At 62.1% G+C, this 54,794-nt stretch carries 59 protein-coding genes and 1 tRNA gene (2 of these 60 only partly in view); 29 read left to right on the top strand and 31 right to left on the bottom strand.

All coding sequences use genetic code 11. The annotated features are described in order from the left end of the window. On the bottom strand, window positions 1-936 hold the beginning of the coding sequence (locus NCT03_RS01475; protein ID WP_250462867.1) for a monovalent cation:proton antiporter family protein. Its footprint begins 1,059 nt before the window's first position; 936 of the gene's 1,995 nt are visible here — the first part of the coding sequence; it begins with the start codon at window positions 934-936; its stop codon lies beyond the left edge, outside the window. A gap of 161 nt (window positions 937-1,097) precedes the next feature. On the opposite strand from NCT03_RS01475, the gene kdsD reads away from it, so the two are divergent. The 12 genes from kdsD (at window position 1,098) to NCT03_RS01415 (ending at window position 10,671) form a co-directional block, all read left to right on the top strand. Continuing rightward, complete coding sequence (gene kdsD / locus NCT03_RS01470) at window positions 1,098-2,081, top strand: arabinose 5-phosphate isomerase KdsD (protein WP_244826927.1); 984 nt, start codon at window positions 1,098-1,100, stop codon at window positions 2,079-2,081. Further along, the gene (locus NCT03_RS01465) at window positions 2,081-2,647 is read left to right on the top strand and encodes a KdsC family phosphatase (protein ID WP_250491742.1); all 567 of its coding nucleotides are present in this window, start codon (window positions 2,081-2,083) and stop codon (window positions 2,645-2,647) included. Before kdsD ends, NCT03_RS01465 begins: the two co-directional genes overlap by 1 nt. Before the next feature lie 4 nt (window positions 2,648-2,651). After that, window positions 2,652-3,254 carry an LPS export ABC transporter periplasmic protein LptC gene (gene lptC / locus NCT03_RS01460; protein WP_250491741.1) on the top strand — a complete coding sequence of 201 codons (603 nt, stop codon included), beginning with the start codon at window positions 2,652-2,654 and terminating at the stop codon, window positions 3,252-3,254. Between the two features lie 40 nt (window positions 3,255-3,294). Further along, entirely contained in the window at window positions 3,295-3,996 is a 702-nt protein-coding gene (gene lptA, locus NCT03_RS01455) for a lipopolysaccharide transport periplasmic protein LptA (protein WP_244826924.1), read from the top strand. A gap of 11 nt (window positions 3,997-4,007) precedes the next feature. Then, window positions 4,008-4,775: an LPS export ABC transporter ATP-binding protein gene (lptB, locus tag NCT03_RS01450; protein WP_244826923.1), complete on the top strand. Its 768-nt coding sequence runs from the start codon at window positions 4,008-4,010 to the stop codon at window positions 4,773-4,775. A gap of 149 nt (window positions 4,776-4,924) precedes the next feature. Further along, window positions 4,925-6,442, top strand: a complete 1,518-nt coding sequence (locus NCT03_RS01445) for an RNA polymerase factor sigma-54 (RefSeq protein ID WP_244826922.1) — start codon at window positions 4,925-4,927, stop codon at window positions 6,440-6,442. Window positions 6,443-6,621: 179 nt separating this feature from the next. After that, window positions 6,622-6,981 (top strand): ribosome hibernation-promoting factor, HPF/YfiA family, encoded by a 360-nt coding sequence (hpf, locus tag NCT03_RS01440; RefSeq protein ID WP_244826921.1) that lies wholly within the window; start codon window positions 6,622-6,624, stop codon window positions 6,979-6,981. Window positions 6,982-7,064: 83 nt separating this feature from the next. Beyond that, window positions 7,065-7,346 carry a hypothetical protein gene (locus NCT03_RS01435; RefSeq protein WP_250491740.1) on the top strand — a complete coding sequence of 94 codons (282 nt, stop codon included), beginning with the start codon at window positions 7,065-7,067 and terminating at the stop codon, window positions 7,344-7,346. A gap of 32 nt (window positions 7,347-7,378) precedes the next feature. Beyond that, on the top strand, window positions 7,379-7,834 hold the full coding sequence (gene ptsN, locus NCT03_RS01430) for a PTS IIA-like nitrogen regulatory protein PtsN (RefSeq protein ID WP_244826919.1): 456 nt from the start codon (window positions 7,379-7,381) through the stop codon (window positions 7,832-7,834). Window positions 7,835-8,056: 222 nt separating this feature from the next. After that, window positions 8,057-9,025 carry an HPr(Ser) kinase/phosphatase gene (gene hprK / locus NCT03_RS01425; RefSeq protein ID WP_061172712.1) on the top strand — a complete coding sequence of 323 codons (969 nt, stop codon included), beginning with the start codon at window positions 8,057-8,059 and terminating at the stop codon, window positions 9,023-9,025. An 81-nt stretch (window positions 9,026-9,106) separates the two neighbouring features. Continuing rightward, on the top strand, window positions 9,107-10,003 hold the full coding sequence (gene rapZ / locus NCT03_RS01420; RefSeq protein ID WP_250462862.1) for an RNase adapter RapZ: 897 nt from the start codon (window positions 9,107-9,109) through the stop codon (window positions 10,001-10,003). A gap of 35 nt (window positions 10,004-10,038) precedes the next feature. Next, complete coding sequence (locus NCT03_RS01415; RefSeq protein ID WP_244826917.1) at window positions 10,039-10,671, top strand: LON peptidase substrate-binding domain-containing protein; 633 nt, start codon at window positions 10,039-10,041, stop codon at window positions 10,669-10,671. 4 nt (window positions 10,672-10,675) lie between these two features. Here the strand turns inward: NCT03_RS01415 and mutY are convergent, their stop codons facing one another. Together mutY and mutM are read right to left on the bottom strand one after the other, a co-directional pair. Next, the gene (mutY, locus tag NCT03_RS01410; RefSeq protein ID WP_244826916.1) at window positions 10,676-11,737 is read right to left on the bottom strand and encodes an A/G-specific adenine glycosylase; all 1,062 of its coding nucleotides are present in this window, start codon (window positions 11,735-11,737) and stop codon (window positions 10,676-10,678) included. Window positions 11,738-11,742: 5 nt separating this feature from the next. Next, complete coding sequence (mutM, locus tag NCT03_RS01405; protein WP_250491739.1) at window positions 11,743-12,573, bottom strand: bifunctional DNA-formamidopyrimidine glycosylase/DNA-(apurinic or apyrimidinic site) lyase; 831 nt, start codon at window positions 12,571-12,573, stop codon at window positions 11,743-11,745. Window positions 12,574-12,659: 86 nt separating this feature from the next. Between mutM and NCT03_RS01400 the strand changes: the two genes are divergently transcribed. From NCT03_RS01400 to hisC, 8 genes are all read left to right on the top strand, one after another. Further along, window positions 12,660-14,528, top strand: a complete 1,869-nt coding sequence (locus NCT03_RS01400; RefSeq protein WP_250491738.1) for a tetratricopeptide repeat protein — start codon at window positions 12,660-12,662, stop codon at window positions 14,526-14,528. Continuing rightward, complete coding sequence (lolB, locus tag NCT03_RS01395; protein WP_250462854.1) at window positions 14,528-15,163, top strand: lipoprotein insertase outer membrane protein LolB; 636 nt, start codon at window positions 14,528-14,530, stop codon at window positions 15,161-15,163. Before NCT03_RS01400 ends, lolB begins: the two co-directional genes overlap by 1 nt. A 16-nt stretch (window positions 15,164-15,179) precedes the next feature. Then, window positions 15,180-16,061, top strand: coding sequence for a 4-(cytidine 5'-diphospho)-2-C-methyl-D-erythritol kinase (ispE, locus tag NCT03_RS01390; protein ID WP_250491737.1), 882 nt, complete (start codon window positions 15,180-15,182; stop codon window positions 16,059-16,061). A gap of 53 nt (window positions 16,062-16,114) precedes the next feature. Further along, a tRNA-Gln gene (locus NCT03_RS01385) sits at window positions 16,115-16,191 on the top strand. A 50-nt stretch (window positions 16,192-16,241) separates the two neighbouring features. Continuing rightward, window positions 16,242-17,195 carry a ribose-phosphate pyrophosphokinase gene (locus NCT03_RS01380; protein ID WP_244826911.1) on the top strand — a complete coding sequence of 318 codons (954 nt, stop codon included), beginning with the start codon at window positions 16,242-16,244 and terminating at the stop codon, window positions 17,193-17,195. A gap of 152 nt (window positions 17,196-17,347) precedes the next feature. Further along, window positions 17,348-17,965: a 50S ribosomal protein L25/general stress protein Ctc gene (locus NCT03_RS01375; RefSeq protein WP_244826910.1), complete on the top strand. Its 618-nt coding sequence runs from the start codon at window positions 17,348-17,350 to the stop codon at window positions 17,963-17,965. Between the two features lie 148 nt (window positions 17,966-18,113). Continuing rightward, entirely contained in the window at window positions 18,114-18,716 is a 603-nt protein-coding gene (pth, locus tag NCT03_RS01370; protein ID WP_244826909.1) for an aminoacyl-tRNA hydrolase, read from the top strand. A gap of 18 nt (window positions 18,717-18,734) precedes the next feature. Beyond that, a complete protein-coding gene (gene hisC, locus NCT03_RS01365) occupies window positions 18,735-19,805 on the top strand; it encodes a histidinol-phosphate transaminase (RefSeq protein WP_250491736.1) in 1,071 nt (356 codons plus the stop codon). Window positions 19,806-19,822: 17 nt separating this feature from the next. Here the strand turns inward: hisC and NCT03_RS01360 are convergent, their stop codons facing one another. The 3 genes from NCT03_RS01360 to rsmD all read right to left on the bottom strand — a co-directional run bounded on the left by NCT03_RS01360 (window position 19,823) and on the right by rsmD (window position 21,418). Further along, window positions 19,823-20,080 (bottom strand): YfhL family 4Fe-4S dicluster ferredoxin, encoded by a 258-nt coding sequence (locus NCT03_RS01360; protein WP_244826907.1) that lies wholly within the window; start codon window positions 20,078-20,080, stop codon window positions 19,823-19,825. 80 nt (window positions 20,081-20,160) lie between these two features. Further along, window positions 20,161-20,667 (bottom strand): pantetheine-phosphate adenylyltransferase, encoded by a 507-nt coding sequence (coaD, locus tag NCT03_RS01355; RefSeq protein ID WP_244826906.1) that lies wholly within the window; start codon window positions 20,665-20,667, stop codon window positions 20,161-20,163. Between the two features lie 103 nt (window positions 20,668-20,770). Then, the gene (rsmD, locus tag NCT03_RS01350; RefSeq protein ID WP_244826905.1) at window positions 20,771-21,418 is read right to left on the bottom strand and encodes a 16S rRNA (guanine(966)-N(2))-methyltransferase RsmD; all 648 of its coding nucleotides are present in this window, start codon (window positions 21,416-21,418) and stop codon (window positions 20,771-20,773) included. 244 nt (window positions 21,419-21,662) lie between these two features. On the opposite strand from rsmD, the gene ftsY reads away from it, so the two are divergent. Continuing rightward, window positions 21,663-22,952 (top strand): signal recognition particle-docking protein FtsY, encoded by a 1,290-nt coding sequence (gene ftsY, locus NCT03_RS01345; protein WP_250491735.1) that lies wholly within the window; start codon window positions 21,663-21,665, stop codon window positions 22,950-22,952. A 101-nt stretch (window positions 22,953-23,053) separates the two neighbouring features. Here ftsY and NCT03_RS01340 read toward each other — a convergent pair whose 3' ends face one another. The 3 genes from NCT03_RS01340 to NCT03_RS01330 are packed head-to-tail and all read right to left on the bottom strand — an operon-like array spanning window position 23,054 to window position 25,035. Further along, window positions 23,054-23,686, bottom strand: coding sequence for a LysE/ArgO family amino acid transporter (locus NCT03_RS01340; RefSeq protein ID WP_250462836.1), 633 nt, complete (start codon window positions 23,684-23,686; stop codon window positions 23,054-23,056). After that, window positions 23,683-24,327 carry a maleylacetoacetate isomerase gene (gene maiA, locus NCT03_RS01335; RefSeq protein WP_250491734.1) on the bottom strand — a complete coding sequence of 215 codons (645 nt, stop codon included), beginning with the start codon at window positions 24,325-24,327 and terminating at the stop codon, window positions 23,683-23,685. Before maiA ends, NCT03_RS01340 begins: the two co-directional genes overlap by 4 nt. 9 nt (window positions 24,328-24,336) lie before the next feature. After that, the gene (locus tag NCT03_RS01330; RefSeq protein WP_250462832.1) at window positions 24,337-25,035 is read right to left on the bottom strand and encodes a fumarylacetoacetate hydrolase family protein; all 699 of its coding nucleotides are present in this window, start codon (window positions 25,033-25,035) and stop codon (window positions 24,337-24,339) included. 297 nt (window positions 25,036-25,332) lie between these two features. Between NCT03_RS01330 and ybiB the strand changes: the two genes are divergently transcribed. Beyond that, window positions 25,333-26,310: a DNA-binding protein YbiB gene (gene ybiB / locus NCT03_RS01325; RefSeq protein WP_244826899.1), complete on the top strand. Its 978-nt coding sequence runs from the start codon at window positions 25,333-25,335 to the stop codon at window positions 26,308-26,310. Between the two features lie 467 nt (window positions 26,311-26,777). Then, on the top strand, window positions 26,778-28,433 hold the full coding sequence (gene leuA / locus NCT03_RS01320; RefSeq protein ID WP_250491733.1) for a 2-isopropylmalate synthase: 1,656 nt from the start codon (window positions 26,778-26,780) through the stop codon (window positions 28,431-28,433). A 23-nt stretch (window positions 28,434-28,456) separates the two neighbouring features. Here the strand turns inward: leuA and NCT03_RS01315 are convergent, their stop codons facing one another. Next, on the bottom strand, window positions 28,457-28,840 hold the full coding sequence (locus NCT03_RS01315; RefSeq protein ID WP_250491732.1) for a nuclear transport factor 2 family protein: 384 nt from the start codon (window positions 28,838-28,840) through the stop codon (window positions 28,457-28,459). A gap of 45 nt (window positions 28,841-28,885) precedes the next feature. Beyond that, window positions 28,886-29,452, bottom strand: a complete 567-nt coding sequence (locus NCT03_RS01310; RefSeq protein WP_284502949.1) for an acyloxyacyl hydrolase — start codon at window positions 29,450-29,452, stop codon at window positions 28,886-28,888. Between the two features lie 353 nt (window positions 29,453-29,805). On the opposite strand from NCT03_RS01310, the gene rpoH reads away from it, so the two are divergent. Beyond that, a complete protein-coding gene (gene rpoH, locus NCT03_RS01305; RefSeq protein WP_244827955.1) occupies window positions 29,806-30,741 on the top strand; it encodes an RNA polymerase sigma factor RpoH in 936 nt (311 codons plus the stop codon). A 185-nt stretch (window positions 30,742-30,926) separates the two neighbouring features. Here rpoH and nagE read toward each other — a convergent pair whose 3' ends face one another. The 5 genes from nagE to NCT03_RS01280 form a co-directional block, all read right to left on the bottom strand. Then, window positions 30,927-32,711 (bottom strand): N-acetylglucosamine-specific PTS transporter subunit IIBC, encoded by a 1,785-nt coding sequence (gene nagE / locus NCT03_RS01300; RefSeq protein ID WP_250491731.1) that lies wholly within the window; start codon window positions 32,709-32,711, stop codon window positions 30,927-30,929. A 57-nt stretch (window positions 32,712-32,768) separates the two neighbouring features. Beyond that, window positions 32,769-35,357, bottom strand: coding sequence for a phosphoenolpyruvate--protein phosphotransferase (gene ptsP / locus NCT03_RS01295; RefSeq protein ID WP_250491730.1), 2,589 nt, complete (start codon window positions 35,355-35,357; stop codon window positions 32,769-32,771). Window positions 35,358-35,369: 12 nt separating this feature from the next. Next, window positions 35,370-36,377, bottom strand: a complete 1,008-nt coding sequence (locus NCT03_RS01290) for an SIS domain-containing protein (RefSeq protein WP_244827954.1) — start codon at window positions 36,375-36,377, stop codon at window positions 35,370-35,372. Then, window positions 36,370-37,473: an N-acetylglucosamine-6-phosphate deacetylase gene (nagA, locus tag NCT03_RS01285; protein ID WP_250491729.1), complete on the bottom strand. Its 1,104-nt coding sequence runs from the start codon at window positions 37,471-37,473 to the stop codon at window positions 36,370-36,372. The genes NCT03_RS01290 and nagA overlap by 8 nt, the downstream gene beginning before the upstream one ends. Before the next feature lie 157 nt (window positions 37,474-37,630). After that, window positions 37,631-38,365, bottom strand: coding sequence for a GntR family transcriptional regulator (locus NCT03_RS01280; RefSeq protein WP_250491728.1), 735 nt, complete (start codon window positions 38,363-38,365; stop codon window positions 37,631-37,633). A 330-nt stretch (window positions 38,366-38,695) separates the two neighbouring features. On the opposite strand from NCT03_RS01280, the gene NCT03_RS01275 reads away from it, so the two are divergent. Then, window positions 38,696-39,625 (top strand): bifunctional helix-turn-helix transcriptional regulator/GNAT family N-acetyltransferase, encoded by a 930-nt coding sequence (locus NCT03_RS01275; RefSeq protein ID WP_284502947.1) that lies wholly within the window; start codon window positions 38,696-38,698, stop codon window positions 39,623-39,625. Window positions 39,626-39,850: 225 nt separating this feature from the next. On the opposite strand, the gene NCT03_RS01270 is transcribed toward NCT03_RS01275, so the two are convergent. Beyond that, window positions 39,851-40,663: a MetQ/NlpA family ABC transporter substrate-binding protein gene (locus NCT03_RS01270; protein ID WP_250491727.1), complete on the bottom strand. Its 813-nt coding sequence runs from the start codon at window positions 40,661-40,663 to the stop codon at window positions 39,851-39,853. A 201-nt stretch (window positions 40,664-40,864) separates the two neighbouring features. Here NCT03_RS01270 and NCT03_RS01265 point away from each other — a divergent pair, with 201 nt between their 5' ends. After that, window positions 40,865-41,161 (top strand): YciI family protein, encoded by a 297-nt coding sequence (locus tag NCT03_RS01265; protein WP_250491726.1) that lies wholly within the window; start codon window positions 40,865-40,867, stop codon window positions 41,159-41,161. Window positions 41,162-41,209: 48 nt separating this feature from the next. Here NCT03_RS01265 and NCT03_RS01260 read toward each other — a convergent pair whose 3' ends face one another. Genes NCT03_RS01260 through NCT03_RS01240 form a run of 5 tightly spaced genes read right to left on the bottom strand, consistent with a single transcriptional unit; the run spans window position 41,210 to window position 45,309 of the window. Continuing rightward, window positions 41,210-41,812, bottom strand: coding sequence for an SCO family protein (locus NCT03_RS01260; protein WP_250491725.1), 603 nt, complete (start codon window positions 41,810-41,812; stop codon window positions 41,210-41,212). After that, complete coding sequence (gene cyoE, locus NCT03_RS01255; RefSeq protein WP_244826887.1) at window positions 41,809-42,714, bottom strand: heme o synthase; 906 nt, start codon at window positions 42,712-42,714, stop codon at window positions 41,809-41,811. Before cyoE ends, NCT03_RS01260 begins: the two co-directional genes overlap by 4 nt. Before the next feature lie 9 nt (window positions 42,715-42,723). Further along, window positions 42,724-43,833, bottom strand: coding sequence for a COX15/CtaA family protein (locus tag NCT03_RS01250; protein WP_250491724.1), 1,110 nt, complete (start codon window positions 43,831-43,833; stop codon window positions 42,724-42,726). A 37-nt stretch (window positions 43,834-43,870) separates the two neighbouring features. Then, complete coding sequence (locus NCT03_RS01245; protein ID WP_250491723.1) at window positions 43,871-44,503, bottom strand: SCO family protein; 633 nt, start codon at window positions 44,501-44,503, stop codon at window positions 43,871-43,873. Window positions 44,504-44,553: 50 nt separating this feature from the next. Next, complete coding sequence (locus NCT03_RS01240; protein WP_250491722.1) at window positions 44,554-45,309, bottom strand: SURF1 family protein; 756 nt, start codon at window positions 45,307-45,309, stop codon at window positions 44,554-44,556. A gap of 123 nt (window positions 45,310-45,432) precedes the next feature. On the opposite strand from NCT03_RS01240, the gene NCT03_RS01235 reads away from it, so the two are divergent. Continuing rightward, window positions 45,433-45,642 carry a twin transmembrane helix small protein gene (locus NCT03_RS01235; RefSeq protein ID WP_244826883.1) on the top strand — a complete coding sequence of 70 codons (210 nt, stop codon included), beginning with the start codon at window positions 45,433-45,435 and terminating at the stop codon, window positions 45,640-45,642. Between the two features lie 170 nt (window positions 45,643-45,812). On the opposite strand, the gene NCT03_RS01230 is transcribed toward NCT03_RS01235, so the two are convergent. The 8 genes from NCT03_RS01230 to NCT03_RS01195 form a co-directional block, all read right to left on the bottom strand. Then, complete coding sequence (locus tag NCT03_RS01230; RefSeq protein ID WP_244826882.1) at window positions 45,813-46,670, bottom strand: cytochrome c oxidase subunit 3; 858 nt, start codon at window positions 46,668-46,670, stop codon at window positions 45,813-45,815. A 76-nt stretch (window positions 46,671-46,746) separates the two neighbouring features. Next, window positions 46,747-46,977, bottom strand: a complete 231-nt coding sequence (locus NCT03_RS01225; protein ID WP_244826881.1) for a DUF2970 domain-containing protein — start codon at window positions 46,975-46,977, stop codon at window positions 46,747-46,749. A gap of 5 nt (window positions 46,978-46,982) precedes the next feature. After that, window positions 46,983-47,552: a cytochrome c oxidase assembly protein gene (locus NCT03_RS01220; RefSeq protein WP_244826880.1), complete on the bottom strand. Its 570-nt coding sequence runs from the start codon at window positions 47,550-47,552 to the stop codon at window positions 46,983-46,985. A gap of 9 nt (window positions 47,553-47,561) precedes the next feature. Further along, window positions 47,562-47,702, bottom strand: a complete 141-nt coding sequence (locus NCT03_RS01215) for a cytochrome oxidase small assembly protein (RefSeq protein ID WP_244826879.1) — start codon at window positions 47,700-47,702, stop codon at window positions 47,562-47,564. A gap of 66 nt (window positions 47,703-47,768) precedes the next feature. After that, a complete protein-coding gene (ctaD, locus tag NCT03_RS01210) occupies window positions 47,769-49,382 on the bottom strand; it encodes a cytochrome c oxidase subunit I (RefSeq protein ID WP_244826878.1) in 1,614 nt (537 codons plus the stop codon). A 100-nt stretch (window positions 49,383-49,482) separates the two neighbouring features. Continuing rightward, entirely contained in the window at window positions 49,483-51,081 is a 1,599-nt protein-coding gene (coxB, locus tag NCT03_RS01205; protein WP_250491721.1) for a cytochrome c oxidase subunit II, read from the bottom strand. A 56-nt stretch (window positions 51,082-51,137) separates the two neighbouring features. After that, a complete protein-coding gene (locus NCT03_RS01200; RefSeq protein WP_250491720.1) occupies window positions 51,138-51,614 on the bottom strand; it encodes a DUF2244 domain-containing protein in 477 nt (158 codons plus the stop codon). 233 nt (window positions 51,615-51,847) lie between these two features. Beyond that, window positions 51,848-52,831 carry a methyltransferase domain-containing protein gene (locus tag NCT03_RS01195; RefSeq protein WP_250491719.1) on the bottom strand — a complete coding sequence of 328 codons (984 nt, stop codon included), beginning with the start codon at window positions 52,829-52,831 and terminating at the stop codon, window positions 51,848-51,850. 158 nt (window positions 52,832-52,989) lie between these two features. Here NCT03_RS01195 and NCT03_RS01190 point away from each other — a divergent pair, with 158 nt between their 5' ends. Next, window positions 52,990-53,766, top strand: a complete 777-nt coding sequence (locus NCT03_RS01190) for a phosphoribosyltransferase family protein (RefSeq protein ID WP_502800334.1) — start codon at window positions 52,990-52,992, stop codon at window positions 53,764-53,766. A gap of 20 nt (window positions 53,767-53,786) precedes the next feature. Further along, window positions 53,787-54,257 carry a tRNA (uridine(34)/cytosine(34)/5-carboxymethylaminomethyluridine(34)-2'-O)-methyltransferase TrmL gene (gene trmL / locus NCT03_RS01185; RefSeq protein WP_244826875.1) on the top strand — a complete coding sequence of 157 codons (471 nt, stop codon included), beginning with the start codon at window positions 53,787-53,789 and terminating at the stop codon, window positions 54,255-54,257. 44 nt (window positions 54,258-54,301) lie between these two features. Here trmL and NCT03_RS01180 read toward each other — a convergent pair whose 3' ends face one another. Then, a protein-coding gene (locus tag NCT03_RS01180; protein WP_250491718.1) for an NAD(P)H-dependent glycerol-3-phosphate dehydrogenase crosses the window boundary here: on the bottom strand, window positions 54,302-54,794 show its 3' end. Its footprint extends 506 nt past the window's final position; only the last 493 of its 999 coding nucleotides appear in the window; the start codon falls outside the window, past its right edge; it ends in the stop codon at window positions 54,302-54,304.

Below are 54,794 nucleotides of genomic sequence, written 5' to 3'. Positions count from 1 at the left end.
CACGGCCTTGAGCAGAATCGGCAGGATCAGAAAGCCGAGCACGAGGAACGGATGCTCCCAGATCACGCGCGGGTTCAGGAGCATGCCGGTCGTCACGAAGAAAAGCCCGAGCAGCACGTCGCGAAACGGCTTGATGTCCTCTTCCACCTGATGCCGGTAAGGTGTCTCGGCGATCAACATGCCCGCGATGAATGCGCCGAGCGCAAGCGACAGCCCGAACTTGTCGGTGATGAACGCGGCGCCGAGCGTCACCAGCAAGAGGTTCAGCATGAAGAGCTCTTGCGAGCGCCGGCGCGCGACCAGATCGAACCAGCGCGTCATGAACTTCTGGCCGATGAACAGCAGCACTGTCAACGCGACCACGATCTTGATCGCCGCGATGCCGAGCCACATCGCGAGTTGCGACGAATTGCCGTTGCCGAACGCCGCGATGATGATGAGCAGCGGCACCACCGCCAGATCCTGAAACAGCAGCACACCGAAGATGTTGCGGCCGTGCTCCGATTCGAGTTCGAGCCGTTCCGCGAGCAGCTTGCTGACGATCGCGGTCGAGGACATCGACAACGCGCCGCCGAGCGCGAAGCTCGCCTGCCAGGACATCGGAATCCAAAAGTTGGCGATCCAGCCGAACAGCAGCGCAAGCACGATGGTCGCCCCGACCTGGCTCGCGCCGAGTCCGAACACGATGCGCCGCATCGAGCGCAGCTTCGACAGCGAGAATTCGAGTCCGATGGAAAACATCAGGAACACCACGCCGAATTCGGCGAGATGCTGGGCGCGGTCGCTATCCGGCGCGATGCCGGCCGCATGCGGACCCACGATAATGCCGACGGTCAGATAACCGAGCATCGGCGGCAAATTGAAAAAGCGAAATACGACGACGCCTGCCACTGAGCAGAGCAGCAACAACAGCGTCATTTCGAGCGGAGAAATCATCCGTCCAGCGTCCTCGTTCGTCGGCGTTCCGGCACGCGCGAAGGCCGCGCGACGGTGTCGTGGAAAGGCCCCTGACGCCGGGGCCTGCGGGGGCGGATAGGCGGCGGCGCGTCACGCCCTTGAGCGGCGCGGCGAAGAAACGCCTTTGCTATACTCCGCGCATGATAGCGAAAATCAATGGCGACCGGGCACTGGGACTCGCTCGCGACGTGATCCAGATCGAAGCCGACGCCGTTCGCGGGCTTTCAGAACTTCTCGACGAAAACTTCACGAACGCAGTCGAAACGCTGCTTGCCTGCCGCGGGCGCGTGGTCGTGTCCGGCATCGGCAAGTCGGGACACGTGGCGCGCAAGTTCGCCGCCACGCTCGCAAGCACGGGCACGCCGGCGTTCTTCGTGCATCCGGCTGAGGCGAGCCATGGCGACCTGGGCATGGTCACGGCCGACGACATTTTCATCGCGTTGTCCAACTCGGGCGAAACCGAGGAACTCGTCGCTATTTTGCCGCTCATCAAGCGTCTTGGCGCAAAACTCATCGCCATTACGGGACGGCCCGAATCCAGCCTCGCGCAACTTGCGGACATGCATCTGAACGTGCGCGTCGAAAAGGAAGCGTGTCCCATGAATCTCGCGCCCACGGCCAGCACCACGGCCGCGCTTGCCATGGGCGATGCCCTCGCCGTCGCCGTGCTCGATGCGCGCGGCTTCGGTCCCGAGGATTTCGCGCGTTCGCATCCGGGCGGCGCGCTCGGCCGGCGCCTCCTGACTTATGTGCGCGACGTGATGCGCGTGGGCGACGAAGTGCCGGTCGTCTCGCTCGACGCCACGGTATCGGACGCGCTCTTTCAGATCACAGCCAAGCGCATGGGCATGACGGCGGTCATCAACGGCGATCGTCACGTGGAAGGCATCTTCACGGACGGCGACCTGCGTCGCATCCTGCAGCGCGACGGCGATTTCCGCGCGCTGAAACTCGCCGATGTCATGACGCGTAATCCGCGCACGATCGGTCCCGACCATCTTGCCGTCGAAGCCGTGGAACTGATGGAGCGCTTTCGTATCAATCAGATGCTGGTCGTGGACGCCGACGCGACACTGATCGGCGCGCTGAACATGCACGACCTCTTTTCCAAGAAGGTGATCTGATGGCGCAAACGCCTTCTTCCGCCGCTTCTGACGCATCCGCCGCGTCCGCTATCGAACGCGCGAGCCGCGTGAAGCTCATGATTTTCGATGTCGACGGAGTCTTCACCGACGGCAGCCTCTTCTTCACCGCCGAAGGCGACGCGATGAAATCGTTCAACTCGCTCGACGGCCACGGCGTGAAGATGCTTCAGTCGGTCGGCGTGCAGACGGCGATCATCACGGGCCGCAAGTCGGGCATCGTCGCGGCGCGCGCGAAGGAACTGGGCGTCACGCATCTTTATCAGGGCATCGCGGACAAGACCGTTGCCCTCGCCGAGTTGCTCGCCGCGACCAAAATAGCCGCCGACGAAGCCGGCTACATGGGCGACGACTGGCCCGACCTCGCCGTGATGCGCCGCTGCGGTTTCGCGGCCGCGCCGGCGAACGCGCATCCGGAAGTGATCCAACGCGTGCATTTCGTGGCCGAAGCGCGTGGCGGTCAAGGCGCGGTGCGCGAAGTCTGCGACGTCATCTTGCGCGCGCAGAACCGCTACGACGCGCTGCTCGCCGCGGCGCTCGGAGAATAAGCCAATGCCTCGTCCCGGCCGTTTCTCCTTCTTGCTGCCGCTCGTCGCCATGGCGGCGCTCGCGGGCATCACCTATTGGCTTCTGCAGAGCACGCTGCCGTCCGGCGCGCCCGCGCCCGCGCAGCCAAAGCGTCATACCGCCGATTACTTCGCCGAGAATTTTTCCGTCTCCGAACTCGATACCTCGGGCACGACGCAGTATCGCCTCACGGCCAAGTCCATGGTGCATTACGAAGACGACGAAAACAGCGACCTGACGCTGCCTGCCATGCGCATGTTCCAGCCGCAAAAGCCCACCGTCACGGCGACGGCGCAGCGCGGCACGGTGAACGGCGACGTGTCCATCGTCGATCTCTACGACAACGCCCGCATTCTGCGCGCAGCCGGTTTCGGCGATCCGCAGATGCAAGCGGATTCGCAGCATTTTCGCGTGCTGGTGAACGACGATGTCATCGAGACGGAAAAACCGGTTAGACTTCAGCGCGGCCCGTCCGTGATGACGGCCAACGGCATGAACTACAACAACGTGACCCGGGAAATGAAGCTCTTTGGTAACGTGCGCGGCGCGATAGCCGCGTCGGACATCAATGGCGGCTCGTCAAAGTAACCTAGTTATCCCGGCAAATCCTTCCGAATTTTGTGACTGCATGAACCAAAGCTTCCCTCGTCCCGATGGCGGCCACACGCGCGCAATGTTCGCGCGCCGCACCGCGCACGCCGTGCGGGCCGGGCTCGCGGCCGCCCTGGTCTCGCTGACTTCGCTCACCGCGATGCTGGCGCTGCCAACTGCGGCGCACGCCGAAAAGGCCGACCGCGACAAGCCGCTCAACATCGAAGCGGATAACATGTCCTACGACGACCTGAACCAGAAGAACGTGTTCACCGGTCACGTCGTTGCGACCAAAGGCACGATCGTCATCAAGGCGGATCGCGTCGATGTCACGCAAGATCCACAGGGCTATCAGTACGCGACCGGCACCTCGACCGGCAACAATCTCTCGTACTTCCGTCAAAAGCGCGATGGTCTCGATGAGTACATCGACGGCAACGCGGTTCGTATCGACTACGACGGCAAGAACGACTTCACCAAACTCACGACGCGCGCCACCGTGCGCCGCCTGCAAGGCCTGACCAAGGTGCAGGACGAAGTGCACGGCAGCGTCATCACCTACGACGGTCAGAAAGACTTCTACACGGCAACCGCTGGCAAGGACGTGGCCTCACCAGGCAATCCGACCGGCCGCGTGCGCGCCATGCTCGCGCCGCGCAGCGGCAACGCGGCGTCGCTGGATGGCCCGCCCGCCACGCTTGCACCGTCGAACACTCTAAAGGGAACGCCGCAGCAGTGAACTCGCCAGCCATGCCCCACCGTAAGCCGGAAGGCCAATCGAGCTCGCTGGTCGTGCGCAATCTGAAGAAGCGTTACGGCTCGCGCACCGTGGTGAAAGACGTGTCGCTCGATGTGAAGAGCGGCGAAGTCGTCGGTCTGCTCGGGCCGAACGGCGCGGGCAAGACTACGTCGTTTTATATGATCGTCGGCCTCGTGCCGCTCGACGCGGGCGAAATCGTGCTCGACGATACCTCGATCAGCCTTCTGCCCATTCACCAGCGCGCGCATCTCGGTTTGTCGTATCTTCCGCAGGAAGCCTCGGTGTTTCGCAAGCTCACCGTCGAGCAGAACATTCGCGCGGTGCTCGAACTGCAGACGGACGAAACGGGCAAACGCCTGTCCAAAGACGCCATTACACAGCGCGCCGAAGCCCTGCTCGATGAACTGCAGATTGCGCATCTGCGTGAGAATCCGGCGTTGTCGCTGTCGGGCGGCGAACGCCGACGCGTTGAAATAGCGCGCGCGCTTGCAACCAACCCGAGCTTCATCCTGCTCGACGAGCCGTTCGCGGGCGTCGATCCTATCGCGGTGCTGGAAATCCAGAAGATCGTGAAGTTTTTGAAGCAGCGCAATATCGGCGTGCTGATCACGGACCACAACGTGCGCGAGACGCTCGGCATTTGCGACCACGCGTACATCATCAGCGATGGCAGCGTGCTGGCAGCGGGTGCGCCGAGCGAGATCATCGAGAATGAAAACGTGCGACGCGTTTATCTGGGTGAGCACTTCCGCATGTAACGCGTAGGACGAAAGGCGCGCGTACCGCGCCGCATCAAGTCGCAAGTGCAATTTTTACGTGCCGCCCACCGAGGCGGCACACGCTTTTTTGGATTCGCCGCGAGGTTTCGCGCGCGTGGCAAACTCTCTACAATGAATAAAAATTTGCCATGAAAGCCAGCCTCCAACTCCGACTATCGCAGCATCTTGCGCTGACCCCACAACTGCAGCAGTCCATCCGGCTGCTGCAGTTGTCGACGCTCGAATTGCAGCAGGAAGTGGCAATGGCCATCGCGCAAAATCCGCTGCTCGAGAATGAGGACGACTGGATCGCAAGCCCGCTGCGCGTCGCGGCAGACGGCTCGCTGATCTCGTCTCCCGCTTCGAACAATTCGGCGCCCGAACCCATGATGAGCAACGGCTCGTCATCGAGCACATCGAGTTCCGATCGCTCGGAGAACGGCGAGCCGCAAGGTGTCGACGAATACAACGGCATGGGCTCCGACAACGGCGCGGATTCCAGTTCGTGGAACCTCGAAGACTATGGCCGTTCGAATAACGCCTCCGACGACGACGATCTCCCGCCGCTGCAAATCCACGAATCGACCACGACGCTGCGTGACCATCTGACCGCGCAGTTGCGCATGACGTCGGCGAACCAGCGCGATCGCGCGCTGATCACGTTCCTGATCGAGTCATTGGACGAAGACGGTTATCTAACGGCCACGCTCGAAGAAGTCCAGGCCGATCTGCCCGACGAACTGGAAGTCGATGTCGACGAACTCAGCGCGGCACTCGCCTTGCTGCAGAGTTTCGATCCGCCCGGTGTGGGCGGCCGCTCGGCATCCGAGTGTTTGAAGCTGCAATTGCTGCGACTGGATGGTTCGCCCACGCGCACGCTCGCGCTGGACATCGTCAACAATCATCTGGAATTGCTTGCCGCGCGAGATTTCACGCGTCTGCGCAAGCATCTGAAGGCGAGCGACGATTCGCTCCGGGACGCGCATTTGCTAATCAAGTCATTGGAGCCGTTTCCAGGAGCCGCCTATGGCAAGAGCGAAGCCGATTACGTCGTACCGGACATTCTCGTGCGCAAGATGTCTGGCGGGTGGACCGCCGAGTTGAATCCGGAGATTGTGCCGAAGCTGCGTATCAACCACTTGTACGCGAACATTTTGCGCAACAACCGTGGTGATCCGGGCAGCGGTTCGTTGCGGCAACAACTTCAGGAAGCGCGCTGGCTCATCAAGAATATTCAGCAGAGATTCGAGACGATTCTTCGCGTCGCGCAGGCCATTGTCGAGCGTCAGAAGAACTTCTTCGCTCATGGCGAAATCGCCATGCGGCCCTTGGTTTTGAGGGAAATTGCTGATACGCTGGGTTTACACGAGTCGACGGTTTCACGCGTGACGACCGGAAAGTACATGCTCACCCCATTCGGGACGCTTGAATTTAAGTACTTCTTCGGATCGCATGTTTCGACTGACACTGGAGGCGCGGCATCGTCCACGGCGATCCGGGCCCTCATCAAGCAACTGATAGGAGCGGAAGACCCTAAAACTCCTCTTTCAGACAGCCGCATCGCCGAACTGCTGGCGGAACAAGGCTTCGTGGTTGCGCGGCGCACTGTCGCCAAGTATCGCGAAGCACTGAGAATTCCCGCAGTGAATCTGCGCAAGTCTCTTTGACCCGTCTCTATAGTCTGTCGCATGTCGCGACGGACGTTTACCGGCCGCAGCGCAAATGCGCGGACGAGCCGGCCGGTGCGCCCTTCCTCACGCGCTCGTAGCTCATGCGCTCTGGAGTCGCATCGCCGACCGGTATCGGACGAGCCTTGGCCTGGCGGCCATCAGCTTGGAGAGCAACTATGAACTTGAAGATCAGTGGACACCACCTCGAATTGACGCCTGCGTTGCGCGAGTACGTGATCACGAAACTGGACAGGGTGCTGCGTCACTTCGATCAAGTGATCGACGGCAGCGTTGTCCTCTCGGTCGACAATCATAGGGAAAAGGACAAGCGGCAAAAGTGTGAAATCAACTTGCACGTTAAGGGTAAGGACATTTTCATCGAGAGTTGCGACGTTGATATGTACGCGGCCATCGATCTGATGGTGGACAAGCTGGATCGTCAGGTCATCAAGCACAAGGACAAGATCCAGGGCCACGCTCACGAGGCCATCAAGTACCGCGCAGAAGCGCAAGAACTGGAAGCGCCGTCGCCCTGAATGCGGCGCGTCGCGTGATCCGAAGTCGTTTTGCACGAGCCCGCCGCCAGCCGGTGGGCGGGTTTGGAGGAAATCCTCCAACCTTGGCCGAACAGTCATCGAGAGCACAGACAAGAGCAAAGCCGCCCGCCTTGGCGGCTTTTTTGTTGGGAATCGGTGACGAGTCAGTACAAGCCATTGATTTCCCGGGTTTTGTACTGCACATTGAGTTGCAAATAGGGCAATGGCGCGCCGCACCATCACGCATTACCCTGTTCTATAATGGCCCGGTTGTTACAGGGGTTAACCAAACAGATACGCTGCAGGAAGCCCAAGCGCATTTTCCGTCCGATCGTCGCCGTGCGCGCTTACAGCAGCCACGATGAGGAGCTATCAGGCCACGCATCAGCCTGCCAACATGAATCGTTTAGCTAAATTTCTTCCCATCGAGAACGTGGTTCTCGGACTGGCCGTTACCAGCAAGAAGCGTGTATTCGAGCAGGCGGGTCTGATTTTCGAGAACCAGAACGGCATCGCCCGCAGCATCGTCACCGACAATCTCTTCGCTCGTGAGCGTCTCGGCTCGACTGGCCTCGGCGAAGGCGTCGCCATTCCGCATGGCCGCATCAAGGGGCTGAAGCAACCGCTCGCCGCCTTCGTGCGCCTGGCGGAGCCTGTCGCGTTCGAATCGCCCGACGGGCAGCCGGTTTCGCTCCTGATCTTCCTGCTCGTGCCCGAGCAGGCGACCCAGCAGCATCTTGAAATTCTCTCGGAGATCGCGCAATTACTCTCCGACAGCGAAGCGCGCGAGCGTTTGCACAAGGAAGAAAATCGCGAGGCCCTGTATCAGGTCCTCACGCAGTGGCAGCCGTAAGCGGCGCGCTCGCACTGCCGAGAGCCGCATTTGCAGCAGGCCGGCCGCCTTTTCCAGGCTTTTTGGGGCGTCTCGCTTATGCGGTGCTTCTGCGGCACAATCGTTTCAAACGCGGTCTGAACGCGGGTCAAACGCAGTGAAATGCAGCACCATGCGGCTGATTGAAGCAATTCGCTTCGGCGCGCGTTGGCTGCTCCCGGCTTCCAACGGAGTTCCGGCCTCATGGATACGTCCAGCATCAACGCCCAAAGCATTTTCGACGACAACGCCGCCACTTTGAAGCTCAGTTGGCTGACTGGGCACGAAGGCTGGGAACGCGGGTTTTCGAGTGAAACCGTTGCCAACGCGACCTCCAGCGCGGACTTGGTCGGCCACCTGAATCTGATTCACCCCAACCGTATCCAGGTGCTCGGCGACGCCGAGATCAACTACTACCAGCGCCAGTCCGACGAAGACCGTTCGCGTCACATGGCCGAACTTATCGCGCTGGAACCGCCGTTTCTCGTGGTGGCCGGCGAAGTCGGCGCGCCGCCGGAACTCGTGCTGCGCTGCACGCGATCGTCCACACCGCTTTTCACGACGCGCATGTCCGCGGCCGCGGTCATCGACAGTCTGCGCGCTTACATGTCACGCATTCTCGCGCCACGCGCCACGCTGCATGGCGTGTTCATCGACATTCTGGGCATGGGAGTGCTTCTGACCGGCGACTCCGGCCTCGGCAAAAGCGAACTCGGGCTAGAGTTGATCAGCCGTGGTCACGGTCTGGTGGCCGATGACGCCGTGGATTTCGTGCGCCTCGGTCCTGATTTCGTCGAAGGGCGCTGCCCGCCCCTGCTGCAAAATCTGCTCGAAGTGCGCGGTCTCGGTCTGCTGGACATCAAGACGATTTTCGGCGAGACCGCCGTGCGCCGCAAAATGAAACTCAAGCTGATCGTGCAACTGGTCCGTCGGCCGGATGGCGAGTTTCAACGGCTTCCGCTGGAAAGTCAGACCGTGGATGTCCTCGGTCTGCCGATCAGCAAAGTGACGATTCAAGTCGCCGCGGGCCGAAACCTTGCTGTGCTGGTAGAAGCGGCGGTACGCAATACGATCCTGCAATTGCGCGGCATCGACACGTTGCGGGACTTCATGGACCGTCAGCGGCTCGCCATGCAGGACCCGGATAGCCAGTTCCCCGGCAAACTGATCTGATTTCCCGCCCGAGTTCACGCTCGAAGCGCGAAAAAACGGACCCGAAGCCAGTGCTAAGATAAGGCAATTGAAGCGAAGCCCATGCGTATCATCCTGATCACCGGCATCTCCGGCTCTGGCAAATCGGTTGCGCTGAACGCTCTCGCGGACGGCGGCTACTACTGCGTCGACAATCTGCCGCCGCGCTTCTTGCCCGAACTGGCCGATTACCTGTCGAGCGAAGGACAGCAGCGTCTCGCCGTCGCCATCGACGCGCGTTCGAGCCATTCCCTGGACGATGTCCCCGGCATCATCCACACACTGTCTAGCAAGTACGACCTGCGCGTGTTGTTCCTCAACGCAAGCACGCAGTCTCTGATTCAGCGCTTCTCCGAGACGCGTCGCCGTCACCCGCTTTCCGGTTCACCCATGCACGAGGCCGATGTCGGCGTGCTCAACTCGCTCGCGGAAGCCATCGAGCGGGAACGCGAACTCGTGGCCGACCTGGCCGAGTACGGCCATCAGATCGACACCAGCAATCTGCGCGCGAACGTCCTGCGCGCGTGGGTCAAGCGCTTCGTCGAAACCGATGCCGCCGACCTCACCCTCATGTTCGAATCGTTCGGCTTCAAGCGCGGCGTGCCGCTCGACGCCGATCTTGTTTTCGACGTGCGCACACTGCCGAATCCGTATTACGACCGCGAGTTGCGCCCGTTCACGGGCCTCGATCAGCCGATCATCGACTATCTTTCGGCGCAGCCCATGGTCGGCGAGATGATCGACGACATTGGCGAATTCGTCGGCAAATGGCTGCCGCGCTTTCGCGACGATAACCGCAGCTATCTCACGGTTGCGATCGGCTGCACAGGCGGGCAACATCGCTCGGTGTACATCGCACAGGCGCTGGCCGCGCGCTTTCGCGGCGACGCCAATGTGATCGTGCGGCATCGTGACGCGCCCATCCCCGTGGATGACAGCGCAATCCACACGCGAACCTGATCGCCGCGTCGGCGGTCGCAAACTGGAGGCGCGCAATGTCCTCGAACCCCGTTCTAGCCGACTTGCCGCTGTTTCCGCTTCACACCGTCCTCTTTCCCGGCGGCCTGCTGCCGCTCAAGATTTTCGAGGCGCGCTATCTCGACATGGCGCGTTCGTGTCTGCGCGAGAAGTCGCCGTTCGGCGTGTGCCTGTTGAAGAGCGGTCATGAGATCGCGTCGCCGGGAGATCCGTCGGTGCCGGAAAGCATCGGCTGTCTTGCCGAAATCACGGAATGCGATGTCGATACCTTCGGCCTCCTGCTCGTGCAGGCGCGCGGAACGGAACGCTTTCGGCTCGTGACGCATCGCGTCGACCCGAGCAATCTGCTGGTTGGAACGGCGGAAGTGCTGGGCGAGGATCAGCCGCTGCATGGCGCCGAAACGCTCGCCAAGTTCGGCGCGTGCGCGGAGGTGCTGGAGCGCATCATCGAGACCATCAAAACGCGCGAGCCGCAGAACCTTCCGTTCGTCGAGCCCTATCTCTTCGACGACCCCACCTGGGTGTCGAACCGTCTTGCCGAAATCCTGCCGATTCCCATGCGCGCGCGCCAGAAGCTCATGGAACTGATGGATGCCGGCGCGCGTATCGACGTCGTGCATCACTACATGCAGCATCATCAACTGCTTTAGCGCTTCAGATGAGCGAGCCGGTGAGCCCGTCGAGCAGCTTGCGAACGGGCGCGGGAACGCCGAACGCATCGAGCCGGGAAAGCGGCGCCCAGACGGTTTGCGCGTCGTTCAGTTCGCGCGGCGTGCCACGGGTTTCGCCGAGACGCGGCTCGATTTCCAGTTTGAAATGCGTGAACGTATGCGAAAGCGGCGCAAGCCGCTGCAAGTGCGCGTCGCCGCCAAAACTGTGCGCCACGGCCGCGAGCGCGGCTTCGTCGGCGGCTTCGGGCAAGCTCCAGAGACCGCCCCAGATTCCCGTCGGCGGACGCTTTTCTAGCAGGATCGAATCGCCGTCTTTCAGCACCAGCATCCACGTCTTGCGCGTCGGCACCGCTTTCTTCGGACGCGCCGCCGGCAACTCGCGCTGACGTCCTTCCACGTTCGCCACGCAATCCGGCGCGAACGGACAGCGCGCGCAATCGGGCTTGCCGCGCACGCACAGCGTCGCGCCGAGGTCCATCAGGCCTTGCGTGTAGGCGGTGACTTCATCCTTGTTGGCGGCATCGGGCAAGAGCGATTCGGCGAGCGTCCACATTGCGTTCTCCACACGCTTTTCGCCCGGAAAACCTTCGACGCCGAACACGCGCGCAAGCACACGCTTCACGTTGCCATCGAGGATCGTCGCGCGTGCGGCGAACGCGAACGATGCAATCGCCGCCGCCGTCGATCGGCCGATGCCCGGCAATTCCGCGAGCGCTTCGACTGTGCGCGGAAACGCGCCGCCGTGTTCGAACGCCACGACCTGCGCGCAGCGATGCAGATTGCGCGCGCGAGAGTAATAGCCGAGCCCGGCCCAGAGCGCCATCACGTCGTCGATCGGGGCGTCCGCGAGCGCAGTCACGGTCGGGAAACGTTCGAGAAAACGCGCGTAATACGGAATGACCGTGCTGACCTGCGTCTGCTGCAGCATGATCTCCGAGAGCCAGATGCGGTAAGCATCGCGCGTGTTCTGCCACGGCAGGTCGTGACGGCCGTGAATGCGTTGCCACGCGATCAGGCGCGCGGAAAAGTCTGTAAGAGCGAGCATTGAATTCAACGTTGGCAGCGCGGGCAAAAATACGTCGAGCGTTGCCCCTGGACGATTTGCTTGATGGCGGTGCCGCAAACATGGCAGGGCAATCCGGCGCGATCATAGACGAAATAGTCGAGCTGGAAGTAGCCCGATTCGCCATTGCTGCCGACAAAGTCGCGCAGCGTGCTGCCGCCCTTTTCGATCGCCGCCGCGAGCGTCACGCGCACGGCATCGGCGAGCAGATCGTAGCGCACGAGCGAGATGCGCCCGGCGGCAGTCGTCGGACGAATGCCCGCGCGAAACAAGCTCTCCGACGCGTAGATATTGCCCACGCCCACGACGATTCCACCTGCAAGCAGCGCCTGCTTCACCGATACTTTGCGCCCGCGCGTCGCGCGAAACAGCAGCGCGCCCGAGAATTCGGGCGAGAACGGTTCGACGCCGAGACTCGCGAGCAAGGGATGAGCGAGGACGTCGCCATCGGCGCGTGCGTGCCACAGAATCGCGCCGAAGCGACGCGGATCGCGAAAGCGCAGGATGAAGTCATCGAACACGATATCGACGTGATCGTGCTTGGCGGCATCCGGTGGGCGCGGCACGTTACGCAAGACGCGCAGCGTGCCTGTCATGCCGAGATGCACGATGAGCCAGCCTTCGGCCGTCTCGAACAGCAGATATTTGCCGCGCCTTTCGACCTTCTCTATTTTCAGGCGCGCGAGCGTCTTTGCGAGATGCGCCGGAATGGGCCAGCGCAGCGCGGGCGTACGCACATCGACATGCTCGACGCGTCTTCCGGCGACATAAGGTTCGATTCCGCGACGGGTGACTTCTACTTCCGGCAGTTCTGGCATATTTCCTGGAGAGCGTCTTGCTGGGACGAGTGTGCCGGTATTTTAGCCACCGCGTTACAATCGACCGAAACATCGTCTGGATTTCCATGAACCCGTTCGAAATCAAACTGAATACGTTGCGTCAGGCCGGCCTCATCCGATCGCGTGCACGGTCAAGGGCGCGGTTCACGCGCATGGCCGGCGCGATTGCAGTTGCATTGTCCGCGATCGCCTTCACGCCCGCGCACGCTCAGGTACCGAACGCGACACCCGTGCCGAGCACCGACGATCAGGCCGCGGCGCAAAACGCGTCTGATCTTCTGACCGCGCCTGTCAATAACGCGGAGTCGCAGGACTTGCCGAACGTGGCGGCATCCAGCCAGATCGTCTTTCAGGTTCTGGCGGCGGAAGTCGCCTTGCAGCGCGGCCAGGCCGCGCCCGCCTACCAGACTTACCTCTCGCTCGCGCGCGACACGCATGATCCGCGCTTCGCTCAGCGCGCCACGGAAATCGCCATTGCCGCGCAGAGCCCCACCGACGCAATGACCTCCGCGCAGCTTTGGCAGCAGTTTGCGCCGCATTCCGAGCGCGCCGCGCAGTTGAGCGCTTCGTTGTTGATCGTGTCCGGCAAGCCCGACGACGCGAAGCCCACGCTGCAAAACGAACTCGCCAAGGTTCCGGCCGAGCAACGCGGCGAAGCCATTCTTTCGTTGCAGACGCTGCTTGCTCGCGGACCGAATCGCGTAGGCGGCCTGAATGTCCTGAAGGATCTCTCCGCGAACGACTTGGATCTGCCCGAAACGCAACTCGCGCTTGCCCGTCAGCAGTTGCTCGCGGACGACCAGCCGGGCGCGAAGGCATCGCTGGAAAAGGCGTTGAAGCTGCGCCCGGATTACTTGCCCGCGGCGCTCACGCTCGCGCGCATGGGCCCGGAAGAGCGCAAGGAAGGCATCGCTTCGTTCGAGAAGTATCTCGACAAGAATCCGAAGTCGCATGACGCGCGGCTCGCGCTGGCGCAGTTGTATCTGTCGTCGGACCGGCTCGACGACGCGCAGAAGCAGTTCGAGATCATGCGCAAGAACGACTCGAAAGATCTGACGCCGCTCATGGCGCTCGCGCTCATCGACATTCAGAAGAAGCAGTTCGACAAGGCGCAGGACCTGCTCAAGCAGTACGCGCAGGCTGCGGAGGCGTCGCCCAACGGCGATCCGGGACAGGCTTACATCTACCTCGCACAACTGTCGCTCGAACAGAAGGACGAGGTGCAAGCAAGCCAGTGGCTCGACAAGATTCCGCGCACGAGCCAGCAATATTTGCCCGCGCAGATCACGCGCGCGCAACTGCTCGCGAAGCAAGGCAAGGTGGATGAAGCGCGACCGCTTCTCAATGGCCTGCAAAGTTCCGATCCGCGCGACCTCGCACTGCTCGCGCGCACCGACTCGGCGATTCTTTTCGAGGCGCATCGCTACGACGAAGCGGAAGCGAATCTCGCGAAGGCCGTGGCCGCGTTCCCGGACGATCCGGATCTCGCCTACGACTACGCCATGGCCGCCGAAAAGAACGGTCACTACGACGTAATGGAAACGCAGTTGCGCAAGCTCATGCGCGTGGACCCGAGCAATCCGCAGGCATATAACGCGCTCGGCTACTCGCTCGTGGATCGCAACCAGCGCGTCGACGAAGCGGTGAAGCTGATCGAGAAGGCGGTATCGCTCGCGCCGAACGACGCCTTCATCATGGACAGCCTCGGCTGGGCGCGCTTTCGCCAGGGCAACGCGGCCGAAGCCGAAAAAATTCTCTCGGACGCCTACAAGATTCAGCCGAACGCGGAGATCGGCGCGCATCTCGGCGAGGTGCAGTGGAAGTCCGGGGAGCAGGATCAGGCGCGCGCCACGTGGCGTCAGGCGCAGAAGCTCGAACCCGACAACGACACGCTCGTCAAAACGCTCAAACGACTTCAGGTAAACGATCTTTGATGGCTTTCGATTTCATTGCCGGCGCGTCGCGCGGTTTCATGCGCAAAGGCGCGCTCGGTTTTACGGCCGCGACCGTGTTGATGCTTGCCGGTTGCGCATTGCAGCCGCGTTTGCCGACCACATCGGATAAGACGACTTCGCTCACCACGCAGACGAGCCGCGCGTATCACGGACGCTTCGCCGTGCAGTACAACGACCAGAACGGCACGACGCGCAACGCCTACGGCAACTTCGACTGGCAGGAAACCGGCGACACCGTGACGCTCCAGTTGCGCAACCCGCTCGGCCAGACCATGGCGATCGTCACTTCGTCGCCGTCGCTCGCGACGCTCGAACTGCCGAACCGGCCGCCAGTGAACGCCGAGAACGTGTCGGAGCTGATGCAGAACACGCTCGGCTTCGCGCTGCCGGTCGAGGGCTTGCGCTATTGGCTGCAGCCGTCCGCGGCGCCAACCTCGCGCGCGCAGACCACGCTCGATCCCGAAGCCAACAACGGCCGCCCCAAAGAAATCAGACAGGACGGCTGGACCATCGACTATCTCGCCTATGCCGACGCGCCCGCGACAGGCGTCAAGCGCGTGAACCTGGTCCGCTCGGAACCGCCGCTCGATATCAAGCTGGTGCTCGATCAATAACGCCTTCGCATCAGAAATGTCATCGACTCACGACTCGCTTCGCAACTGCCTCGCGCCCGCGAAGCTGAACCTCTTTCTGCACATCACGGGCCGTCGTCCGGATGGCTATCACTCGCTGCAGACTGTATTCCAGTTGCTCGACTGGGGCGACATGCTGCACTTCAAGCGACGCGATGACGGCATCGTTACGCGCAAGACGCTCGTGCCGGGCGTACCCGAAGCGGACGATCTGGCCGTGCGCGCGGCGCGCCTGCTGCAGAAGCACACCGGCAGTCGCTTTGGCGTCGAGATTGAGATCGACAAGCATCTGCCGATGGGCGCGGGGCTTGGTGGAGGAAGTTCCGACGCGGCAACGACTCTTTTAGCGTTGAATCGTCTCTGGGGTGTTGATCTTTCGCGTGAGATTCTGCAGAATCTCGCCCTGCAACTCGGCGCGGACGTGCCGTTTTTTGTCTTCGGGCAAAATGCGTTTGCAGAAGGTGTTGGCGAAGCGCTGCAGGCAGTCGTTCTGCCCAAGCGTTTTTTTCTGGTAGTTACTCCTTCAGTTCACGTCCCGACCGCGGCGATTTTTTCGGAAAAGGCCTTGACAAGGGATACGAAGGTCGTCACAATGACGGACTTTCTTGCAGCGCAAAAGTCAGACACTAACTGGCCAGACAGCTTCGGTCGAAATGACATGCAGGCTGTAGTCGCAAGAAAGTACGCGGAAGTTGCACAGGTGCTCGAGTGGTTTTCCAATCTCGCACCCACGCGAATGACCGGATCTGGAGCAAGCGTGTTCGCCGCTTTCCCGAGCCGAGCCGAAGCAGAGATGGCGCAAGCCAAACTCCCGGCAAGCTGGAAGAGCGTGGTGACAAGCAGTCTGGAACGTCATCCTCTCTTTGCTTTCGCGTCATAGGTTTCGTTTTGCCGGGTATGTCCTACACTTCCCGGCGAGACTCAAAGTTGTGTAGGGGAGTCGCCAAGTTGGTCAAGGCACCGGATTTTGATTCCGGCATGCGAGGGTTCGAGTCCTTCCTCCCCTGCCATTCCTTTTCTCGCGTTTTTCCTCTCGCCTCCAGCCGCAGACAGGTGCACGATGAGCAGTGACGGCCTGATGGTATTTACTGGCAACGCAAATCCCGCGCTTGCACAGGAAGTCGTCAAGATCCTTGGAATTCCTCTCGGCAAAGCGATGGTCAGCCGTTTCTCCGACGGCGAAATCATGGTCGAGATTCAGGAAAACGTTCGAGGTAAAGACGTATTCGTTCTGCAGTCCACCTGCGCACCGACGAACGACACCCTGATGGAACTCATGATCATGGTCGATGCGCTCAAGCGCGCATCAGCAGGCCGGATCACCGCAGCCATCCCCTACTTCGGCTATGCGCGTCAGGACCGCCGTCCGCGTTCCGCGCGAGTGGCCATCTCGGCGAAGGTCGTCGCAAACATGCTGGAAATTGCCGGCGTCGATCGCGTGATCACCATGGACCTTCACGCCGACCAGATTCAAGGTTTCTTCGACATCCCCGTCGACAACATTTACGCCACGCCCGTTTTGCTCGGCGATCTGCGTAAGCAAAATCACGATCATCTGCTGGTTGTATCGCCGGACGTCGGCGGCGTGGTGCGCGCACGTGCACTCGCCAAGCAGTTGAATACGGATCTCGCGATCATCGACAAACGTCGTCCGAAAGCGAATGTCGCCGAAGTGATGAACGTGATCGGCGAAGTGGAAGGCCGTACCTGCGTCATCATGGACGACATGGTCGACACCGCTGGCACGCTCTGCAAGGCAGCGCAAGTGCTGAAAGATCGCGGCGCGACGCAGGTTTTCGCATATGCCACGCATCCGGTGCTGTCGGGTGGCGCGGCGGAGCGTATCGCGGCGTCGCAACTGGACGAACTCGTGGTGACGGACACCATTCCGTTGTCGGCGGAGTCGCTCGCGTGCCCGAAGATTCGTCCGCTGTCGAGCGCGGGTCTGCTCGCCGAGACGTTCTCCCGAATCCGGCGCGGCGACTCGGTCATGTCGCTTTTCGCGGAAGGTTGAGCAAGAATTAGCAAGGAACGCGGAGCACGAGCTTCGCGTTTTTGCATGATCGGCAGGAACGAACGAAGGTTCTTGCCGTTGTTGTGGGATTAGCGCATTTCCGTTGATCTCGATTTTCACTGCCTGGTCGCGGGCAGATATAGGAGTTTCAAATGAAAGTCGTCGCTTTCGAGCGTAGCAAGCAAGGTACGGGTGCGAGCCGCCGCCTGCGCAATTCGGGCAAGACCCCGGCTATTGTGTACGGTGCGGACAAGGACGTTCAACTGGTCGAACTGGACCACAACGCCCTGTGGCACGCGCTGAAGAAGGAAGTGTTCCATTCGTCGATTTTGGAACTGGAAGTCGCTGGCGGTTCGCAACAAGTTCTGCTGCGCGACGTGCAATATCACCCGTTCAAGCAACTGGTGCTGCACGTGGATTTCCAGCGTGTCGACGCGAACAAGAAGCTGCACACCAAGGTGCCGCTGCACTTCATGAATCAAGAGACCAACCCGGCCGTGAAGCTCGCGGGCGCGGTGATCTCGCACGTCGTGACGGAACTGGAAGTGGAATGCCTGCCGGCAGACCTGCCCGAGTTCCTGGAAATCGATCTGGCGACCATCGAAGCCGGCCAGACGATGCACGCAAAGGACATCCCGCTGCCGAAGGGCGTAAGCCTGACGATCGCAATCGAAGCGGAAAACCCGGTGGTTGCATCGGCTACCATTCCGGCTGCTGTCGTGTCGGATTCGACGGACGAAGCCACGGGTGAAACGCCGGCTGCTGAGTAAAACGCATCAGCTAGCGAAGTATCGCTATCCTCTCGATCCGTTCGCAAGGACGGTCGACGTGACCCGCCGGCGCGCAAGCCTCGGCGGGTTTTTTTTCGCATCAACACCAAACGATACGAGCAGGCTTCTTAGCCTGCGATGATTCGACATGATCAAGCTGATCGTTGGCCTGGGAAATCCGGGCGCCGAATACACCGCGACGCGCCATAACGCGGGCTTCTGGCTAGTCGACCAATTGGCGCGCGACGCCGGCGCAAGTCTGCGCGACGAGCGCCGCTTTCACGGTCACTATGGCCGCGGACGTCTGAACGGGCATGAAATCCATCTGCTGGAACCGCAGACGTTCATGAACCGCTCGGGACAATCGGTGGTTGCGGTCGCGCAGTTCTTCAAGATTCTTCCCGATGAGATTCTCGTCGCACACGACGAACTCGATCTTCCGCCCGGCACCGTCAAGATGAAGCTGGGCGGCGGCAGCGGAGGCCACAACGGGCTCAAGGATATTTCCGCGCATCTGTCGTCGCAGCAATATTGGCGGCTGCGCATTGGCATCGGGCATCCGCGTGATCTGATTCCCGAAGGCGCGCGTGCGGGCGCGAAGCCGGACGTCGCCAATTTCGTACTGAAGCCGCCGCGCCGCGAAGAGCAGGACGTGATCGATCAGTCGATCGAGCGCGCGCTCGCCGTCATGCCCTTCGTCGTCGCGGGCGAAAACGAACGCGCGATGATGAACCTGCATCGCAATCCCTGACTTCCACTGGAGCAGACCGTGAGCCGTTTCTGGAGCGATATCGTCCATCGACTGACGCCTTATGTGCCGGGCGAACAGCCCGCGCTGGCACATCCCATCAAGCTCAACACCAACGAGAATCCGTATCCGCCGTCGCCGCGCGTGGTCGAGGCGATTACGCGCGAACTCGGCAAGGACGGCGCGTCGCTGCGCAAGTACCCAGATCCGACCGCGCGCGCGTTGCGTGAGGCGGTGGCGAAGCATCACGGTTTGCGCGTGGAGCAGGTGTTCGCGGGGAACGGTTCGGACGAAGTGCTCGCGCACGCGTTTCAGGCGCTCTTGAAACACGACAGGCCGATTCGTTTTCCCGACATCACGTACAGCTTCTATCCGGTTTATGCCCAGTTGTACGGTGTGGAATACGAGGCGATCCCGCTGAACGCGGATTTCGGTATCGATACCGACGATTACCGCGCGCCAGGCGGCGGCGTGCTGTTGCCGAATCCGAATGCGCCGACGGGCCGCGCCCTGCCGCTCTCCGAAATCGAGGTGCTGCTGAAGGCGAATCCGGATGCGCCAGTCATCATCGACGAAGCGTACGTGGATTTCGGCGCGGAATCGGCCGTGAATCTGGTCGATGCTTATCCCAATCTGCTCGTCGTGCACACGACTTCGAAGGCGCGTTCGCTTGCGGGCATGCGCGTGGGTTTCGCATTCGGCGATGCAAGCCTGATCGAAGCGCTAACGCGCGTGAAGGACAGCTTCAACTCGTATCCGCTCGACCGGCTCGCGCAAGTAGCGGCGCTCGCTTCGTATGAAGACCGCGCGTGGTTCGAGGAGAGTTGCGGCAAAGTCGTCGCGAGTCGCGACAAGTTGACAGCGCAATTGAGCGCGCTGGGATTTGAAGTGGTGCCGTCGGCGGCGAATTTCGTCTTCGCGAAACACCCCGCGCACGACGCGCTCGCGCTCGCCACCGCGCTTCGAACGAAGGAAATCTTCGTGCGGCATTTCAAGCTGCCGCGCATCGACCAGCATTTGCGGATAACGGTCGGCACGCCAGACGAATGCGATGCGCTCGTCGCTGCATTGACCGAACTCGCCGGCGCGTAAGAACAGAAATAAGGCGGTTACTCGCCTTTCGTCGCCATCAACGCGCGGTATTTGTCCATCAACTGCTCCGGCGACTCGACGTGCGCCGGGTCGCGCGGAATGCATTCGACGGGGCACACCTGTTGACACTGCGGCTCATCGAAGTGGCCCACGCATTCCGTGCACTTGTTCGGATCGATCACGTAGATCTCCGTACCCATCGAAATGGCGTCGTTCGGGCACTCGGGCTCGCACACGTCGCAGTTGATGCACTCGTCGGTAATGATCAAAGACATGATGCTTCACTCTCTTGCGCCGGCGATGTTCCGGCATGGAGTCCGCGCATCGCGCGAGCGCTGATACGCGGACCCGGCGCTCAAGGCGCCGAAGGATCTTTCTGGGCGGCCACGCCGACCTTGTCGGTCAGCCGCTTCTCCACCGATGGAAACACGAACTTGCTCACATCGCCGCCAAGCTGGGCGATCTCGCGCACGATGGTGCCCGAAATGAACTGGTATTGGTCCGACGGCGTCATGAACATGGTTTCGACGTCGGGCAAAAGATAGCGATTCATGCCGGCCATCTGAAACTCGTACTCGAAATCCGATACGGCGCGCAGGCCCCTCACAATCACGCGCGCGTTGTTCTTGCGCACGAAATCTTTTAGTAGCCCGGTGAAACTGCTTACCTGGACGTTTGGATAATGCCCGAGCACGTCGTGGGCGATATCCAGCCGTTCCTGCAGCGAAAAAAACGGCTTTTTCGCGCGACTGTCGGCCACGCCGACTACCAGCGTATCGAAAATGCTCGATGCGCGCCGGACGATGTCTTCATGCCCGCGCGTCAGCGGGTCGAACGTTCCCGGGTACACGGCGACAACCATGAGCTTTCTCCTCTTTTATTTACCTTGGACCGCGTGACAGCGATGGCCCATTTTCCCCGCCCCCGTCCGAACGCGCCGGGCGCGCCAGATCGGGGAACGCGCATTATTCATCATTTTGGCGGCGCAGCAAATGATAGCGAACCATGCCCGCTTTCCCTTCGCGCGTGATTTCCCAGCCCGCCAGAGCGTCGATGCTCGCCGGTTCCAGCGGATCGCCGCATTCGACGTAGAGCGCGCCATCCGCGGCGACGAGCGGCGCGGCGATTTCAAGCGCGCGCAAGAGCAAAGCCTGATCGCCGAAAGGGGGATCGAGGAACACGACATCGAACGAGCCTGGCGCGAGACTGCGAGCCAGACGCAGCGCGTCGGCTTCGGCGATCTCGATGTTGCGCGCATCCAGCCGCGCCTGATTCGCTTTGAGTTGCGCGACCGCGCGGCCGCTACGCTCGACCATGAGCACGCGTGCCGCGCCGCGCGACGCGGCTTCGAAACCGAGCGCGCCGCTGCCGGCGAACAGGTCGAGACAGCGCTGGCCATCGAGGTCCTGGCCGAGCCAGTTGAAGAGCGTTTCGCGAACACGGTCGGGCGTGGGTCTCAGACCGTCGAGATCGAGGACGGGCAGCGGCGTGCGCTTCCAGTTCCCGCCGATGATGCGAATGGTGTGCGGCTTGCCGCTGCGCGATGACGCGCGGCTCGAAGAGGCCGAGGAACGGGCCGGAGTATGCGGACGAGTGTCGGACGAACGGGACATAAAAGAGATTGAGTGAGACTGGCGCGCGGCCCGGCCGATGGGCGTTTTGACTGTTCCCGGCGACTGGCGCGGGCCGTGAGCGCCCACGTTACCACAGCGCGGCGTCGTGCCGGGAGGCGCACAGGCGCGTCGGGCCGCGCCTGATAAAATACGCGGCTTACACATCTCAGCGCGAGCCGCGCACACGCGAGCGCATCGGCGCGCAGACGCGAACCGGCAAGCACGCGCGCTCTCCTCACATACCATGTTCAGCTTCTTCAAACGATTCAAAAAGCCGGCTGACGAGCCGCTCGACACGCCGGAAGAGGACAACCTCGAAGCGGACGACGACGGTTCCTCGGTTGCATTAGAGGACGAGGCGTCGGGCGAGCATGTTCATGGTGAAGACGCGGCGGCCTCGAACACGCAAGCTATTCGCGGCGACGCGGCGGCGTCTGACGAGCATGTTCATGGCGGCAACGCGAAGCCGCATCAGGCTGAAGCTGCAAACACTTCATCACATCGAGCACCGGCGCCTTCGGCCGCCGAGCCTACGCAATACTGGCAAGGCCGCACCGAATCTCAATGGCTGCGCGCGCCCGAGACCGATCGGGCGAGCGAGGAAATCATGCCGCCGCCCGAGCCCGATCCGGCCGCGCGCAAGTCCTGGCTCGCGCGTCTGCGCAATGGGTTATCGAAGACGAGCACGAGCCTCACGGGAATCTTCGTCGGCGCGAAGATCGACGAAGATCTCTACGAGGAGCTCGAAACCGCGCTTCTGATGTCCGACGCGGGCGTCGATGCCACCGAATATCTGCTTGAATCCTTGCGCGAAAAAGTGCGCGCCGAGCGTTTGACGGACGCCACGCAAGTAAAGGCCGCACTGCGCGTGCTCTTGATCGACTTGCTGCGTCCGCTCGAAAAGTCGCTGATGCTCGGCCGCGCCCAACCGCTCGTGATGATGATCGCGGGTGTGAACGGCGTCGGCAAGACGACGAGCATCGGCAAGCTGGCGAAGCATCTGCAGCATTTCAATCAGTCGGTGCTGCTCGCCGCCGGGGACACGTTCCGCGCCGCCGCGCGCGAACAGCTCACGGTCTGGGGCGAGCGCAACAACGTGATGGTGATCGCGCAGGAAAGCGGCGACGCGGCCGCCGTCATCTTCGACGCCGTGGGCGCTGCCCGCGCGCGCAAGATCGACGTGATGATGGCCGACACCGCCGGCCGCCTGCCGACGCAGTTGCATTTGATGGAAGAACTGCGCAAGGTGCGCCGCGTGATCGCCAAGGCGATGCCCGACGCGCCCCACGAAGTGCTGCTCGTGATCGATGCCAACACGGGACAGAACGCCCTCGCGCAAGTGAAGGCTTTCGACGACGCGCTCGGCTTGACGGGTCTTATCGTGACTAAGCTGGACGGCACGGCGAAAGGCGGCATTCTCGCGGCTATCGCGCGTCAGCGGCCGATTCCGGTGTATTTCATCGGCGTTGGAGAAAAGGTCGAGGATTTGCAGCCGTTCAGCGCGGAAGAGTTCGCGGACGCGTTGTTGGGGTGAGGTGGGGCGCTGATGAGATTCGATGAGATCGGCGTTAATCTTATCGACCTTATCAGCGAGCCGATGAGCCAACCGCTGCGTCAACGGTAGCAACGCTCACCTCACCGCGCCACCACCAACGTCCCCGCAATCCACCACATCACGCAGCCGACGATCACATCCAGCACGCGCCACGACACGTCCTTCTCGAACCACGGTTTTAGCAACCGCGCGCCGTACCCTAGCGCCGTGAACCAGACGACCGACGAACACATCGCGCCCGCCGCGAACCACGCGTTTCCCGGCCACGCATAGCGCGCCCCGATTCCGCCCAGCAGCACCACGGTATCCAGATAAACATGCGGATTGAGCAGCGACAACGCAAAAACCGTTGCCGCCGCGCCAGCCGCCGTCTGCGAATCGCGCTCCGAGGCATTCAAATGTCCCGGCCCGCGCCACGCCGCGAGAAACGCCCGCACGCCGTACAGAAAGACGAAAGCCGCGCCCGCCCAGCGGATCACGTCGAGTAGAACCGGTGCACGCTCGATCAGCGCGCCCATTCCGCCAATGCCAAGCCCGATCAACATGACGTCGATAGCCGCGCAGATCGCCACGACAATTCCCACGTGCTGGCGTTTCAGACCCTGCCGCAACACGAACGCGTTCTGCGCGCCGATCGCGACGATCAGACTCGCGCCCAAACCCGCGCCCGACAGATAACTCGACAGCGCACCCGCCGGAATCACTGCCGTCATTCGGCGTCCGGTTGCTGGCCAGGCGCGGCGCGCGCAAAGGCGTCGATCTGGCCGGCGTGATCGGCAATGCGCGTGATCGTCGGATACGCATTCAGATCGATACCGAAGCGTCGCGCATTGAACACCTGCGGCACGATGCACAAATCGGCGACGGTCGGGGTATCGCCGAAAGTGAGCGCGCCGACGCGCTCGTCGCGCGCCAGCCGCTTCTCAAGCGACTCGAACCCCGCCTCCACCCAGTGCCGGTACCAGGCGTCCTTCACGTCATCAGGCGTCTTCACTTCGTGCTTGAGGTATTTGAGCACGCGCAGATTGTCGAGCGGATGAATCTCGCACGCGACCTGCAGCGCGACCGAACGCACGAACGCGCGATCCACCGGGCGCTCGGGCAACAGCGGCGGCTGCGGATGCGTCTCCTCCAGATACTCGATGATCGCGAGCGACTGCGTGAGCACGTCAGCGCCATCGACGAGCGTCGGCACGATGCCGTCCGGATTGAGCGCGCGGTATTCGGGCTTCAGTTGCTGACCGCCTTCGCGCAGCAGATGAACGCCCTCGTACTCGTAGCCGAGCCCCTTCAGATTCAACGCGATACGCACCCGATAAGCCGCCGAGCTGCGAAAGTAGCTATAGAGCTTCACGGGCGAGCCTCAAACCACGCGCACGGAGAAATCGCCGATACCTTCCACGCCGCCCTTGAGCAGATCGCCCTTCACCACCGCGCCGACGCCTTCGGGCGTGCCGGTGAAAATGAGATCGCCAGGGAAGAGTTCGAAAAGCGTGGAAAGGTAAGCCACGGTCTCGCCGACCGACCAGATCAGCTGCGAGATGTCGGAGCGCTGCTTTTCCTCGCCGTTGACGGTCAGCCAGATCGCGCTTTTTTCCAGATGCCCGACTTTCGATACCGGATGAATCGGACCGATGGGCGCGGAGCGGTCGAAACCCTTCGCGGTATCCCACGGGCGCCCCATTTTCTTCGCTTCGGCTTGCAAGTCGCGACGCGTCATGTCGAGGCCGAGCGCGTAACCGTAGACGTAATCGAGCGCCTCGTCGGCGGGAATGTCCTTGCCCTGCTTGCCGATAGCGGCGACGAGTTCCATCTCGAAGTGCAGGTTTTTCGTCTGCGACGGATACGGAAACTCGCCCGTGGCTCCCGGCGCGACATACAGCACGGCATCGGCGGGCTTGCTGAAGAAGAACGGCGGTTCGCGGTCCGGATCGTGGCCCATTTCACGCGCGTGCGCTTCGTAATTGCGGCCGACGCAGTAAATGCGGCGCACCGGGAATTGCTCGCTCGAACCGTCGACTGGCACCGCCGCTGCGGGCGCCGGAGGAAACACGTAACTCATTCCGCTCTCCTTTTGCTGTTTTCTGGGTTGCCGCCTCGTTCGGTGCGAACACGCGGCGAGAGAGCGAGTGTAACGCGCGAGGCCGAATCGTGGCGGCGCTTGTCTGGCGGGCTTTCGCGGGCATTCGCGTGCTTTCGCCGAGCCGACAGCGGGCTTACCGGCGCGAACGGATTCGGCGTTGGCAACTTGCCAGCATCGCTTAAATGCGATACTGAAGGTCTATCCCGCTCCTTCGAACTCGCGTGCCGCATCGCTCACGAACTTGAACATCGAGCCTGCGGCACGCGCAAGCCGCCAATGACAGAGACAGAAACCCCCGCCAACCACTTTGCCTGCGCACGCTACATCAAGGAAATCGGCCGCGGGCCGAACGGCGCGCGCGCATTGTCCCGCGACGACACCTACGCGCTCTACGAAGCCATGCTCGACGGCCGCGTGTCCGATATCGAACTCGGCGCCGTGCTGCTCGCTTATCGCGTGAAGGGCGAGACATCAGCCGAACTCGCCGCGATGCTTGCCGCCGCGCATCGCTCGTTCGAGCCGTTGCACGTGCAGGAAGGCCGCGAGCATGCGCGGCCCGTGTCGATTCCAAGCTACAACGGCGCGCGCAAGCAGCCCAATCTCACGCCGCTCCTGTCGCTTTTGCTCGCGCGCGAAGGCGTGCCGGTGCTGGTGCACGGTGTCGTCGACGATCCCGGCCGCGTGACGAGCGCCGCGATTTTCGGCGAACTCGGCATTCCGCACGCAGCTTCCCGCGACGAAATCGAGGATAGTCTCGCGTCCCGCCGGCTCGCGTTCGCGCCGATCGCCTCGCTCGCGCCGAAGCTCGCGCGCCTTTTGAAACTGCGCCGCGTGATGGGCGTGCGCAATTCGACGCATACGCTCGTGAAGATTCTTCAGCCGTTCGCCGATCCGGGCTTGCGGCTCGTGAACTACACGCATCCGGAATATCGCGAAAGCCTGACCGGGCTTTTCACCGAGCATCCGGACGCCGCTGCCGGTGGTGCGCTGCTCGCGCGCGGCACGGAAGGCGAAGCGGTGGCAGACACGCGCCGGCAAGTCCAGGTCGACTGGTTCCACGACGGCCACGCGGAAACGCTGATTTCGCCCGAACATTCGCAACCGGATGCGCCGCCCATCGATTTGCCCGAGTCGCTCGATGCCGCGATCACCGCGCGCTGGATCGAAAGCGTGATGCGCGGCGACGTGCCCGTGCCGCCCGCCATCGCGCGTCAGGTGGAAGTCATCGCCGGGATCGTGCGAAAGCCGGTTTGAGTGCGCCGGATTCGGCTTGTGCCGATTGCAAAAAGATTCAGCACGTATTTGACACGATCTTAAGCAGTGGTTTAGAGTGCAAATATGCGTCTCACCCAGTCTTCCTCCCTCCGAATTATTTCGGGCCGCCTAGCGCGGCCCCTATCGCTACGTCTAGCGTAAATCGCCAGGCGTAGCGCCTCGCGTCGTCAAGGCGCGCGGTCCTGCCAGTAGTTCTCGTAGTTCCTTCCTTACCACTTGTAGTCGTCAGCTTTTCGGCTCGCTCATCCCGCGAACTGAAAACGCGAGGGTCAAATGCACGCTGCTTCGCGCACGTTCACGTTGGTCGCAGGCGTCACCATCGCCGGGACGCAACGTGTACGCTCGCCAGGCGCTGTCTCACGTGCATCGCGCCATTGCCGGCCAGCCGCCGGGCAAGGCATCTCTTGCAGACGCTACGCAAACTGTCCGAAGAGAGATCGACGATCATGATGCCGAACCCCGCCGAGAAATACCGCCCGTTTCCGCAAGTCCGCCTGAATGGCCGCCGCTGGCCGAACCGCACGATAGAGAAAGCGCCCATCTGGATGAGCACCGATCTGCGCGACGGCAACCAGTCGCTCATCGAGCCGATGAGCATCGCCGCAAAGCTCGAATTCTTCGAGATGCTGGTGGCAACGGGCTTCAAGGAAATCGAGGTGGGGTTTCCGTCGGCATCGCAGACGGATTTCGATTTCGTGCGCAAGCTGATCGACGAAAAGCGCATCCCGGACGACGTGACGATCGAAGTGCTGGTGCAATCGCGCCGCGAATTAATCGAGCGCACGTTCGAGGCAGCGGAGGGCGCGAGCAAGGTGATCGTGCACTTGTACAACGCGATCGCGCCGTCGTTCCGGCGCATCGTGTTCAATCAGTCGCAGGAAGAAGTTAAGGCGCTGGCGGTGGAAGGCACGCGCATCATCAAGGAATGCGCCGATGCACGGCCGCAGACGCGCTGGACCTACCAGTACTCGCCCGAGACCTTCAGCATGACGGAGTTGCCGTTCGCGCGTGAAGTCTGCGACGCCGTCGCGCAGATGTGGCGTCCGACGCCCGATCACAAGATGATCGTCAATTTGCCGGCCACCGTGGAAGCCGCGACGCCGAACGTATTCGCCGATCAGGTCGAATGGATGGACCGCAATCTCGGTTATCGCGACAGCATCGTGCTTTCGGTGCATCCGCATAACGATCGCGGGACGGCGGTCGCGGCCGCGGAGCTCGCGGTGCTCGCGGGCGCGGAACGCGTCGAAGGTTGTCTTTTCGGCAACGGCGAGCGCACGGGCAACGTCGATCTCGTCACGCTTGCGCTCAATCTCTACACGCAGGGCGTCGATCCGGGCCTCGATTTCTCCGATATCGACTCGGTGCGTCGCGTCGTCGAGCGCTGCAATCAGTTGCCGGTGCATCCGCGTCATCCGTATGCGGGCGATCTTGTTTTCACGGCGTTTTCGGGCTCGCATCAGGACGCCATCCGCAAGGGTTTTGCGCAGCGTCAGCCGGGCACGGTCTGGGAAGTGCCGTATTTGCCGATCGATCCCGCCGATCTCGGTCGCAGCTACGACGCCGTGATCCGCGTGAACAGCCAGTCCGGCAAGGGTGGCGCGACTTATCTGCTCGAACGCGGGCTCGGCTTCACGCCGCCGCGCCGCGTGCAGATCGAGTTCAGCCACGCCGTGCAAAGACTTGCGGACATGTCGGGCGAGGAAGTCACCGGTGACGCAATCTGCACACTCTTCAAGCAAGAATATTTCGACGCGGGCGGCGTGGTCGCGCGCGTCGATGCGGCGACGCTCTCCGTGTTCGGGCGCAACGTCGCGGTGCCGCCGGCATCAGGCGCGACGAGCGGCGATGTCTACGCGCAAGCCGTGGCGGCGTGTTTCGATGTATCGGCAAACGTGAGCTGGTTCGAAACGGCGGTAACGGCGAGCGGCGACACGGCCGTCTTCGTAGGCTGCCGCGTCGGCGACGAGCCGTTGCGCTTTGGCGTCGCGGTGCACGCGAATCCGGCGTTGGCTGTCGTGGATGCGGTCGTCAGTGCGGTGAATCGGTCGAAACCCTTGGGCCGTCAGGCAGAGCGGCAAGACGAAGCGGTCGAGGCTTGAGGCCTCGACGTCGCGCGCGGCGGCTACTCCAGCGCCACGCGCGTCGCCTGCAAGGCTAGCAGCAGCCATTGGCCGTCGGTCTGAACGTGAACCGCGGTATAGGCAATGGGAAACAGCAGCGCGCCGTTCTTCGATTCCATCTCGATCAGCGCCCGTCCCGAGACGAGGCAGGTGTCCTTGCCGGCGACGATCACGTCCTGCGACTGGATCTCGATCTGCCGATAGCGGCGTCGACCAGCGGTGATCGCGTCGATGAACTGGCGCTTCGTCTCGCGCTTGCCGTTCGTGTGAACGTAGCTGACGTTCTCGGCCAGAAGCGCATCCAGAGCCGGGCCGTCGCTGTCGACCATCGCCCGGAAGCGGTCGCGCTCGAGGCCTCGAATGGCCTCCGTGGATTTTGCCGGCATCTGTCGGTTCCCCTTGTGTCGAGAAACCGATGCGCCGGCGCCCCGTCAGAAGTTGTATTGCAGATATAGCTGGCTGAAATTTATACCAGGATTCGGCTCTTTGATACTGGCGTTCGACAGATGCTGAAACCGGAAGCCCGCCTGATAGTTCTGCTTCTCGCCGAAGATCGCACCGACGCCGACCATATCCGCGAACTGGAACGCGGACGACACCGTGAAATCCGTCGTGATTCGCGTATGCGACAGAAGCCGCACGCCGACGCCCGCTTCAATGAACGGCCGGATATATCCCGAACTCTTCACGAAGCGCAGAACCGGCGTCACACCGAATTCCCAGATGTTCGGGTGCACTGCGTTGCTTTCCTGCGAGTGCCAGTAGGCAACGTGACCTTCGCCGAGCAAGGTGAAGTGGAAGCCGCCGATTTCCCACCAGGTCAGATTCGGGTCCCATACGAAGCCGAGATCCGCCTTTTTGATGTCGCGATCGGCCACGCCGCCCGCGATTTGCAAACCAAAGCGGTCGGCATGCGCTGCCGCCGACGTGACTCCTAGCAACAGGGCAATTGCGCCATGGGACAACAGATGACGCCAAGGGCCTTTATTTTTCTGCATGGACACCCCATCTGTGGGATTGACGAGTCGAGCCGCCAAGCGGGCTTCGCGCATTGTAGATTCATCGTCTCATAATTGCACGAATGATTGCCATTAGCCTATTTGCTTGAATATCCTGTCTTCCTTACGCCAAAGTAAGGTAACTAATTCAATCGCACGTGACGAATCGGTAATAATGGTACGATTTGGATACAGTGCTCGGCTATGAATCCACAAAGTTGATAGCTTTGTGGGAACTCTCACATTCGTTTCCCCTCTAACACTTAGCACTCGTTGAAGCGGAGTGCTAATATCTTGTCTGACTTGCCGCGCCTTTGCGGCAACAGGCATTTGTTGATAAGGAGCTTATGAGCGTGTCCAATGCGATGACCCTTCCGAATGTTCTTAGCTCGGCACCTGCCAAGGCAACTTCGGCAGGCGCGCTGACGTACGCACAATCGTCCATGTTGACCGGCCAGATCGGCAACATCGATTCATACATACAAGCGGTGAACCGCATTCCAATGCTTTCGCAAGCAGAGGAGCGTCAGTACGCCACCGAGTTTCGCGAACAGGGCAACTTGAATGCGGCGCGGCAACTGGTGCTTTCGCACCTGCGCCTCGTCGTGTCCATCGCCCGGAATTACCTGGGTTATGGTCTGCCGCACGCGGATCTGATCCAGGAAGGCAATATCGGTCTGATGAAGGCCGTCAAGCGCTTCGATCCGGAACAAAACGTACGCCTCGTGTCGTACGCCATGCACTGGATCAAGGCGGAGATTCACGAGTACATCCTGCGCAACTGGCGCATGGTGAAGGTCGCGACGACCAAGGCGCAACGCAAGCTGTTCTTCAACCTGCGCAGCCACAAGACCGGCACTTCGGCGTTCACACCGGAGGAAATCGAAGGTCTGGCAAGCCAGTTGAACGTGAAGCGCGAGGAAGTCGCCGAGATGGAAACGCGTCTGTCGGGCGGAGATATCGCGCTCGAAGGCCAGGTCGAAGATGGCGAGGAAGCCTATGCGCCGATCGCCTATCTGGCTGACTCGCATAGCGAGCCGACGAATGTCATCGCCGCGCGTCAGTTCGACAAGTTGCAAAGCGACGGGTTGGCTTCCGCGCTGGAATCGCTGGATGCGCGTAGCCGCCGTATTGTCGAAGCGCGCTGGCTCGAAGTGCAGGACGACGGCTCGGGCGGCATGACGCTTCACGAACTGGCGGACGAATTCGGCGTATCGGCCGAGCGTATCCGTCAGATCGAAGCGAGCGCGATGAAGAAGATGCGTTCCGCGCTGGCCGAGTACGCGTGATATCGCGGTAGCTCGATGACCGTAGTTCGGTGCTGAAGTAAGTTCGAAGCCCGCTGTTCCGAAAGGACAGCGGGTTTTTGTTTTTGGGCGGAGGTGTGCCGTAACGGCAGCAGTGACTTAAACGTCGCCCACTATAAAAACGGCGCCCGAAAGCGCCGTTCATCAAAACCAGACCGAATCTCGCATCAAGCCGGCAACGGCGATGCCCCGCCGCCACTTCCCGGCACGCGCGTCGCGAGTTGTGCCGCGTAACGCTGCGCGGCCGCGCCCACGACGATGTGGAACGTATCCGCCGACACCCACGCGACATCTAGCGTCGACAGGCGCTGACGATCCACCGCCGAAGGATCGCGCACGACCACGCGCAGTCGCGTTTGCGCGACGGCATCGAGCGTGACGACATTGGTCGCGCCGCCGAACACCGCCAGCCAGCGCAGCGGATCGGGATCGAGCGGGCCGGCAGTCTGATCGAAGGCGCCAACGTTCGCAGAAGCCACCGAAGCAGCCGCCGGAGCGGACGAAGCCGGCGTCGCTCCGCGCGTCGACGAATGTTCGAGTTCACCGCGAATTTCATCGGCGATGATGTCCGCCTCCGGTCCGATGATCACCTGCACGTTCGTCGCGCCCCGCTTGAGCACGCCACGCGCGCCGATGCTCTTCAACTGCGCTTCCGACACCTTCTCCGTATCCGCCACCGACAAACGCAGACGCGTCGTGCAGGCATCGACGAGCGTCAGGTTCGACGCGCCGCCCAGCGCCGCAATGTACTTCGCGGCGCGCGTGTTCGCTGCACCCGGCAGCGGCGTGCCGTAGCCGCCTGCAACCGGCGTGGCGGACGTTTCGGCATCGGTCGTGGCCGGCTCGCGGCCCGGCGTCGCCATATTGAACTTGCGGATGAAGAAGCGGAACAGGCCGTAATAGATCACGCCGTAGACGAGCCCGAGCGGAATCGCCATCCAGCCGCGTTGCGACAGACCGTAGTTCAGCACGTAGTCGATCGCACCCGCCGAGAACGTGAAGCCCAGATGAATGCCGAGCGCCGAGCAGATCGCGAGCGACACGCCGGTAAGTACCGCATGGATCGCGTAAAGCACCGGAGCCAGGAACATGAAGCTGTATTCGATCGGCTCGGTCACGCCCGTCAGGAACGCGGTGAGCGCCATCGAGAACAGCAGGCCGCCGACGACCGCGCGGCGCTCTTTCGGCGCTTCGTGGAACATCGCCAGACACGCGGCCGGAAGGCCGAACATCATGATCGGGAAGAAGCCCGTCATGAAGCCGCCCGCGGTTTTATCGCCGGCAAAGAAGCGGTGCAGATCGCCATGAACGACCGCGCCACCATCCGGCGGCGTAAACGAGCCGAACACGAACCACGCGAGCGAGTTGATGATGTGATGCAGACCCGTCACCAGCAGAATGCGGTTCAGCACGCCGAAGACGAAAGTGCCGAGCGCGCCCGCCGTGGTGAGCCATGTTCCGGCCAGGTCGATAGCCGCCTGCACCGGCTGCCAGATGTAGCCGAATATGATGCCGAGCGCGAGACACGCGACCCCCGTGACGATAGGCACGAAACGCTTGCCGCCGAAGAACGCCAGATATTCCGGCAGCTTGATGTCCTTGTAGCGGTTGTACAGATAGCCCGCGACCACGCCCGCGACGATCCCCGACAACACGCCCATGTTGAGCTTGTCGTTGATGTCCTTCATCACGGCGATCTCGATGAGATAGCCGATGGCACCGGCAAGACCCGCCGTGCCGTTGTTGTCCTTCGCGAAACCGACCGCCACACCGATGGCGAACAGAAGCGGCAGGTTCGTGAAGATGGCGTCGCCCGCGTCGGCGATCATCTTGATGTTGAAGACATCGGGCTGGCCTAGACGCAATAGCAGGCCGGCTACCGGTAGTACGGCAATCGGCAGCATCAGGGCTCGGCCCAGGCGCTGCATCTTTGCAAACGGGTTAGCGTCCATCGGGGTTCTCCAAAAGATATAGGTCTTGTCTTTGCTGCTTGGGGATTACTGCGTTCGTCAGTCTTGCGGCCAGATTTCAAGGCTGGCCGCTCTTACTGCCTGCGCGGATTCGAGCGCGAGCACGTCTTCCGCGCGCTGCCGGCAAAGCTGGTAATCGAGATTACGCACGCGCGCCTTGATGCCCGGCACCGCCACCGGATCGACCGACAATTCCGTCACGCCGAGGCCGATCAGCAACGGCACCGCGAGCGGATCGCCACCGAGCGCACCGCACACGCCGACCCACTTGCCGTGCTTTTGCGCGCCTTGCACGGCCGTCTTGATGAGCCGCAGCACGGCCGGATGCAGGCCGTCGGACTGCGCGGCGAGATCGGGCTGGCAACGGTCCATCGCGAGCGTGTACTGCGTGAGGTCGTTGGTGCCGATGGACAGAAAATCCGCGTATTTCGCGAGCTGATCGGCAAGCAGCGCCGCTGACGGCACTTCGATCATCACGCCCACTTCGATCGGTTCCGTGCGGCCCGCTTCGCGCGCCAGTTCGTCGATCCGTACCCGCAGGCGTTGCAGTTCGCCGGAGTCGGTGACCATCGGCAGAAGAATGCGCACCGCGCCGAGCGGCTTCACGGCGAGCAGACCACGCAGTTGATCGTCGAGCAGATCGGGCCGCACTTGTGCGAGGCGAATGCCGCGCAGACCGAGCGCCGGATTTTCCTCGGGCGGCAGCGTCAGATAATCGACTTCCTTATCCGCGCCGACATCCAGCGTGCGAATGATCGCGGTGCGGCCCTGCAGCGCATCCACGAATCCCTGATAGCTCGACGCATGTTCGCCGGGCGTCGGCGCCGACTGACGATGAATGAACAGCAATTCGGTACGCAGGAGGCCGACCGCGTCCGCGCCATTTTCGACAGCGGCTTGCGCGTCTTCGAGCGTGGCGATGTTCGCGGCGATTTCGACGGCGTGGCCGTCGCGGGTCGTCGCGGCGTGTCCCGACATCTTGCGATTCGCCTCGCGCACGTTCAAAAGACGATCGCGTTCGTTGCGCGCGCGTTCGACATCGAGTTCGGTCGGCGCATGTTCGATACGTCCCGCCGACGCGTCCACGACCACTTGCGTGCCTTCGGGAATCGCGTGCAGTGCATCGCCGATGGCGACGAGCGCCGGAATGCCCACCTGTCGCGCGATGATCGCCGCATGCGAGGTGGCGCCGCCGCGCGACATCACGAGCGCGGTCACGCGCGTGCGGTCGAGCGAAGACAAATCGGAAGGCGTGAATTCGACAGCCGCGAGCACGGCTTCAGCGGGCAATTCGCGCGCGGCGGTGTTCGTGTGGCCGAGCGCGCGCAGCACGCGTTTCTCGATATCGCGCAGATCGGCGGCGCGTTCGGCGAGCAGTTCGTCCTTCACGTTGTTCAAGAGCGCGATTTGCGCGCGGATCGCCTCGCGCCACGCGAAGCCCGCGCTCTTGCCGAGGCTGATGAGATCGCGCGCGGCATCGACGAGCGTCGGGTCTTCCAGCAACACGCGATGCACCGCGAAGATTCCCGCCTCGCCGACCGCGCCGCGTTGCGATGCGGTGCGTACGGTTTCGTCGAGTTCGGCATCGACTTGCGAGATGGCGCGGTCGAGTGCACGGCTTTCCGCCGCCGACGATTGCGTGGCCGCTTCAGGCGGCACGATTTCCTTGTCGTCCCAGCGCACCAGTTTGCCGACCGCGATGCCCGGCGCCGCGCACACGCCCGCAAGCGTGTTCGGCGCGAGCGGTTGCGCGACCGCGCTCGCAGCAACAACCGGCGCGGGCGATTTCGCGCGTGCCGGTGACTCTTCGACTTCGCCCTGACCCGCGCGCAGCAACTCCGCCGCGACGGCTTCGACGGCTTCCTTCGCCTGCGCGCCGATACCCAGCAGCTCGACGGTCGCGCCTTCGCCCGCGCCGAGACCCAGCAACCCGACGACGCTTTCCACCGGCGCCTTGCGGCCTTGATAACGGATCTCGACCTTTGCATCGAAACCGCGTGCGGCTTCGCGCGCGCGCGCCGCCGGACGCGCATGCAAACCGCCCGCGTGACCGAGCGTCAACGTGCGGCGCGCTTCTTCCGTCACGTTCGCGCTCGAACGCGCGCTTTCGGCCCTGGCGCCGTCTTTCGCGCGCAGCACGAGCATGCGTGCGCCAGCCTTCAACATGCCGCGACCGGCACGCTCGATGACATCGAAGGCATCGCCATTGGCGACGGCAATAACGGAGACGAGACTCGGCGCGTGCTGCGCGACGAAATCCGCATTGAACTCGATGAGCGGCTGACCCGCGCGCACGGTTGCGCCCTGCTCGATCATCGGCGCGAAGCCCTGGCCGCCCAATTCGACCGTATCGATGCCGATATGCACGAGAATTTCCGCCCCGTGCGGCGTGCGCAACGTGACCGCGTGATGCGTGCGCGCCAGATGCGTCACCGTCCCGTCGCAAGGCGCGACGAGCACGCCATCGAGCGGATCGATGCCGATGCCGTCGCCGAACATGCCTTCCGCGAACACAGGGTCCGGCACGTCGGCGAGCGGGACGACGGGGCCGGTGAACGGCGCGAGCAACACGACGTCGTTCGGGTTATCGATGGGATGATTCAACAGTGACTCCTCGGCGCGACGCATCGGCTTACTCGCTTAGTGGGTTTCGGTGACCTTGTTCAGGTGGCGCGGCGCGTCGGGATTGCGCCCGCGCGCGGCGGCCAGACCCGCGGCCATCACATAGAACGAAAGGATTGCGGCGATCGGATCGAGCGCCGGGTGATTAGTGGCGACGAGCGGCAATTCCGCGCCGGGCACGTCGGCAGGCGCTGCGAGCAGCACGCGTGCGCCGCGTGCGCGCATGTCGGCCGCCAGTTGAATCAAGCCTGCCTGCTCCGGCCCGCGCGGGGCGAACACGAGCAGCGGATAGTCCTTGTCGATGATCTCCATCGGACCATGACGCACTTCGGCGCTGGAGAACGCTTCCGCCTGAATGCCGGAGGTTTCCTTGAGCTTGAGCGCCGCTTCCTGCGCGATAGCGAGACCGAGACCACGGCCGATCACGATCATGCGATCGACGTTCGTGAGTTCGTTCACGGCACGCGTCCAGTCGAGCTTGCCCGCCGCGCGCAAGGCGTCCGGCAACGACTCCAGCGCGTCGAGCAGTTCGGTATCGCGTTGAACATGCGCGACGACGATGGCCGAGAGCGACAGCATGGCGATATAGCTCTTGGTCGCCGCCACCGACAATTCCGGCCCGGCGAAAAGCGGCAGATACCACTCGCACGCCTTTTCCAGCGGGGAGTTCGCGACATTGACGGCAGCAACGGTGAACGCGCCCGCATCGCGCAACGCCTGCATCGTGCCGACGAGATCGGGGCTCTTGCCCGACTGCGAGAACGCGACCGCGAGCTGGCCCGACACGCGCAGCGGTGCTTGTTGAAGCGTCGCCACGGACATGGGCAGCGAAGCAACCGGCACGCCGATGCGGCTCATCGTCAGGCTTGCGAAATAACTGGCGGCGTGGTCCGAACTGCCGCGCGCAACGGTGAGCGCGACATGGCGCGGCTGCTCGGCGAGCTTGACCGCGAGCGCTTCGATGCGCGAGGTATCGGCGAGCTGGGCCGCGACGACATCGGCGGACTCCAGGGCCTCGTTAAGCATATTCGACAATTGATTCTCCTTCGACATACGTGGCGCTCAGCGCGAGTTCCCGGTCGAGCACGACGAGATCGGCCCATGCGCCACGCGCGATGCGGCCGCGATCTTCGAGTCCGAGGTAATCGGCGGGAAAGCGTGACAAACGGTTCGAGACGTCCGCGAGCGGAATGCCCAGCGAGACGAGATTGCGCAGCGCCTGGTCCATGGTCAGCGTGCTGCCGGCGAGCGTGCCGTCCGCGAGACGCACGCCGCCCATGCACTTGGTGACGTGCTGGCTGCCAAGGCGGTATTCGCCGTCCGGCATGCCGGCCGCCGAGGTGCTGTCGGTAACGACGTAAAGGCGCGGAATTGCGCGCATCGCGGCGCGAATCGCGCCCGGATGAACGTGCAGCAAATCCGGGATCAGTTCCGCGTACTCGGCGTGCGCGAGCGCGGCGCCTACCATGCCCGGATCGCGATGATGCAGCGGCGACATCGCGTTGAAGAGATGCGTGAAACCGCGCGCGCCGTGCTTGAGCGCATTGACGGCGTCATCGTAAGTGCCGAGCGAATGACCGAGCTGCACGCGCACGCCGCGCGAGGCGAGTTCGGAAATGATCTCTAGATGCCCGGAGATTTCCGGCGCGATGGTCACGACGCGAATGGGCGCGAGCGACAAATATTCGAGCGCTTCATCGCGCACCGCGACGGCCGCGGCGTCCGGCTGCGCGCCGAGCTTGCCGGGATTGATATACGGCCCTTCGAGATGCACGCCGAGCACGCGCGCGCCGCTTGCGGCACGGCGCTTCGCCTGCTCGCCCAAGCCCGCGAGAACTCGCAGGAGTTCGTCGCGCGGCGCGGTCATCGTGGTGGCGAGCAGGCCCGTGGTGCCGTGTTGAGCGTGTTGCCGCGCGACGGTATCGGCTGCGTCGCCGCCTTCCATGATGTCGCGCCCGCCGCCGCCATGCACGTGCAGGTCGATGAAGCCGGGCAGGATATACGGCGCGTCGTTCGTGGAGGGATCGGCGATATGACCTTCCAGCGCCGTCACCCGACCGTTTTCGAAGCGAAGCGAACCGTTGATCCAGCCATCGGTCGTGAGTATGTTTCCTTTCAGCATGAAGTTCTCTGGAAGTGCGCTATGCATGATGAGGTTCAGTGCCATCCGCGCCTTGCTGCGAGCAGGCCTGTTCGCTGGCCCCGTGTGACCGGCGAACGTGCGGTGGCGGCTTTCGGGTCCTCTCGTTCTGATCTTGCTGCTTCTGCTTTCCCGCTTTTTATCGATGCAATTCCGCGACGAAGTCGTAGTAGTCGTCGCGGCAATACGTGTCCGTCAGTTCGATGGCGCGCTGCTCCGCCGAGTAACCGATACGGGTGATCACGAGTAGCGCCGCGCGCGGCGCGATGCCCATCAGCCGCGCAATCTCGGCTCCGGCGTTGACCGCGCGAAAGTGCTGCAACGCGCGCACCACCGACTGCCCGCGCGCTTCGAGATAGCAATACAGCGACGCGCCGATCTCGAACGGCTCCGGAACGACGGTCACCGGTAACGCCGAATGTTCGACCGCCATGACGATGCCGTTCGCGCGGCGAAGTCTGCCGAGACTCGCGACCGATGCGCCCGGCGCGAGCCCGAGACGGACGGTTTCATCGAGACTCGCTATGCGCAAGTCACGCCGGAGCCACACCGAGTCAGGTGCGAAACCGCGCTGTTCCATCTTCTTCGTGAAGCCCGTCAGCACCGACAGTGGATCTTGCGTGCGCGGCGTGATGAAACTGCCTGCGCCGCGTACTCGCCGAATGAGCCCGCGCTCGACGAGCAAAGACAACGCCTTGCGCGCGGTGATACGCGAAACCCCGATCGCTTCCGACAACGTGCGCTCCGCTGGCAACGCCTCACCTGCATTCCAGGCGCCGCGCTGAATAGCTGCAGCAAGACGCGTGGCGACCTGCAGATACAGCGGTGTGGGACTCGACGCGTCGGGCGTCAATTCCCGTAAGCGTCCATTCATGAAGTTTCCTGCAGGCCTCGAATTGGAGCCCATTATATAACCAACATAATACCAGTCAAACCTTCTGCGTCACTTGATGCCAACAGGCAATAACATCGCAAAATCAATGGTTTATAACAACAATAACATCAACAACTTGGAGACGACAGCCATCGGGATTTACCCTCATGTCAAGCCCAAAACTACAAAATGGTCTACATATCGACGGGCGCTTAAAATCAGGCCAATTGGCAATAGCACGATCGTTCTTTCTTTGGCACAATGGTGCAATTGGTTCGGAATCGCAACTAATTAAATAATAAAACTGATTATTGAGAGAGATAAAAGTCGATGGGCTCTTCAGATCCGAGTCGAGCGGTAGACGTCGTCAGACGCTTTAATCGCTTCTTCGCTCGCCATGCGGGCGCCTTGCACGAGCGGCTTCACAAAAGCCACTTTTCCCTAACGGAGGTGCGCATCCTCCACGAACTTGCGCACGATCGCGCACGCACCGCAGCCGACTTATCGCGCAATCTGGGCCTGGACACAGGCTACCTGAGCAGGCTGCTCACCAACTTCCAGAAGCTCGGGCTTATTGTGCGCGGCAGGAACGAATCCGACGGCCGCGCGCATTTGCTCACCATTACAGCGGACGCGCGAGCCAAGGTCGACGAGATCGACCTGCATGTCTCGGCCGAAGCGGCCACTCTGCTCAGTCGGCTCACAGCCGGCGAGATCGAGCAGTTATCCAATGCAATGATCGACATCGAGCGGCTGCTCAGTCCTCATCATGGCGAAGGCCACAACACGCGTTTGCGCAGCCCTCGCCGTGGCGACTTCGGCTGGATCGTCGAGCGTCACGCGCATCTGGAATCATCCGACCGTGCGGCCCATTCCAACGAAGCCTATTCGGCGAAAGTCGTCGCGCGTTTTCTCGGCGCCGTGCAGAGTGGAACGCCACGCATCGCTTGCTGGGTGGCGGAACGTGAAGGCGCCGCGCGCGTCGGCGCGGCGCTCTTAAGCGCGCAGTCGGAGAAAGAGGCGCGCATCGAGTTGTTGTTCGTCGAACCGGGCGCGCGTCGGCGGGGCTTGGGCGTGCAGCTCGTATCTGCCTGTACGAACTTCGCGCATGGCGCGGGCTACGATAACGTGATCTGCCGGATGCCAATGGTGCATGAGGACCTGTGCGCGCTATTCAAACGCACTGGCTTCACGGCGAAGCAGGATGGCGATTCGGGTGTGATCTGGCATCGCGAGCTTCGGCGTGTTTATGCGGACTGAGGGCTGATTTCGCTCGCTCGTCGTGTCGCTTCAGATGAAGAGAGACGGCAGCGAGCATTTTAGTCACGTCGCGCCATGTGAAAGAAGGCGATACGCACGTTATCGGCGTGGTAATGCTTCGAGATGTTTGCGTGGACCGAGTGCTGACATAGCCCTCGGTCCCAAAGGCGTCGGACAGCAAAACGGCGTCCCAAGGGACGCCGTTGGCAAACCGTGCGTTCTCGATCAGAACGAAGGTACAACCGAGCCTTTGAACTCGCTCTTCATGAACTGGCGCACGTCTTCGGACTGATACGCTGCGACCAGCTTCTTCACCCACGGCTGGTCTTTGTCCTTGGCGCGCACGGCGATCAAGTTCGCGTAAGGGCTGTGCACGTCCTCTAGCGCGATAGCGTCCTTGGTCGGCTGCAAGCCCGCCGCCAGCGCGAAGTTCGTATTGATGGCGGCGGCATCGACGTCTGCGAGCGTGCGTGGCAGTTGCGCGGCGTCGAGTTCGAGTAGCTTGAGCTTCTTCGGGTTCTCGGCGACATCCAGCGGCGTCGCGCTGTTTCCGTTCATGCCAGCGCCGGCCTTGAGCTTGATCACGCCCTGCGCTTGCAGCAAAAGAAGCGCTCGGTTTTCGTTCGACGGATCGTTCGGCACCGCGACCTTCGCGCCTTGCGGCAGATCCTTCAGCGACTTCAGCTTCTTCGAATACACGCCAAGCGGCGAGATATAGGTCAGTCCCGCATTCACGATCTTGTAGCCGCGCTGCTTCACCTGACTGTCGAGATACGGCTGATGCTGGAAGCTGTTGGCGTCGAGGTCGCCAGCATCGAGTGCGGCGTTCGGCTGCACGTAATCGTTGAACTCGATCACCTTGACGTTCAGGCCTTCGCGCTTCGCGACCTTCTGCACGACTTGCCAGATTTGCGCGTCGGGTCCGCTGATGGTGCCGACCTTGATGACCTTGTCATCGGCATGCGCGGTGACGCTAATGAGATAAGCGGCAGACGCCGCGACGACGGTAAGAGCTTTAAGCAAATTTCTGCGCTGCATGGTGTTCCTGTTTCAATACGAGGTTGCTGCAAAGTTGCCGCTTGAGTGCCCGCGATGGATTCATCGCCCTCGGTCGATGCCAACCGGGAAACGAATGTTCGCACGGCTTTGGTGCGACGGAAAAGACAGAATGTTCATGTCGATATCCGGCTCGCGCTTTGACGTCTAGAATCGCTACAGACCGATTTCTGAGACACCATCATGTACGTGATCAATCTGCGTTATACCGGCGCTCTTGCGGAAATCGACGATGCGCTCGAAGCCCATCGCGAGTATCTGCAGCGCTACTTCGCCGCTGGTGTCTTCGTGATCGCGGGCCCGAAAGTGCCGCGCGAAGGCGGCATCATTCTGGCGTCGGCTATCGAGCGTGAGCGGCTCGACGCGATCATCGCGGAAGATCCGTTCGCGCAGCAGAACTTGGCTCACTACGATGTCACCGAGTTCAAGGCGACACGTCTTGCGCCCGGACTGAAGTTGCCGGAGCCTGCCGCGGAATGAAGAAAGCGGCCCGCAGGCCGCTTTCTCCAAACCAACGATGCGCCGATCTCAGTCGATCAGCAGCTTCAAGTCATGCACCCACGCCTCGACGCCCTGACCGTCGCGCGCGAAAAGACGCAGTTTGCCGTCCTTGTCGAACACATAGCTCGCGGCGGTGTGATCCATCGTGTAGTCGTCCGCCGTCTTGCCGTTGGACTTCGCGTAGTACACGCGGAAATCCTTCGCGATTTTGGCAAGCTCGGCGTCGTTTGCCGGCCGCAAGCCGACATACGTCGGGTTGAACGCCGTCACGTATTGCCCGAGAAGATCGGGCGTGTCGCGCGCGGGATCGACCGTGACCATGAGCACCTGCACGTCCTTCGCTTTACCGCCGAGTTGCTGCAATGCTTGCGAGAGTTCGGCGAGCGTGGTCGGGCAGACATCCGGGCAATGCGTATAGCCGAAAAACAGAACCACGGCCTTGCCTTTGAAGTCACCGAGCGTGCGCGTCTTGCCGCTGGTGTCGGGCAACGAGAAGTCGCTGCCAAACTGCCTGTTGCCCGTGATGTCGAGGTTCTTGAAATCGGGCGCCTTCTCGCATGCAGAGAGCAACGCCATGCTCGCCAGCGCGAGCAAAAGCGGAGCGAGCATCTTGCGAAAGAAAGCCCTCATGCACCGATCACCGTGCGAACGTAATGATCGACCAGAAGCGCGCCGAACAAGAGCGACAGATACACGATCGAATAACGGAAGGTCTTGCGCGCCAGCGCGTCCGAGTAATCGCGATAAATCTTCCACGCGTAACCGAGAAACACCGCGCCCAGCGCAACCGCGCTCGCCAGATAGATCACGCCGCTCATGCCCGAGATGAACGGCATCAGCGTGACCGCGAACAGGATGACCGTGTACAGGAAGATATGCAGACGCGTGTACTGCTCGCCATGCGTGATAGGCAGCATGGGCAGACCGGCGTTTTCGTAATCCTTCTTGCGATACAGCGCGAGCGCCCAGAAATGCGGCGGCGTCCAGACGAAGATGATGAGCACGAGAATCCACGCGTCGCCGGGAACCGCACCCGTAACGGCCGCCCAACCGAGCGCCGGCGGCATGGCACCCGAAGCGCCACCAATGACGATGTTCTGCGGCGTGTAAGGCTTGAGCAGCAACGTATAGATGACGGCGTATCCCACGAACGTGGCAACCGTCAGCCACATCGTGAGCGGATTGGTGAACGTATAGAGCGTCCACATGCCGATACCGCCGAGCACCGCCGAGAACGTGAGAATCTGCGCGCTCGTGATTTGCCCGCGCGCCGAAGGACGCCACGCGGTGCGACGCATCTTGGCATCGATCTTCTGTTCGACGAGGCAGTTGATGGCGAATGCAGCGCCCGCCAGCAGCCAGATGCCGACCGCGCCACCAATCAAAACGGTCCACGGCACCATGCCGGGCGTGGCGAGGAACATGCCGATGACGGCGCAGAACACGGCAAGCTGCGTGACGCGCGGCTTGGTCAGCGCAATGTATTGCGATACGCGGCTGCCAAGCGGGGAGTGAAGTGTCGTGCTATCCATGATGTGGAGTCACGCTGAAACGATGTCGCGCGCGGGAACCGCGGCGCGGCCGGGACGGCTGGAAGAGATTCGAAAGTTTAGCATAACGAGTAGTAGCAACAGGATGGCAGCCCCGCCATTGTGCGCCACTGCGATAGGCAGCGGCCACTGCAACACGATATTGGACAAACCTGTAAAAAATTGAATCAGGATAACGACGAGCACGGCCGTCGCGGGCGTGCGTAGGGACTCGAAACGGCGCAGCATCGCGGCGAGCCAGAGCAGATAAAGCACGACCACTATCGCAAACGTGCGATGCGTCCAATGGATTGCCACCAACGCGTCCTGCGAGATGACGTCGCCGTCGCCGGTCATGCCGAGCGCGCGCCATAAGTGGAAACCGTGTTCGAAGTTCATCGGCGGAATCCATTGGCCATTGCAGAGCGGAAAGTCCGTGCAGGCGAGCACCGCGTAGTTCGTACTGACCCAGCCACCCAGCGCAATCTGCACGACGAGCAACACGATGCCGACGATCGCGGCCGGCATCCATCGCGCGGCGGCCGGGTCGAACGAGGGAATCGGCGTTTGCCGCGCGGCGAGCCAGCCGAGCGCGGCCAGCAACGCAAGCCCGAGCAAGAGATGCGTCGTGACGATGACCGGCTGCAACTTGAGCGTGACGGTCCACGCGCCAAAAGCGCCTTGCAGCAGAATGAGCGCGAGGATGCCCGTCGGCCACCACGGCGAAACATGCAGCGCCTTTCGTCTGATGCGCGCGGTCCACGCAATGACGACCTGCGCGATGATCAGCACGCCGATCGCCATCGCAAAGTAGCGATGCAGCATCTCGATCCACGCCTTCATCGGGCTGACCGGACCAGTGGGCATGGCCTGATGCGCGGCCGCGATCTGCGCGTGCGCGATGAACGGCGACGCCGTGCCATAACAGCCCGGCCAGTCGGGACAGCCAAGGCCGGAATCGGTCAGGCGCGTGAAGCCGCCGAACATGATCAGATCGAGCGTCAGAAAAGTGGTTAGCCAGACGAGCTTCCTGAACTTGTTGTCATCGGCCTTGACCCAGACGAACGAGAGCGGCAGCAGCGCAATGCATAGGCCGATCAGACCGAGTTCTAATACAAACATACTTTCACCTTCGTTTTGGTCGTGGCGTCCCGGCGTATCAGCCGATGCGCGACCACTTCAATAGCTTCGCCACGTCCGTGTTGATCTTCTTGGGATCGGGGTCCTTCGGGAAGCGCATCATCAGGTTGCCGTTCGGATCGACAAGATAAATGTGATCCGAAAGCTTCGTGCCGGCGTCCACCGGCAGCCATCCCGAGAGGGCTTGTTCGTTCGTCACGAGCATGCGTGTGTCCGGTTGCGGATACGCGGTTTTGATGACATTCGCGACGGGCTTGTCGTCCGTGCGCAGCCAGACGTTCAGCACGCGCTCGCGCTCGCCCGACTGTAGCGCGCGCACCTGCCGCATGAAATAGAGGCGCTTCACGCAGACTTCGTCGCAATCGCTGCCGTTGACGGTGATCATCAGCCACTTGCCTTCGAGCGACTTGAGTGGCACCGGCTGACCTTTTTCATCGGCGACAACGATCTGTTCCGGAATCGGCCGTTGCGGTTCGATCAACGTACCGTAGCTCGTCGTGCCGCCCGCGGGCTTGACGACGTAGTACATCAGATACGAGGCGATCACCGGCGCCGCGCAGACCAGCGCGAGCAGTACCAGCATCCACCGGCCGCTGATCCAGGAGCCTTTTTTCGCGGGCGGTCGGGTTGTAGTGGTGCGTTGAGCTTGCATGGATTCTCTGTTCGGTCGATGTCACTTCCATTGGACGCGGCATCATGGGTTCATGCTTCTTTCGCGGCCTCGTCGTCGGCGGCTTCGGCGGCGGCGGCCGGGTCGCTGTCTTTCCTCGCGGCGCGCCGTGCGGCATACAAGCCGAAGGCGATGGCCGCTGCCGCCATGCCCCACCACTGGAACATGTAGCCGTAGTTGCGATCGACGCCAAGCGTGGCCGCCGGCCAGTCGCGCACGAGCTTGTCGGCGGTGGCGCTCGTCTGTTGAATCACGAACGGCTGAAACGCGAGCCCGGTTTCCGCCGCATACGAGGCGACGTTCAGGTTTTGCCGGATCTGCTGACGCGCAGCGGAGCCGCCGCTGCCGAGCTCGAACGCCTCCGATGCATTCGAGCGCGCGATGCCCTTCACGTCCACGATGCCTTTCGGCGTCTCATAGGGCTCGATGCCCGTACGGTCCGCCATGTTGCGCGGCAGCCATCCGCGATTCACGAGCACGTAGCCGCCGCCCTCGAGTTTAAGCGGCATCACGACATAAAAGCCCGGCTGGTCGTTATACGGACGATTGTCCAAATAGACGACGCGCTCCGGCATGAACTCGCCGCGCGCCTCGACGCGATGGAATTCGATCGACTTGAGCGGCAACGGATCGACACTCACGCGTCGTGCGGGCGCATTCTCGAACGCGACGATCTGCGCGTTCAGCGCTTCCTTCTGATGCGCGCGGTCGCGCTGCCAGAAGCCGAGCCGCAGAGTGATTGCGACGACGATCAGGATCAGCACCGTGGGCCAGAGGCGGATTTTCATGCCGCACGCTCCGGAACCGACGCCGCACGCACCGATTCATCGAGTGCGATAATGAGACGACTCGTTTTCATATTGCTCACGGCGTTTCGCGAGCGGTCGATGCAACTATCGCAGGCTGGTTTCATGCACATCATCGTTGCTATTGCATTCATCCTCATCATTGGCAGCCTGGGCTCGGCCCTGTACTTCATGATGACCGATAAAGGTCAGACGAAGCGCATGGTGTGGTCGCTCGCCACGCGCGTCGGGCTGTCCATTTCGCTCTTCCTGTTCATCCTGTTTGCGCACTGGATGGGCTGGATTCAATCGACCGGCATTCCGCTCGGACGATAACGCGTCTCGAAGGTTTCCCACGCGGGACCGATTGTCGCGGCGCGACACAATCGCGCGCATTCACTCACGTCCCAAAACAAAACGCCGCCCGCGAAGGTCGAGGGCGGCGTGGCATGTCTTGCGTGACAGCGTGCGCGCCGAATTGGCGCGTCCTCGCTCGAAGCAAACGCTTACAGCCAGTAGACGACGACGTACAGCCCGAGCCACACGACGTCGACGAAGTGCCAGTACCACGCGGCGCCCTCGAAGGCGAAATGATGTTCCGCCGTGAAGTGGCCGCGAATCAGGCGCACGCAAACGACCGCGAGCATGGTGCCGCCAAGGAACACGTGAAAACCGTGGAAGCCGGTGAGCAGGAAAAACGTCGAGCCGTACACACCCGACGAAAGCGTCAGGTTCAGTTCGTTGTAGGCGTGGAAGTATTCGTAGCCCTGGCAAAACAGGAAGATCACGCCCAGCGCGACTGTCGCGGCCAGCCAGATGATGGCCTTTCGGCGATGATCTTCACGCAGCGCATGGTGAGCCACCGTGAGCGTCGCGCCCGAGGAAAGCAAGAGCGCCGTGTTGATGGTCGGCAGCGGCCACGGCACCATCGAGCGGAAATGCGGCACCAGCGCGGCGGGGCCGTTGTTCGGCCACACGGCGGTGAAGTCCGGCCAGATCAGCTTGTAATCAAGGCTGCCGAGTTCGTGCATGGCAATGGCGCGCGCATAAAACAGCGCGCCGAAAAACGCCGCGAAGAACATGACTTCGGAGAAGATGAACCAGCTCATGCTCCAGCGATACGACACGTCGACGTTCTTGCCGTACATGCCGCCTTCGGATTCGGAGATGGCGTCGCCGAACCAATGCCACAGCACGAACAGCAGAAACAGCAGGCCGACGAACGTGGTGGCAGGCGCCCACGAATGACCGTTCACCCACGCCGCCAACGAGGACAGCATCACCAGCAAACCGCACGCAGCCATGATCGGATGGCGTGACGGATGCGGCACGAAATAGTACGGGCTCTCGTTTTGACCGCTCATTTGATTCTCCACTTCGATCCAGTTGCTTGAGTTTTCTTGTATCGCCGCGCGTTCGACCGCTCGCCCGACGTTTCTTCTATCCGACTACCGCGCGCACCACCAGCAGCAATACGACGATGAACACCACCGCGCCGATCACCCCCGCCGCGATCAAATGCAGCGGCTTCAACTGCGCGGCGTCGTTTTCCAGATCCGCCCGGCGGCGCACGCCGAAGAACGACCAGAACACCGCCTTCACGAGCTTCAGGAAACCGCCGCCATTGCGTCCGTCACGTCCATTGCGTCCATTTCGTGCTTCTGGGTTCATGATCATCACGTTCCCTTGGCCGCGGGTTTCGGTGTGTCGAGTTCGAAGAACGTGTACGACAGCGTGATCGTCTTGACGTCCTTCGGCAGCTTCGGGTCCACGACGAACACCACCGGCATGCGCTTCGTCTCGTTGGGCCCGAGCGTCTGCTGCGTGAAGCAGAAGCATTCGATCTTCTTGAAGTACTCGGTGGCCTGCTTCGGCGCATAGCTCGGAATGGCCTGCGCCTTCACCGTGCGGCCTTGCTCGTTGGTCACCTGGTACATCACCGTCATCACTTCGCCGGGGTGGATGTCGAGACTGTTCTGCTCCGGCTTGAACTGCAGCGGACCGCGCGCGTTCGCATCGAACTCGATGGAAATCGTGCGGCTCGCGTCGACCTGCGTGTTCTTCGCCTCGCGCGCGCTCGCATCGCGCTGCACGAGATTGTTGATGCCGGTGATCTGGCAAATTGCCTTGTACATCGGCACCAGGGCGAAGCCGAAGCCGAACATCATCGCGGCCACGACGAAGAGCTTCACCAGCATCGACCGATTGAACGACCGGTCGACTTGAGAATCATCCTGAGTGGACACTTGGCTTTCCTACCCTCGCGACAACAGGTATTGCCTGACGACGATACCCAGAAAGAAGACGGCGGCAATCAACATCATGATCAAACCGAGCCGCTTGTTGCCCGCGCGGATTTCTTCGGGCGAACGTCTTTTTTGTGGATTCGGGGCCATGCTTCCTTTGATCTTTGTGACTGCAAGGCTTCGGAGCGAAGCCTTGCAGCCTTCGAAACCAGACTATTATTCGACCGTTGGCGGTTGCTCGAAGGTATGGAACGGCGCCGGGCTCGGCACGGTCCATTCCAGTCCTTCCGCGCCATCCCACGGCTTGTCGCCTGCCTTTTCCAGCTCACCACCGCCGCGATACGTCGGCAGCGCGACCGCGAACAGAAAGTACACCTGCGCGAGACCGAATCCGAACGCACCGATGGTCGCAACCTGGTTGAAGTCCGTGAACTGCGCCGGGTAATCCGCATAGCGACGCGGCATGCCGGCGAGACCCAGGAAGTGCATCGGGAAGAAGGTGATGTTGAAGAAGATCAGCGACGCCCAGAAATGGATCTTCCCGCGCATCTCGTTATACATCCAGCCCGTCCACTTAGGCGCCCAGTAGTACCAGCCCGCGAACAGCGCGAAAAGCGAACCCGCCACCAGCACGTAGTGGAAGTGCGCCACCACGTAGTAAGTGCCGTGCATCTGGATGTCGAGCGGGGCCATGGAGAGGATCAGGCCCGTGAAGCCGCCCATCGTGAACACGAACAGGAAGCCGATTGCAAATAGCATCGGCGTCTCGAAGGTCAGCGCGCCGCGCCACATCGTCGCGACCCAGTTGAACACCTTCACGCCTGTCGGAACGGCGATCAGCATGGTCGCGTACATGAAGAACAGCTGGCCCGTCACCGGCATGCCCGTGGCGAACATGTGGTGCGCCCAGACCATGAACGAGAGAATCGCGATCGACGACGTGGCGTACACCATCGAGCTATAGCCGAAAAGCGGCTTGCGCGAGAACGCCGGAATCACCTGCGAGACGATCCCGAACGCCGGCAAGATCATGATGTAGACCTCGGGGTGTCCGAAGAACCAGAAGATATGCTGGTACATGACCGGATCGCCGCCGCCCGCCGCATTGAAGAACGACGTGCCGAAGTGACGGTCGAACAGCACCATGGTGATGGCGCCTGCCAGAACCGGCATCACGGCGATCAGGAGGTACGCGGTGATGAGCCACGTCCATGCGAACATCGGCATCTTCATGAGCGTCATGCCGGGCGCGCGCATGTTCAGGATCGTCACGACGATGTTGATGCCGCCCATGATCGACGACGCACCCATGATGTGGACCGCGAAGATGGCGAAGTCCATGCCCGGGCCCATCTGCGTGGAAAGCGGCGCGTAAAGCGTCCAGCCCGCTGCGGTCGCGCCGCCCGGCACGAAGAACGAGCCGACCAGCAGAACCGCGGCGACCGGCAGGAGCCAGAAGCTGAAGTTGTTCATGCGCGCGAACGCCATGTCCGACGCGCCGATCTGCAGCGGCACCATCCAGTTCGCGAAGCCGACGAACGCCGGCATGATCGCGCCGAACACCATGATGAGGCCGTGCATGGTGGTCAACTGGTTGAAGAACTCGGGACGCATGATCTGCAGTCCCGGCTCGAACAGCTCGGCACGAATGCCAAGCGCCATCACGCCTCCGGAGAGGAACATGATGAAGGAGAACAACAGGTACAGCGTCCCGATGTCCTTGTGGTTGGTGGCGAAAAGCCACCGGCGCCAGCCATGCGGCAACTCGTGCGCATGGTCGTCGTGCGCGTGGTCGTGACCCGCGGCTACATCGTGTCCGATGCTAGACATGACAATCATCTCCTAAAGCAAATACTCGGGGCACTTGGCTATGAAGCGGACCTTTCCGTGGCTCGCAGTGTTGCGATGAGGGAAAGGTGCGCTCGTCAGGTCAAGCAGCCGGACTGATTTCTACGCGACGGGCTTCCTTCGCATCCGTGCCGCCCGTGACGGACTCGGGCTTTTTCAACACGATACGATCTTCCGATACACCTGCTGCCTTCAACGCGTCGCGCACGGTTTGCGCGCGTTGCTTGGCGAGTTCCGCGTTCAGGTCGGCGCCTCCGGAGGCATCCGTGAAGCCGGAAATAGCGAGCTTCGCTTCGGGATGCGCCTTGGCATAGGCCGCTGCGGCCTGAACCGCGTCGTTGGCTTCCGCGGGCAGCGTGCTCTTGCCCGTTTCGAAATAGATGCTCGCGGGCAGATTGGCGCTCGCCGTTGCCTCGGCACCGGACGCCGCCGCAGCCGGCGCCGCGCTTGCGGCTTCGGGCGTTGCCGCAGCCGCTGTCTTCTGACCGCCGCCTTCGGGCATCTTGCCATTGCGCGCGTCGGCAACTTGCTTCGGCTGCAGAATGTCGCCCGTATGGTTGCCCCAGGTATTGCGCTCGTAAGTGATGACCGATGCGATCTCGACATCGTTGAGCGTACTCTGCCACGGCGGCATGGCGCCCTTGCCGTGCAGCACGATGCTCACGTGGTCCGCGATCGGGCCGTTGGCAACCTTGCTGCCGTCGAGCGCCGGGAACGGACCGCCGCCCTTGCCGGTCGGCTGGTGGCAAACCGCGCAGTTCGACGCGTAGACTGCCGCGCCGCGCGTCTTCAGCTCGTCCATCGTGTAGGTCTTGTTGGGATCGTCGGCGGATGCGGCCAGTTTCTTCTTTTGCGTGTCGACCCACTTCGCGTAGTCGTCGGCGGAAAGCACTTCGACGACCACCGGCATGTACGCGTGTTCCTTGCCGCAGAGTTCGGTACAGAAGCCACGGAAAGTGCCGATTTTCTCGGCCTTGAACCAGGTGTCGCGCACGAAGCCGGGAATGGCGTCCTGCTTCACGCCGAAGGCCGGCACGTACCACGAGTGAACGACGTCGTTCGCTGTGGTGATGATGCGAATTTTCTTGTCGACCGGCACGACGAGCGGATTGTCCACTTCCTGCAGGTACAACTCGGAGATCGGCTTCTGGCCGTTCACTTCGCTTCGCGGCGTGGTGAGCGTGGAGAGGAAGCTGATGCCCTCGCCCGGACCCTTCACGTAGTCGTAGCCCCATTTCCATTGGTAGCCGGTGACTTTGACGGTGAGGTCGGCGTTGCTGGTGTCCTTCATTGCGACGACGGCCTTGGTGGCCGGCAGCGCCATCAACACGACGATGACGAACGGCACGATCGTCCAGATGATTTCGACCGTGGTGCTTTCGTGGAAATTAGCGGGCTTGTGGCCTTTGGACTTGCGGTGCGCAATGAGCGAATAGAACATCACCCCGAACACGCCAAGAAAAATGACGAGACAGATGATGAGCATGAACGTATGGAGGCCGTAGAGCTCCTCGGCGATCTTCGTCACTGGCGGCTGAAAGTTCAGCTCGTTTACAGCTGGGCCGCCAGGACTGTCGTTGACCGCCAGGGCTACGCCGGCGTTCAGCAGTGCGCCTGCCGCCAGCACGCCCGAGAGGGCTCGCTTGATTGTTTTCATAGCATCCTTACCCAAAATTTCCATTCAAACCCTCGACCCCCGTGGGCATCGCGCCGAGCCGTCAGGCCACATCATGCCTCTTAAGCAGAGCGTCTCAGCGACGCTCGCAGCTCGGCAGCAAATTGTTTGCGACGATGCTGTGCAAGGTGTTGTCCGATTTTCACCGATTGACCGCGCGACACGATCGTGAGCGGCTCTCTCGGCATCGCACCCGTTTCGACCCGCACCCAGCGCGGATTGAATTCAAACTGCGTCAGTTCCTCGGCGTTCATCTGCTCGATCAACAAGCGGTTTTCAAACAACCGGATTCGTTCGTAGTCGACTGCGTGCCGCGCGTAGATGAGAAACGCGACGCCGACCACGGTCAGCTCGATCCCGGTGAACGGCAGCACCAGCCAGGCGCCGTTCAGAAACAAGAGCGTTGCGATGAGAAAGGAAAACAGCGCCAGCGACAGATAAAAGACCACGAACTGACGCGGCGAAGCGGAGCAGTTCCGTTTCATCAGCCAGTCTTTGATGACTGGCTCGTCGTCTGTCAGCGCGTGGCTTGCTTGCATCGCCGCCTCCTTCCCATCCGCATGCAATCACATACTTTTGCTCGGATTTCGCCCAAATTTGTCACAGCCCGGGCGACAAACTGACGCATTATAGGCGCGTCGGGTAGTATCCACAAGCAAGGGTCGTAACGTCTGAAACCCAAGCGCCACAAGCTTCTGCGCCCTTTTGACGCACCTTTTGGCGCTGCTTTTGCCCGCAAATTTCAGACATAACTGACGCCCTCTTTACCCCGTCACCGATTCCGTTTTGGGCCTCGTCCTATATCTTCCAGCCGAATGATTCCGTGACCTTCGGCGGTCGTGCGCGGCACCGCTTTCCATGCATGACCGTAGATCACTTCGAACGTGAGCGGGATCGTTCCGTCGTCGCGACGCAAGGCTTCGAGCGCGCTGTGAACCGCGCTGCGTCTGGCTTTCACGTCGATTTGCGAGTCTGCGGCCGCGCTTCGTTCGAACGGATAAGCACCCCAGCGCGTGACATCGGCAAGCAAGGATTCCGGCGAACGGTAAGTGATGGTGAGCACCTCCTGATCCATCACGGGAATCTCGAAGCCGCTTTCCACCAGCATGTCGCCCAAGTCGTGCATGTCGACGAAATCGATCGTATGCGGCTGCGGCGGCAAGCCCAGCGTGCGCTCGGCCTCGCGATACGCCGCGGCGAGCTCACGCAGCGTGTCTGGGCCGAAGGTGCTGAACATGAGAAGGCCGTTGACCTTCAGCACGCGTTGCCACTCAGGGAAAACGAGGTCGGGCCGCGAATGCCAGTGCAGCGCGAGGTTCGACCAGAGCATCTCGAACGCGCCCGATGCGAACGGCAGCTCGGAGAAATCCGCCTGCGCGAGTTGCGGTCCGCGCGCGCCGAAGGCCTTGGCGAGCGTGGCCGGCAGGAACCGCCGCCAGCCCGCGCCGTTTTCGGCTTCCGCCGATTCCGCATCGCGGGCGCGCGCGAGCATCGCGGAAGAAATATCGACACCCAGTACCGATGCCTCCGCAAAGCGCTCGCGCAGCGCGGGCAGATCCGCGCCCATGCCGCACGCCGCATCCAGCACGCGCGTCGGCGCGACCTTGATGTATTCGAGGCGCTCGCGCATCCGGCCGGCAATCTCGCGAGGCAGGAACGCGACTTCGTCGAAAGTCGCGGCGCGACGGTCGAAGATCGCGCGCAAACGGCGCGAATCATAGGCCGGTCGGCTAGTTTGAGGGGGCGTTTGGGACATGACGATCTATTCGCGAAGAGTGCGAAGTATACTCGGTCGTCTTGAAATCAGCCCGTGCTTAGGGCCGATACGGGGCATAACCGTTCCGATTGTTTCTCCGCACGTGCATGCGCTCGTCCGAGTTCGTTGCCTGTTGCCTACCATTCGTCCGCGCCGCCATGAATGTCTTCAGCAATTTCTTCCCGTCATCCGCACGCGTCGCGATGACCGCGCGCGGACTTGGGAAACGGCTGCTCGATGCCGCGCTGCCCAGCCAGTGCGCGTTATGCGGCAATTTGTCGCAAGACGTAGTGTGCAGCGATTGTGACGGCCAGTACTGGAACGAGTCGCGCCTGAGATGCGCGACCTGCGCGCTTCCGCTGGCGGCGTTTGCGCTGGACCGAGAACGCGAAGATACGCGGATGCACTGTGCGGCGTGCCTCGACAATCCGCCTGCGTTCAACGACACGATCGCGCTTGCCGACTATCGCGCGCCACTCGACACACTGGCCGTCGAGTTGAAGTTTCGCGCGCGGCTGGCGACAGGCGCGACATTCGCGCGGCATCTCGCTGCGTTGTTCGATGACAGCGATCTGCCTTTACCCGACGTGATCGTGCCGGTGCCACTATCGCGCCAGCGCCTTGCCGCGCGCGGCTACAACCAGGCGTGGGCGATTGCGCATCCGCTCGCGCGTCGCATGCGCGTTCACGGTGACGCCGCGCTCGTCGTGCGCAGAATCGACACCGCGCAGCAATCCAAGCTCGATCTCGATACGCGCCGCCGCAACGTTGCATCCGCGTTCGAAGTAAAGGGCGACGTGCGCGGCAAGCATGTCGGCGTGGTCGATGACGTGATGACCTCCGGCGCCACGCTCGATGCCCTCGCGCGCACGTTGAAGCTGGCGGGCGCGCGGCGCGTCAGCAATTTCGTGGCGCTGCGCACCCCCAAAGATTAACCAATCCACCACTGCAATCCATGTTCAACGTCGTACTCGTCGAGCCCGAAATTCCGCCGAACACCGGCAATGTGATCCGCCTGTGCGCCAACACGGGCGCGCGTTTGCATCTGATCGAGCCGCTCGGCTTTCCGCTCGACGACGCCAAAATGCGCCGCGCCGGTCTCGATTATCACGAGTACGCGGAGATGAACGTGCACGCCAACTGGAGCGCCTTCCTCGCGAAGGAAACGCCCGACCCAGCGCGCATGTTTGCCTTTACCACGCGCGGCTCGACGCCCTTTTTCGATCACGCGTTCCAGCCCGGCGACTGGTTTGTGTTCGGCGCGGAAACACGCGGTCTTGCGGCCGACTTGCTGGATGGTTTTCCGACGCAACAACGCGTGCGCCTGCCCATGCGTCCGGGCAACCGCAGCCTGAATTTGTCGAACACGGTGGCAATCGTCACGTTCGAGGCGTGGCGTCAGGCCGGATTCGACGGTGGCGAGTGAGCGTCGTGAACCGCTTCGGTCCGCGTCGCGACGCAGACTAAAAGCTACTCGGCCTTCGCGTCCCGGCTGAGCAGCGCCTGCACCGCGTGGCGCGGCGTGACGTTATCGAAAAGTACGCGGCATACCGCCTGTGTGATCGGCATGTCGATGCCACGCGACTGCGCAAGCGAAAGAACCGCGCGCGCGCAGCGCACGCCCTCAGCTACATGCCCGAGCGCCGCGAGAATCTCGTCGAGCGTGCGGCCGCTCGCCAGTTGCACGCCGACCGTGCGGTTGCGCGAAAGGTCGCCGGTTGCGGTAAGAATCAGGTCGCCGAGGCCCGTGAGACCGGTGAAAGTCTCCGCGCGCCCGCCCAATGCGACGCCGAGCCGCGACATTTCCGCGAGACCGCGTGTGATGAGCGCCGCCCGCGCGTTGAGGCCGAGGCCGAGGCCATCGGAGATGCCGGTGGCGATGGCGAGCACGTTCTTCACCGCGCCGCCCACTTCGACGCCGACGATATCGTCGCCGGTATAGATGCGCATGGCGCCATGATGA

It is taken from the genome of Caballeronia sp. GAWG1-1, from assembly GCF_023631465.1.
Lineage (GTDB): Bacteria > Pseudomonadota > Gammaproteobacteria > Burkholderiales > Burkholderiaceae > Caballeronia.
Note: the sequence above shows the minus strand (reverse complement) of the source record. Positions and strands in the feature narration are given on the sequence as shown.

Coding starts and splice junctions, on each gene's coding strand:
- kdsD (WP_244826927.1), top strand. CDS start 1,098: ATGATAGCGAAAATCAATGGCGACCGGGCACTGGGACTCGCTCGCGAC.
- NCT03_RS01465 (WP_250491742.1), top strand. CDS start 2,081: ATGGCGCAAACGCCTTCTTCCGCCGCTTCTGACGCATCCGCCGCGTCC.
- lptC (WP_250491741.1), top strand. CDS start 2,652: ATGCCTCGTCCCGGCCGTTTCTCCTTCTTGCTGCCGCTCGTCGCCATG.
- lptA (WP_244826924.1), top strand. CDS start 3,295: ATGAACCAAAGCTTCCCTCGTCCCGATGGCGGCCACACGCGCGCAATG.
- lptB (WP_244826923.1), top strand. CDS start 4,008: ATGCCCCACCGTAAGCCGGAAGGCCAATCGAGCTCGCTGGTCGTGCGC.
- NCT03_RS01445 (WP_244826922.1), top strand. CDS start 4,925: ATGAAAGCCAGCCTCCAACTCCGACTATCGCAGCATCTTGCGCTGACC.
- hpf (WP_244826921.1), top strand. CDS start 6,622: ATGAACTTGAAGATCAGTGGACACCACCTCGAATTGACGCCTGCGTTG.
- ptsN (WP_244826919.1), top strand. CDS start 7,379: ATGAATCGTTTAGCTAAATTTCTTCCCATCGAGAACGTGGTTCTCGGA.
- hprK (WP_061172712.1), top strand. CDS start 8,057: ATGGATACGTCCAGCATCAACGCCCAAAGCATTTTCGACGACAACGCC.
- rapZ (WP_250462862.1), top strand. CDS start 9,107: ATGCGTATCATCCTGATCACCGGCATCTCCGGCTCTGGCAAATCGGTT.
- NCT03_RS01415 (WP_244826917.1), top strand. CDS start 10,039: ATGTCCTCGAACCCCGTTCTAGCCGACTTGCCGCTGTTTCCGCTTCAC.
- mutY (WP_244826916.1), bottom strand. CDS start 11,737: ATGCTCGCTCTTACAGACTTTTCCGCGCGCCTGATCGCGTGGCAACGC.
- mutM (WP_250491739.1), bottom strand. CDS start 12,573: ATGCCAGAACTGCCGGAAGTAGAAGTCACCCGTCGCGGAATCGAACCT.
- NCT03_RS01400 (WP_250491738.1), top strand. CDS start 12,660: ATGAACCCGTTCGAAATCAAACTGAATACGTTGCGTCAGGCCGGCCTC.
- lolB (WP_250462854.1), top strand. CDS start 14,528: ATGGCTTTCGATTTCATTGCCGGCGCGTCGCGCGGTTTCATGCGCAAA.
- ispE (WP_250491737.1), top strand. CDS start 15,180: ATGTCATCGACTCACGACTCGCTTCGCAACTGCCTCGCGCCCGCGAAG.
- NCT03_RS01380 (WP_244826911.1), top strand. CDS start 16,242: ATGAGCAGTGACGGCCTGATGGTATTTACTGGCAACGCAAATCCCGCG.
- NCT03_RS01375 (WP_244826910.1), top strand. CDS start 17,348: ATGAAAGTCGTCGCTTTCGAGCGTAGCAAGCAAGGTACGGGTGCGAGC.
- pth (WP_244826909.1), top strand. CDS start 18,114: ATGATCAAGCTGATCGTTGGCCTGGGAAATCCGGGCGCCGAATACACC.
- NCT03_RS01360 (WP_244826907.1), bottom strand. CDS start 20,080: ATGTCTTTGATCATTACCGACGAGTGCATCAACTGCGACGTGTGCGAG.
- coaD (WP_244826906.1), bottom strand. CDS start 20,667: ATGGTTGTCGCCGTGTACCCGGGAACGTTCGACCCGCTGACGCGCGGG.
- rsmD (WP_244826905.1), bottom strand. CDS start 21,418: ATGTCCCGTTCGTCCGACACTCGTCCGCATACTCCGGCCCGTTCCTCG.
- ftsY (WP_250491735.1), top strand. CDS start 21,663: ATGTTCAGCTTCTTCAAACGATTCAAAAAGCCGGCTGACGAGCCGCTC.
- NCT03_RS01340 (WP_250462836.1), bottom strand. CDS start 23,686: ATGACGGCAGTGATTCCGGCGGGTGCGCTGTCGAGTTATCTGTCGGGC.
- NCT03_RS01330 (WP_250462832.1), bottom strand. CDS start 25,035: ATGAGTTACGTGTTTCCTCCGGCGCCCGCAGCGGCGGTGCCAGTCGAC.
- ybiB (WP_244826899.1), top strand. CDS start 25,333: ATGACAGAGACAGAAACCCCCGCCAACCACTTTGCCTGCGCACGCTAC.
- leuA (WP_250491733.1), top strand. CDS start 26,778: ATGATGCCGAACCCCGCCGAGAAATACCGCCCGTTTCCGCAAGTCCGC.
- NCT03_RS01315 (WP_250491732.1), bottom strand. CDS start 28,840: ATGCCGGCAAAATCCACGGAGGCCATTCGAGGCCTCGAGCGCGACCGC.
- NCT03_RS01310 (WP_284502949.1), bottom strand. CDS start 29,452: ATGCAGAAAAATAAAGGCCCTTGGCGTCATCTGTTGTCCCATGGCGCA.
- nagE (WP_250491731.1), bottom strand. CDS start 32,711: ATGGACGCTAACCCGTTTGCAAAGATGCAGCGCCTGGGCCGAGCCCTG.
- ptsP (WP_250491730.1), bottom strand. CDS start 35,357: ATGCGTCGCGCCGAGGAGTCACTGTTGAATCATCCCATCGATAACCCG.
- NCT03_RS01290 (WP_244827954.1), bottom strand. CDS start 36,377: ATGCTTAACGAGGCCCTGGAGTCCGCCGATGTCGTCGCGGCCCAGCTC.
- nagA (WP_250491729.1), bottom strand. CDS start 37,473: ATGCTGAAAGGAAACATACTCACGACCGATGGCTGGATCAACGGTTCG.
- NCT03_RS01280 (WP_250491728.1), bottom strand. CDS start 38,365: ATGAATGGACGCTTACGGGAATTGACGCCCGACGCGTCGAGTCCCACA.
- NCT03_RS01275 (WP_284502947.1), top strand. CDS start 38,696: ATGGGCTCTTCAGATCCGAGTCGAGCGGTAGACGTCGTCAGACGCTTT.
- NCT03_RS01270 (WP_250491727.1), bottom strand. CDS start 40,663: ATGCAGCGCAGAAATTTGCTTAAAGCTCTTACCGTCGTCGCGGCGTCT.
- NCT03_RS01265 (WP_250491726.1), top strand. CDS start 40,865: ATGTACGTGATCAATCTGCGTTATACCGGCGCTCTTGCGGAAATCGAC.
- NCT03_RS01260 (WP_250491725.1), bottom strand. CDS start 41,812: ATGAGGGCTTTCTTTCGCAAGATGCTCGCTCCGCTTTTGCTCGCGCTG.
- cyoE (WP_244826887.1), bottom strand. CDS start 42,714: ATGGATAGCACGACACTTCACTCCCCGCTTGGCAGCCGCGTATCGCAA.
- NCT03_RS01250 (WP_250491724.1), bottom strand. CDS start 43,833: ATGTTTGTATTAGAACTCGGTCTGATCGGCCTATGCATTGCGCTGCTG.
- NCT03_RS01245 (WP_250491723.1), bottom strand. CDS start 44,503: ATGCAAGCTCAACGCACCACTACAACCCGACCGCCCGCGAAAAAAGGC.
- NCT03_RS01240 (WP_250491722.1), bottom strand. CDS start 45,309: ATGAAAATCCGCCTCTGGCCCACGGTGCTGATCCTGATCGTCGTCGCA.
- NCT03_RS01235 (WP_244826883.1), top strand. CDS start 45,433: ATGCACATCATCGTTGCTATTGCATTCATCCTCATCATTGGCAGCCTG.
- NCT03_RS01230 (WP_244826882.1), bottom strand. CDS start 46,670: ATGAGCGGTCAAAACGAGAGCCCGTACTATTTCGTGCCGCATCCGTCA.
- NCT03_RS01225 (WP_244826881.1), bottom strand. CDS start 46,977: ATGAACCCAGAAGCACGAAATGGACGCAATGGACGTGACGGACGCAAT.
- NCT03_RS01215 (WP_244826879.1), bottom strand. CDS start 47,702: ATGGCCCCGAATCCACAAAAAAGACGTTCGCCCGAAGAAATCCGCGCG.
- ctaD (WP_244826878.1), bottom strand. CDS start 49,382: ATGTCTAGCATCGGACACGATGTAGCCGCGGGTCACGACCACGCGCAC.
- coxB (WP_250491721.1), bottom strand. CDS start 51,081: ATGGAAATTTTGGGTAAGGATGCTATGAAAACAATCAAGCGAGCCCTC.
- NCT03_RS01200 (WP_250491720.1), bottom strand. CDS start 51,614: ATGCAAGCAAGCCACGCGCTGACAGACGACGAGCCAGTCATCAAAGAC.
- NCT03_RS01195 (WP_250491719.1), bottom strand. CDS start 52,831: ATGTCCCAAACGCCCCCTCAAACTAGCCGACCGGCCTATGATTCGCGC.
- NCT03_RS01190 (WP_502800334.1), top strand. CDS start 52,990: ATGAATGTCTTCAGCAATTTCTTCCCGTCATCCGCACGCGTCGCGATG.
- trmL (WP_244826875.1), top strand. CDS start 53,787: ATGTTCAACGTCGTACTCGTCGAGCCCGAAATTCCGCCGAACACCGGC.